A 57671-nucleotide genomic window follows, 5' to 3' on the forward strand; every position below is an offset into this window, starting at 1 on the left:
CCGCGCGACCGGCTTCAAGCTCTCCGCGCACCGGATCTTCGAGAGCGGCATGGCGTTCATGACCTACACAAAGCCATGATCACGCGCACTCGCGGGCGCGGTCGAGCAGCAGCTCGCGCTCGCGGGTGTTGCGCGTCAGCTCCGCCGCCCGCTCGAACTCCGCCTTGGCCTCGCTCATCCGGCCGAGCTTGAACAGGAAGTCCCCGCGCACGCTCGGCAGCAGGTGGTAGTTCTTCAGCGCGGGCACGTCCACCAGGCCGTCCACCACCTCAAGTCCGGCGGCGGGACCGAAGGCCATCGAGACCGCCACCGCGCGGTTGAGTTCCACGATCGGCGAGGGCGTGACCTCCACCAACACGGCGTAGAGGCTCGCGATGCGCGCCCAATCCGTTTCTGCGGCCGTGCGGGCGCGGGCGTGACAGGCGGCGAGCGCGGCTTGGAGCGCGTAGGGCCCGCGCGCTCCGCCGAGCTTCTCCGCCTGGTCCAGTGCCGCGAGCCCGCGTCGGATGAGCAGCTGGTCCCAGCGGGCACGATCCTGCTCCAGCAACAGAATGGGCTTGCCTTCCGCGTCCGTGCGCGCCCGCGACCGCGAGGCCTGGATCTCCATCAGCGCGACCAGGCCGTGCACCTCCGGCTCCTTCGGCACGAGCCCCACCAGCACGCGGCCCAGCCGCAACGCCTCCGCGCACAGCTCCGGCCGCAGCCAGTCGTCCCCCGCCGTCGCCGAGTAGCCCTCGTTGAAGATCAGGTAGATCACTTCGAGCACCGAGGACAACCGCTGCGCGCGGTCCTCCCCCTGCGGCACCTCGAACGGGACCTTCGCCTTCTCCAGGTTCTTCTTCGCGCGCACGATCCGTTGCGCCACAGTCGGTTCCGCCACCAGGAAGGCCCGCGCGATCTCGTCCGTGGTCAGCCCGCCCAGCAGGCGCAGCGTCATCGCGACCCTCGCCTCGGTCGAGAGCACCGGGTGGCAGGCCGTGAACACCAGGCGGAGCAGGTCGTCCCCGATCTCCCCGTCCAGCGCGGGGTCGTACTCCAGGTCCACCCCCTCGCCCTCGGTCTCCAGGCGGTGGCCGATCTCCTCCAGCTTGCGCGCGAAGTTCTCCTTGCGCCGCACCAGATCGATCGCGCGCCGCTTCGCGACCGACATCAGCCAGGCGCCCGGGTTGTTCGGCACCCCCGACTCCGGCCACTGCTCCATCGCCGCGACCAACGCGTCCTGCGCCAGCTCCTCCGCGAGCCCCACGTCCCGGATGAACCGCGCGAGCCCCGCGATCAACCGCGCGGACTCGATCCGCCACACCGCCTCAACGGCCCGACGCGCCCGCTCCCCAGCAGCCCGCTCCCCAGCAACCCTGTTCTCGGCAGCCCCGTCAGCCGCCCCGCCCGCCACCACCCCAGTACCCGCCACGACGCGCAATCACAGCAGCCCACCCCACCACCCGCAACCTTCCCCACGTCCCCCAAATCCGTTTCGTACTCCCAGCGGCAAGAAAGCGGTCCCCCACCCCCGCTCGGCGTACGAAGCGGATACCCCTGGGGGCAGAAGGTGGTGTCCCTGCACGTCCTCAGGTTCGCCGGTCTTCAAGACCACCCAACCTCCGCCCCAGCCGTCTTCAACGACAGCAAACCCCGCGAGGCTGCGGGGTTTGCGGCGGTTAGCGATGGCCAACAGAGGGGTTTGCTGGTCTTGAAGACACGTCACCCCCCCGGCGGCGCCGCTGCGCTGCAAGTCATCGGGTGCGAGAAGCGGGGTTTGGGGGTCTTGAAGACACGCAAACCCTCGGCGGCGCAGTGGGCGGAATCGGCCCAACCCCTTGCGGGACAAGGGCTACAGGCAGGCGGTCTCGGTGACGGGGCGGACCTCGACCTCGGCTTCGGAGCCTGGATCGCAGGGGATGCGTTCCACCCACGCGATGGCCTCGTCGAGGGACTTCACGTCGATCAGCCAGAACCCGGCGAGCAGGTCCCGGGCCCGCGCGAACGGGCCGTCGACCACGGTCCGCCGGGCGCCGGAGAAAAGCACCCGCGCGCCGCAGGAGCTGGGCTTGAGCCCTTCACCCGCGAGGAGCACGCCAGCGCTGACCAGCTCCTCGTTGTACCTGCTCATCGCAACCCGCAGTTCCGCACTCAGCGGCTGACCGGCCTCGGACCGGGCGTCCGCCTTCACCATCACCATGAACCGCATCGGTGCCTCCTCCAGTGGTACTCGCTCACTGGAGCGTCGATCGGCGGCCTTCCAGATCGACAGCAGTCACATCGACAGCACCGGACTGTTCGCCACCGCACCACCGGGTCGCAGGTCAGGCAGACGGCGACACGGCGACGAACGAATCCACACCTCTTCGGTCGCACTCGCCCGCGAGCCGCCGCCGGAGGTCGTGGGCACCCCGTTGGCCACGACCACCCCGTCCAGCGGCAACCCGCGGAGCGAGTGCCACACCGAACACCCGCTTCCTCTTCCCCGGCGAAGGAGCCCGCACCCAACGAACACACACGCCACAAGAAGCCGGTGACCACCACGGCTGATCCCGCACCAGCCCTGGCGTTCATTCGAACACGTGTTCGAATGATGGGACTAGTAAACCGGGGTGCGCTGCCCCCGTCAAGTCACTCGGACGAGGGTTTCCACACCATAGGAGAAGGGCCCGACAACGCCGGGCCCTTCCCATCAAAACCGCAGGTCAGTGCGCGAAGTGACGCGTCCCCGTCAGGTACATCGTGACCCCGGCCGCCTGGGCCGCCTCGATGACCGCGGAGTCCCGCACGGAGCCGCCGGGCTGGACCACTGCGCGCACCCCGGCGGCGGTCAGCACCTCGAGGCCGTCGGGGAACGGGAAGAAGGCGTCGGAGGCCGCGACGGAGCCCTTGGCGCGGTCCCCGGCGCGGGAGACGGCGAGCCGGGCCGCGTCCACGCGGTTGACCTGGCCCATGCCCGCCCCGACCGTGGCACCGCCACTGGCGAGCAGGATCGCGTTGGACTTGACCGCCCGGCACGCGCGCCAGGCGAACACGAGGTCGGCCATGGTCGCGTCGTCGACCGGTTCTCCGCAGGCGAGCGTCCACTTCGAGGCGGAGTCGCCCTCGGCGTCGATCGCGTCAGCGGCCTGGAGCAGCAGACCGCCGGAGACCGCGCGCATCTCCAGCCCGCCGCGCACCGGAGCCTCGGCGACGAGGATGCGGACGTTCTTCTTGCGGGTCAACACGTCCACGGCGCCATCGGCATAGCCGGGGGCGACGATCACCTCGGTGAAGATCTCCGCGACCTGCTCGGCCATCTCCACGGTCACCTCGCGATTGGCCGCGATCACGCCGCCGAACGCGCTGACCGGGTCGCAGGCGTGCGCCTTGCGGTGCGCGTCCGCGATCACGTCACCGTCTACAGTGGACACCGCAATGCCACAGGGGTTGGCGTGCTTGATGATCGCGACGCAAGCGTCGGAGTGGTCGTGCGCGGCGCGCCACGCGGCGTCGGCGTCCACGTAGTTGTTGTACGACATCTCCTTGCCGTGCAACTGCTTCGCGGTGGCCAGACCCGCGGCGCCGGGAGTGACGTAGAGCGCGGCGCGCTGGTGCGGGTTCTCGCCGTAGCGCAGCACCGACGAGCGCTCCCACGTCGCACCGGCCCAGCTCGGGAAGCCGGACTCGTCGGCGGCGATGGTGCTGCCCATCCACGAGGCCACGGCGACGTCGTAGCTCGCGGTGTGCCGGAAGGCGTCGGCGGCGAGGCCCTGGCGGTCGGCGAGGCTGAACCCGCCGCCGCGCACGCGCTCCAGCGCCCACTCGTAACGCGCCGGGTCGACGACGACCGCGACGTTGGCGTGGTTCTTGGCGGAGGCGCGGACCATGGCCGGGCCGCCGATGTCGATCTGCTCGACGCACTCGTCCTCGGACGCGCCGGAGGCGACCGTCTCCCGGAACGGGTACAGGTTCACCACGAGCAGGTCGAAGGCGGCGATCTCCATCCGCTCCAGCTGCTCGACGTGCTCGGGGCGGCGGACGTCGGCGAGCAGGCCCGCGTGCACCCCGGGGTGCAGCGTCTTGACCCGGCCGTCGAGGCACTCGGGGAACCCGGTGACCCGTTCGACCGGGGTGACGGGGATGCCCGCTGCGGCGATGGCCTTCGCGGTCCCGCCGGTGGAGACCAGCTCCACCCCGGCCTCGTGCAGCCCGGCGGCCAGTTCGACCAGCCCGGCCTTGTCGGACACGCCCAGCAGCGCCCTGCGGACCGGCCGCAGGCCATCTGTCGCGGTCACGGAATGTTCACCTCTCGTCCCGTTGTGGTGCAGCCTTCTCGCGCGAGCCGGGCGAGGACGTCGACCAGCATCCGCCGCTCGACCTCCTTGATCCGCTCGTGCAGGTCTGTCTCGGTCTCGCCGGGCAGCACGGCGACCGCCTCCTGGGCGAGGATCGGCCCGGTGTCCACGCCCGCGTCGACCAGGTGCACGGTGCAGCCGGTGACCTTGACGCCGTAGGCGATGGCGTCGGCGACGGCGTGCGCGCCGGGGAAAGCGGGCAGCAGCGCGGGATGCGTGTTGATCACGCGACCGCCGAAGCGCTCCAGCACGGCGGGCCCGAGGATCTTCATGAACCCGGCGGAGACCACCAGGTCGGGCTCGTGCGCGGCGATCTCCTCGGCGAGCGCGCGGTCCCACGCGTCGCGGTCGGCGTGGTCGCGCAGCCGGACGGAGAAGGTCGGGACGCCGTGGCGCCGTGCGCGGTCGAGCCCTTCGAGCTTGCTCCGGTCCGCGCCGACCGCGACGACGGTGGCCGGGTAGCCCCCGGCGTCGACCGCGTCCAGCAGCGCCTGGAGCAGGGTGCCCGAACCGGACACGAGGGCAACGATGCGGGCGGGGACCGGCACGCTCAGCCGCTGTGCGAGCGGCGTCACATCCGGGTGCGATGGGCTCAGCGTCGTCTCCTGGCAAGCCGGATCAGGGGCGTGACCAGCGTAGTTCCTGCCGTGTCGAGCACGTCGGGCAGGGCGGGCGGCGTCAGCGCTTCGGCGGCGGGGGCGGGTCCTCGTCGTCGATCGTCAGCTCCTCGCCCAGCTCCTCGGCGAGCTCCCGCGCGAGCCGGTCCTCCTCGTCCTCGACGTCCTCGGGCAGCGGCTCGAACCGGTAGCCCTCGGTCTCCTCGACGGCGTCGTCGTACTCCTCGTAGTCCTCGAAGTCCTCGAAGTCGTCAACGTCCACTTCGGACAGTTCCGACGTCTCGGGCTCTTCGCCTTCTTCGGGCTCTTCGGCGTCCTCGGGTGCGTCGAGCGCTTCCGGTGCCTCAGCGTCCTCGTCGGTGTCTTCGGTGTCATCGGTGTCATCGGTGTCCGAGGGTTCCTCGACCTCGTCGGACTCGGAGTCGGCCTCGGCACCCTCTTCTCCGAGGACGGCCTCCTCACCCACCGACTCGGAGTCGGCCTCCTCTTCCTCGGCCTTGGGCGCGAACACCCACGCCACAAGGGCTCCGGGCACGAGGACCCACCCCGCGGCGGCCAGCACGACCTTGCCCGCCTGCACGGTCACCGGGTCGAACGGCCCGCCACCGAGCCTTCCCCCGGCGAGGAAGGCCAGCACGAACATCGCCAATCCGATCAGCACGGCGGCGACCGCGACGGCCTTCACCCGCTCGATCGGCTCCGGCGAGCACTTCCGGCAGCACCAGCCGACGAGCACGCCGACCAGCAGCGGCAGCACGAAGACCGCGAGCCACCACCGGCTGGTGACCGGCGGCAGTGCGGCGAGCAGCGGCACCGAGGGCACCGGGGCCAGCGCCATGCCGATCGGCGCGATCACGGCTTTGCCCACCGCGAAGCCGGATCCGAGCGCGAAGGAGCTGGCGGCGATCACGATGTTGGGCAGATAAGCCAGGCACAGCAACGCGATGCCGAAGAACTCGGCGATTCCCTGGCCGGCGTCCAGGAACATGCCCGCGACCTTGGGCAGGGCCACCAGCAGCCCGACGGAGAACAGCAGGGCGCCCACCGCGAGGAGTGCGCCGAGCCCCAGAACGCCGACGTAGAGGCCGCGGCGGAGCGGTGCGTCCAGCCTGCTGATCAGCTCGGCGAGGCCGCACGTCTCGGCGAGCGCGATGGTCGCGGCGACACCGGAAACCAGTGCGGCGCCTACAAAAGCGGTGGTCGGCGTCGCGACGGCGGCGCCTTCCGGCTGCACAGCGGCGAGCACGGCGGCGAAGACCCCGTGCGCGGCGGCGATGGTGCCGATCAGCTGCTGGGTCGGGCCGGGGGCGCGCAACCGCATCCGGCGCGCGGAGGCCCTGGCCGAGCGCGCCACGAGCAACGCCACGATGAGGGTGAGCAGCAGCGGCAGCACGCCGAGCGGGGCGCCGCGCAGGGTCACCGGCACCTGGTGGGCGGCCAGCCACAGCCAGCGGGCCGACGCGAGCACTTCGGGGACGGAGAAGACGGCGAGCGGGGCCGAGCCCACCACGACGGCGGACACGCTCGCCGCGACGAGGAACCCGAGCACCAACGGACCGAGCGCGGCTACTACGAGTAACCGAACCCGCAGGCCCCTCGGAGCCGCCCGCGGCCGCACGACCACCTCGTCTACCCCCTGGTCAGTAGGTTGCGCCGTGGTCATGCGGGCACACTCGCACCGGCAACTCGCCGTTCAGCTCAGACACGCCGCGTGACCAGGCTCGGAAAAGCCGTCAGGGTGACACCGCGACCGCGATGTCACCCCGACGAGAGGTCTTGCTCTATTTGATCAGCATCAGCTCTGCTGGAATCCACCGGGCGGGGTTCCGGGCTGCCCGAACTGCTGGGTCTGCTGCGGCTGCTGGGGGTAGCCCTGCTGCGGGTAGCCGCCGGGCTGCTGGCCGTAGGGCTGCGGGAAACCGCCGGAGGCCGGGTTCCAGCCACCGGGCGGGCCGTACTGCGGCTTCGGCTGGAGCTTGATGATCTCGATGTCGGCGAGCAGCGCCACCACCGTCGCACCCGCCTGGAGCAGGCTGGCGATGAAGACCACCACGTACAGGCCGGTGACAGCCGAGGAGGCGATCAGGCCCTGCAGCATCTGCAGCGCGGGCACGACGGCCAGCGGCGCGGCGGCCCAGAGCAGCTTGGGAGCCTTGGGCAGCACCGAGAGTCCGGCGAGCACACCGCCACCCAGCAGGTACGGCGAGATGCCGACCGAGGAACGGGCGTCGGTGGCGAAGCCGCAGAAGAACGACACGAGTGCGAGTCCCGCGGCGACCAGCGAGAGGATGAAGGCGAGGTCCAGGGGCTTTCCCGGCTGGCCGGGCATCCCGGGCTGCTGGGGATGGGGCTGGGGCGCGCCGTAGGGCACGGACATGCTGGGTCTCCTCCTCGAACGAGGCGGCCACTGTGGACGCTTGAGGGTTGTGGCAGCGGAACGCTAGCCGATTCCACCGTCAGGACGACATCCGACACCCACGGCTTCCCCCGGTGTGTCGAACCCGTTCGAGTCAACCACCACCGCTGCGTGACGACAGAGGCCGGGTGACCCGTCGCGGGTCACCCGGCCTCGTGTCCGACGAGCGGTGATCAGGCGAGGGACTTCATGATCTCGCGCATCAGGTCCGCGGTCGCCGACGGCGTCTTGCCGACCTTGACCCCGGCGGCCTCGAGGGCCTCCTGCTTCGCGGCGGCGGTGCCGGAGGAACCCGACACGATCGCGCCCGCGTGCCCCATCGTCTTGCCCTCGGGGGCGGTGAAGCCCGCGACGTAGCCGACGACCGGCTTGGTGATGTGCTCGGCGATGTAGGCCGCGGCGCGCTCCTCGGCGTCGCCGCCGATCTCACCGATCATCACGATGGCGTCGGTCTCCGGGTCGTCCTGGAACGCCTGGAGGCAGTCGATGTGCGTGGTGCCGATGATCGGGTCACCGCCGATGCCGACCGCGGTGGAGAAACCGAACTCCCGCAGCTCGTGCATCATCTGGTAGGTCAGCGTGCCGGACTTGGACACCAGGCCGATCCGGCCAGCGCCGGAGATGTCGGCCGGGATGATGCCCGCGTTGGCCTTGCCGGGGCTGATCACGCCGGGGCAGTTCGGCCCGATGATCCGGGTCTTGTTGCCCTTCGCGCCCGCGTGCGCCCAGAAGTAGGCGGTGTCGTGCACCGGGATGCCCTCGGTGATGACGACGGCGAGCGGGATGCCCGCGTCGATCGCCTCGACCGCGGCGTCCTTGGCGAACTTCGGCGGAACGAAGATCACGGTGACGTCGGCGCCGGTGGCCTCCATGGCCTCGGCGACCGAGCCGAAGACCGGGACGACGGTGCCGTCGAAGTCGACCTTCTCGCCGGCCTTGCGCGGGTTCACGCCACCGACGATGTTCGTGCCGGAGGCCAGCATCCGCTTGGTGTGCTTGGTGCCCTCGGCACCGGTCATGCCCTGGACGATGACCTTGCTGTGCTCAGTGAGGAAGATAGCCATCTTGTCGTGTCACTTCCCCGCTGCAGCGAGTTCGGCGGCGCGGTCGGCCGCGTTGTCCATGGTGTCCACCACGGTGACGAGCGGGTGGTTCGCGTCGGCGAGGATGCGGCGACCCTCGACCACGTTGTTGCCGTCCAGGCGGACGACCAGCGGCTTGGTCGCGCCGTCGCCGAGGATCTCCAGCGCCTTGACGATGCCGTTGGCGACCGCGTCGCAGGCGGTGATGCCGCCGAAGACGTTGACGAAGACGCTGCGCACGTCGGTGTCGGAGAGGATGATCTCCAGGCCGTTGGCCATCACCTCGGCGGAGGCACCGCCACCGATGTCGAGGAAGTTGGCGGGCTTGACGCCGCCGTGCTTCTCGCCCGCGTAGGCGACGACGTCCAGGGTGGACATCACCAGGCCCGCGCCGTTGCCGATGATGCCGACCTCGCCGTCGAGCTTGACGTAGTTGAGGTCCTTGGCCTTGGCCGCGGCCTCCAGCGGGTTCTCCGCGGCCTTGTCGACCAGCTCGGCGTGCGCCGGGTGCCGGAAGCCCGCGTTCTCGTCGAGGGTGACCTTGCCGTCGAGCGCGACGATCTTGCCCTGCGGGTCGCGCACGAGCGGGTTGACCTCGACCAGGGTGGCGTCCTCGGAGACGAAGGTCTCCCAGAGCTTCACGATGGTGTCGGCGACCTGGTCGGCGACCTCGGCGGGGAACTTCGCGGCGGCGACGATCTCGTTGGCCTTGGCCAGGTCGACGCCCGCGATCGGGTCGATCGCGATCTTGGCGAGCGCCTCCGGCTTGGAGACGGCCACCTCCTCGATGTCCATGCCGCCCTCGACGGAGGCCATGGCGAGGAACGTCCTGTTGGAACGGTCCAGCAGGAAGGAGAAGTAGTACTCCTCCGCGATGTCGGACGCGGGGGTCACCAGCACGCGGTGCACGATGTGACCCTTGATGTCCAGGCCGAGGATGCCCTCCGCCTTGGTCTTGGTCTCCTCGGCGGTCTCGGCCAGCTTCACGCCGCCGGCCTTGCCGCGACCGCCGGTCTTCACCTGGGCCTTGACCACGACGGCCACGCCGTAGTCGGCGGCGATCGCCGCGGCCTCATCCGGGGTGGTGGCCACGGCGCCCGGCAACACCGGGACCCCGTGGGCGGCGAAGAGGTCCTTCGCCTGGTACTCGTACAGGTCCACTCAGAGTCTCCTGATCTCGCCAACGACACCGCTGTCGGACCGGGTGACCCTATCGACCAGCCACTAAGCAATCGCGCCCGCATACGGTGAAGTCGGTCACCGCGCACGTGAATTACCAGGAATCGCGTGCTCACTGAGACGAAGGCAACGCCCGGGAATCGTTCAAGTAGTCGGCGCGGCGTCACTCTGGCGGGGGTCGACGCCCGTGAGCGATTCCACAATCTCGCCGGGTTCGGCGCCCGGGCGGAGGAGAACGACGTCCTCAGCGCCCTGTGCCACAAGCAGTTCGCGAAGTTCTTCCACGGATTCGGCTGACACGTCCGTGAAGCCGACGGCGCCGGCGTCCTCCTGCACGACGGCCGCGGCGACCTGCGCGGGATCGCGCGACTCTCCTATGTGGACGACCTCGAAGCCCGCGTCCCGCAGCGCCCGCGCGAGCGGGTCGGCAGCGGCACCGCCCGCGATCACCACTCGGGTCATCCGGCGGCCTTTTCCTTTCGGGACAGCGCGATTCCCGCGGCGACGAGCAACACCGCGAATCCACCCAGCGCGAACCACATTCCGGAGGCAGCCGCGGCGCCTTCTGCCCGTTGCACCGTCAACGGCAGCTCGGCGGCGCGCAGGCCCACGACGACCGCGGCTCCGGACAACAGCCCGGCGGCGCGGCGCGGTCGGCAGAACAAGGACAGCGCGCTCGCGGCGACGGCCGTCAGCATCGCGACGAGCACACCCCACGAGGAGATGCGCAGCGGTGAGAGCAGTCCGGGCGCGATGAAGTCGGGCGCGGAGAGCACGGGCACGACGAACGCCGCCGCGCTCAGCGCCACCGCGAGGCCGACCGGGGCGAAGAGCGCGTCGTTGCGGATCGGTTCACTGAGGTCGACCTCGTCCCGCTCGACGCCGCCCGCCAGCGCGGCTGCCGCACCGGCGCCCAGCGCCAACGCCGCGGCCGCGATCAGCGCCCAGGTGCCGGGGCCGACCTCGACACCAGCGACCCCGACCGCGCCGACGACCACGTCCAGCGCGATGGCCGCGGCGAACACGACTCCGGCCCAGGCGACGGCGAGCACGGGGCGCAGCGCGCCGGCGAGACCGCGCACGGCCATCGTCAGACCCAGTACTAGAAGGACGCCTCCGGCGGGCAGCAGCATCCGCGCCGGGTAGTTCTCCAGGCTCGGCAGGTCCGACGGCACTTCGATGGTGGGGAGCAGCCCGCCCGCGAACGCGGCCAGCCCGGAGAGCACGGCGAGGGCTCCGGCGACCATCTGCAACCGCTCCTGGCCCGGCAGCTCCACGTCGTCGGCTCCCGAGGCGGGCTCTCCTCGCCCGCGCCCGGCCGGGATCGCCAGCACCGCGAGCACGAGCGCTCCGGCCAGCGCGACGAACGGCCCCCACGTGAGGAAGAACTGGTCCGAGGAGACGGCGGCGGCGATCGGTGGCGCGACCAGCCCGAGCACGGCGAGCACCAGGCCGAGCAGCTTGCCGCGCGCGGCCCCGGGCTCGGCCGAGCTGATGGCCAGCGCGGCGGCGACCGGCACGGCGACCGCGACCAGGAGCACGCCGACCAGCACCCACGGCGGGGAGTCCAGCACCGCGGTGGGCAGGAGATAAGGATCGGTCGACCGGAACGGCGCCGCCGCGAGGCCGACCGAGACCAGCACGCCGACGCAGAGCGTGAAGGCGAACAGCCCGTGCCGGGGCTCGCCGACCTCACCGGCCCTGGCGAGGGACTTGGCCGCGAAGAAACCGGCCGCGACCGTGGCCACGTGGCTGACCAGCAGCGCGAGCAGGCCCGGCCCCGCGCTCAGCACGTTCAGGCTGTGCGGCAGCAGCAACTCCGGGCGCGCGGCCAGGCTCGCCCCGTCCAGGAACTGGAGGTCGATCGCGGCCCGGCCCGGGGCGAGTAGCGCGGCGGGGATGAGGATCCCGGCGGCCAGCGCCACGCGATCGCGAGCACGAGCGACGAGGGCCGCGAGCACGGGCAGCGCCGCGAGCAGGCCCAGAAGCGGCCAGGACGTGAAGGCGGCGGGTTCGGCGGGTGCCGTCACGCCGAGCACCGGGGCGAGGGCGGCCGCGACGGCGGAGAGCACCGACAGAGCGATCGCCGTGGTCAGCGGCGGAGAGGCCGCGTCGGGACCGGGAGCCCGCGAAGGACTGCGATCCGCCGGAGAAGAAGGTGAGGTGGATGGCCGCGCGGTCACCGCGACAACGCTAGCGAAGTGCGGTGCCAAGAGCAGTACGACGCATCTTTTTCGCGGTGAAGGGGTATCCGCAAAAAGAAACCGATGTACCGACGCGCGAGTGGCGCAGATCACCTACCGTCACTCCATGGGGAAGATCGCGAGGTCCGACGTGCACGAGCTGGGGGAACACCTCCTCGGCCACGCACGCCGAGCCGCGGCCGTCGCGGAGACCGCGAAGGCGGTCGGCGAGGGCGTCGGCGTGGTGCTGCGCGGCATGGCCAGTCTCGGCGGCCTGCGCGGTGCCGCCGTCGAGGCGACCTGGCTCGCCGCGCACGCCGTCCTCTACCCCTGGGGAGCCCTCGCCGAGAAGCTGCGCCCCGGCGGCCACTACGAGCGCTACCGGACCGACGACCTGGCTCCGTCGCAGCGCGGCCTCGTCGTCTCCAACCTGGAGGGCGCGGGCACCCCCGTCGTCCTGGTGCACGGCATCGGCGACAACCGCTCGATCTTCACCGTTCTGTCCGGCGCGCTGCGCAGGCGCGGCTTCGGCGTCGTGCACGCCGTGAACTACAGCATCCTGACCGCGGTCACCGGCGACATCAGGACCGCCGCCGCCGAGCTCGGCGCGCACATCGAGCGCGTGTGCGAGGAAACCGGCTCCGACTCGGTGCACGTGGTCGGCCACTCGCTCGGCGGGATCATCGCCAGGTACTACGTGCAGCGCCAGGGCGGCGACGAGCGGGTCCGCACGCTCATCACGCTCGGCACCCCGCACACCGGGACGCTGTCCGCCTACCTGCTGCCGACCAGGCTCGTCCGGGAGCTGAGGCCCGGCTCGGAACTGATGACCGAGCTGGCGGAACCCGCGCCCGGCTGCGGTACCCGGTTCGTGGTGGTCTGGAGCGAGCTGGACGAGGTGGTGATCCCGCAGGTCAACGCCCGTTTACGACACCCGGACCTGGACGTCGAGGAGTACCGGCTCCGTGACGTGGGACACCTTTCCCTGCCCATCGCCCGTCGCAGCGTGCACGCGGTGCTGAGCACTCTCACGCAGTTGGAGTACAGACGCGCGACCCGTTCGCACGTTGCTTGTGATCTGGGTCACACAGCCGAAGATACGCTCCGTTATCGCAGCGGGTCACACTCGTCCGCATGAGCGGCCGAACGGCAGATGACCCGATCAGGGATTTGCCCGTAGGGGTACCCCTTGGCTACTGTCGCCGCCGTCCGTTGTCACGGTCCGGTCACAAGCCAGGACGCTGAGTCGGTTCCCATCGACTCGCCGGGATCCCCCGCCCGGAATGTCCGCCCGGACTCCCCGAAGACGGAAGGGCAGGCCTTGGCGCAACACCGCACCCCCGGCGGCAGTCAATCCTCCCCGGCACTCGCAGACGCGTTGTCGCAGACGGGTTCACGGCCCAAGGGAGCTCACCGGCTCCCGCCGCCGCCGTCGGCACTTCGCGGAAGGGTCGTCGTAGCGGCCGTCGCGGCAGGCGCGTTCGTCGCCGCCGGCGCCGGTCAGACCCTCGCGCCGGGCGGGAACTCTGCTTCCGCGTCAGACGAAGTGGCTCCACTGGCATCCGGTCGCAGCGCCGTCGCGGCGCTCGGCATGGGCGGTACCGCGCCCTCCCCCGACGTCGTTCCGCTGTCCTCGCAGATCTCCGACCCGTCACTCGAGGTCGAGAAGCTGGCCAAGAGCCAGCAGCTGAGGGCGGAACTGGCCAAGCGCGCCGAGCAGGAAGCCGAGCGCAACCGGGTCAAGTTCGTGAAGCCCGCCTCCGGCACCTTCACCTCCGGCTACGGCGCCCGCTGGGGCGCGACCCACTACGGCCTGGACATCGCCAACCGCATCGGCACCCCGATCTACACGGTGGCCGACGGCACGATCGTCGCGGCGGGCCCGGCGAGCGGCTTCGGCCTCTGGGTCAAGGTCCTGCACCACGACGGCACCACGACCGTGTACGGGCACGTGGACCGCATCCTGGTGAAGGAGGGCAAGAAGGTGAAGGCGGGCGAGCAGATCGCCACCATGGGCAACCGTGGCTTCTCCACCGGCCCGCACCTGCACTTCGAGGTCTGGAACTCGGGCGGGCGCAAGATCAACCCGCTGCCGTGGCTCAACGAGCGCGGCGTGTTCGTCAGGTAGACCCCGTACGACCAGGAGGCGATCGCTCATCGAGCGCTCGCCTTTTTGTCGTGCTCTCGCCCCTCACCGCGACCCGCTTCGCTCCGGAGATCCACAGTCGCCGGGTGTGCCCCCGACCGCACACCCGGCGACTGTGTGTCTCAACCCGTGCGGGGGTCTACCGGTCACATATCCCGCCCGGTGCCCCACCAAACCTCGCGGAAGCGCCGCTTCACCCGATTTGCCTAGGCCCTCGCCCCGCAGGTCGCCCGGTGCGCCGGTCTTCAAGACCCGCAAACCCCTGCCCCAGCAGTCTTCAACCAGCGCAAACCCGCACCAAGCACCGGGTTCGGGGCGGTTGGCGGTGATCCAGAGGGAGGTGGGGCGGTCTTGAAGACACCCCAACCTCGGCGACACCGCGCGACCGGGCCTCGGCTCAACCGCTCGCAGACCCCGGGGCCTTGGACGCCTGAGCGCGCCGCTGAGCGGAGTTCCCCCCATGCCCGGCTCCGCGCTGGACAACACCCTCCACACGCACCACCGTTGAGTTGGGGGGTCCCCCGGGCGTACGAAAGCCACCCTCGCCCGCCGGAGCGGTACGAGGGCGACCGGGTGGGGCTCAGAGCTTGGTGAGCGGGACTCCGCCGATCAGCATCAGGCGGACGGTGCCGCCGGTGCCGAAGTCGATGGTGGCCGTCGCCCTGGGGCCGGAGCCGTCGGTGGCGACCACGGTGCCGAGCCCGTACTTGTCGTGCGAGACGCGGTCGCCCACGTCGAGCTTCATCGCGGGCGTGTCCTGCCAGCCCTTGAAGGGCGTGGAGCGCATGCCGCGCGCGCCGAGGCCCGCCTGCGCGGAGTCGCCGCCGCCCACCTGCGAGCGGTTGCTGCCCCAGCGGGTGGCCGAGGTCGGCGCGGAGGAGCGCACCGGCTCGACGCGCTTCCACTCGACGAGCTCGGCCGGGATCTCGTCGAGGAAGCGCGAGGCCGGGTTGGCCATCGGCTGCCCCCACGCGGAGCGCACCAACGCCCTGGAGACGTAGAGCCGCTGCCGCGCCCTGGTGATGCCGACGTAGGCGAGCCTGCGTTCCTCGGCCAGCTCGGTGGGATCGCCGAGCGCGCGCTGGTGCGGGAAGAGCCCGTCCTCCCAGCCGGTGCAGAACACCACCGGGAACTCCAGGCCCTTCGCGGTGTGCAGCGTCATCATCGTGACGACGCCGTCGCCCGCGTCCGGGGTCTGGTCGGAGTCGGCGACGAGCGAGACGCGTTCCAGGAACGCCTCCAGCGAGCCCTGCGCGGGCTGCCCGGCGTCGTCGATCTCCGGTTCCTCGGGTTCCGGCGCCGTGGCCTCGGCCTGGACGAACTCGCGGGCCACGGTGATCAGCTCGGTCAGGTTGTCCACCCGCGAGGCGTCCTGCGGGTCGTCGCTGGCCTCCAGCTCGCCCCGGTAGCCCGTGCGCTCCAGCACGGTGTCGAGCACCTCGGCGACGTCCTTGCCGTCGGTCACCAGCGCGCGCAGCTCGTCGGTCAGCTCGACGAACCCGGCGATGGCCCGCTGCGAGCGCGGGTTGAGCAGGCTGACCTTGCCGTCGGCGGCATCGCGCAGCGCGGCGGCGAAGGAGACGCGCTCGCGCTCGGCGTGCGCGGCCACGCAGGCCTCGGCGCGGTCGCCGATGCCGCGCTTGGGCACGTTGAGGACGCGGCGCAGGCTGACGGTGTCGTCCGGGTTGGACAGCAGCCGGAGGTAGGCCAGCGCGTCGCGGACCTCCCTGCGCTCGTAGAAGCGGACACCGCCGACGACCCGGTAGGGCAGGCCGAGGCGGATGAACACCTCCTCGAAGGCGCGGGAGTTGTTGTTGGTGCGGTAGAAGAGCGCGATGTCGGAGAAGTTCGCGTCACCGGTGTCGACGAGCCGGTCGATCTCCGATGCGACGAACGCGGCCTCGTCGTGCTCGTTGTCCCCGACGTAGCCGACGATCTTGTCGCCGTCGCCGAGGTCGGTCCACAGGCGCTTCTCCCTGCGGTTGGTGTTGCGGGCGATCACCGCGTTCGCGGCGGTGAGGATCGTCTGCGTGGAGCGGTAGTTCTGCTCCAGCGTGATCGTCCGCGCCTGCGGGTAGTCCCGCTCGAACTCCTCGATGTTGCGGATCGTGGCGCCGCGGAAGGCGTAGATCGACTGGTCGGCGTCACCGACGACGCACAGCTCGCCGGGCTCGACGCCGTCCTCGGTGCCGGTGCCGACGAGCGCGCGCACCAGCTCGTACTGGGCGTGGTTGGTGTCCTGGTACTCGTCGACCAGCACGTGGCGGAAGCGCCTGCGGTAGTGCTCGGCGACGTCGGGCCTGGTCTGCAGCAACCGGACGGTGCGCATGATCAGGTCGTCGAAGTCGAAGGAGTTCGACTCGGTCAGCCTGCGCTGGTAGGCGGTGTAGACCTCGGCGACCCTGCGCTCCAGGTCGTTGCCCGCGCGGTCGGCCGCCTCGACCGGGTCGATCAGCTCGTTCTTCAGGTTCGAGATGTGCACCGCGAGCGTGCGGGCCGGGTAGCGCTTGGGGTCCAGGTCGAGCTCGCGGGAGACCAGCGTGATCAACCGGCGCGAGTCGTCGGCGTCGTAGACCGAGAAGTTGGAGCTGCGCAGGTCCAGGTTCTTCGCCTCGCGGCGCAGCAGGCGCACGCACATCGAGTGGAACGTGGACACCCACATCACGTTGGCGCGCCCGCCGACGAGCGCGGTGACGCGCTCCTTCATCTCCGCGGCGGCCTTGTTGGTGAAGGTGATCGCCATGATCTGGCCGGGGTGCACGCCGCGCGCGCCGAGCAGGTAGGCGATGCGGCTGGTGAGCACGCGGGTCTTGCCGGAGCCCGCGCCCGCGACGACGAGCAGGGGTGAGCCGCTGTGCTCGACGGCGGCGCGCTGCTGGGGATTCAGCCCCTCCAGCAACGCTTCTGGGCCGCGCACCTGACGGGCGACGGGACCGTGATCATCTGACTGGGAGACCTCGAACAGGGTGTCCATGGTGGTTCCCAGGCTACTCCGCCGGTCCCGTCGCCCACGCGCCCCCGCGCTCAGCCGAGGTGAACCCGCAGCGTGGCCGTGTTGTTGGGGAAGACGTTCTCGGAGCGGCGGAACCCGGCGACGTGGAAGTCCATCGAGATGTCGCCGCTGTCCGCCGTCGGGGTCAGCTCGACGCGGACCTTCGGGCGGTCGGTGCCGGGCAGGTGGTCGGCCTCGGAGCGGCAGAACAGGTACTGCCCCGAAGCCGGGTCGATCCGGCAGGCCCAGCCGTCACCAGCGGCGGAGGTGAGCTGCAGGCCCTCCGTGAACTGGGCCTCGATCCAGTCGCCGCCGTTGGGGACGGTGCCGTGGTTGGTCGCGGTCAGCTCGACGGCGACGCTCTGGCCCTTGGCGGCCTTCACCTCGGCGGGCGAGACGGTGAGCCCGATGTCCTGCTTGCGCTGGACCACTCCGAGATCGAACTTCGGGCAGCTGGCCGCGCAGGAGAAAGTCTTTGTCTCCCAGAGGTTCCAGTCGAAGTCGGAGTCCCGCGCGTCATCGCCGGTGTCGGGCCGGGTGAGCGTCAGCACGAGCGGCAGAGCCTTCGGGCGCAGCTTGTACGGCCCGCCGCTGAGCGGGAGCGAGTAGTACCCCGCCTTGTTCGTGACGGCGGAGGCGGCCTCCGTGCCGTCCTCGCGGTAGGCGGCAATGGTGATGCCCGCCTTGCCCGCCTCGCCTCGTTCGCGGACCCCGTCGAAGTCGTCATCGGCCCAGACGACACCGGTGACGGCGGATTCGGGTGCCGCCGAAGCGGGCAGTGCGAGCGAGGTGAGCGACAGGAGCGCGAGCGCGGCGATCCCCGTGGTGCGAATGGTGTTTCTCAACTTCCCCTCCAGAATTGAGACGTACCGGACCAAGGTAGGACGCGCGCGGGCTCCACGGGTTGGGTTCGCACGACACGGCGTGATCCGCGCGGGTCGCACTCGACTGGGCGAACGGCGCGTGTCAGACTGTCTTCGTGCTTCGCTCTGGCTTCTACTTTTTCTACGGGTACCGGACTCCGGTGCCCGTGGCCGAGTGACCGCACTCTGACACGGAACACCCCGGAGTCCACTGGACCCGGGGCTTTTTGCTGCCGGGGCCGGAAACCTCTCCGAGAACCCACCAGGGAGCATCGACGATGAACGCCACCGCGGACAGCGAGCCCGCAACCCAGCAGACCGCCTCGGACATCGCTCCGGACATCAACGCGCTGCGGCTGGAGATCGACCAGCTCGACGCCGAGATCCTCCGGCTGATCCAGCGGCGCAGCGAGGTCTCGCGCACCATCGGCGCCGCCAGGATGGCCGAGGGCGGCCCGAAGATCGTCTACAGCCGGGAGATGGCCGTGCTCGCCCGCTTCCGCGACCTCGGCCCCGAGGGCCGCGAGCTGGGCATGCTGCTGCTGCGCCTGGGCAGGGGCAGGCTGGGCCGCTAGGGCCTGAGCGGTGTCCCGCACGTCGCGGAGTTCACCGGTCTTCAAGTCCCGCAAACCCCCGCCTTCGCGGTCTCCAACGACAGCAGACCTCATCGAGCACCGGGGTTTGCCGCGGTTAACGATGATCGAGAAGGGGGTTCGGTGGTCTTGAAGGCCAGCGAACCCCTGGCGGCGCCGTGACCAGGACGCACAGCTCAACCGCTCACAGGACAGGGCCTAGGAGGGGAACACCCCCGGCCAGTGCGGTGTGAGCGCGGCACGGACGACGGCCAGGTCGGCGTCGGTCACGGCCGCGTTGCGCACGGCGTCGTCGGGCACGTAGGCGATCGGGTCGGGAAGCAGCGGCTCGGTGATCCCGAGCAGTCCCTCGACCAGCGCGTGCAGGCACACCGCGGCGTATCCGCGCTGGTAGCCGCCTTCCTGGGTGAGCAGCAGACGACCACCGGTCAGCTCGTCGGCCAACGCGGCGGCACGGCGGCCGATCGCGCGGTAGCCCTCGGCGGTGACGTTGTGCCTGCCGTTGGGGTCGAAGGCGCTCGCGTCGAAGCCCGACGCGCAGAGCAGGACGTCCGGGCGGAAGGCTCGCAGCAACGGCGCTGCGACCTCCTCCAGCGCTCGGAGGTACGCGCTGTCCCCGGCGCCGAGGGACAGCTCGATGTTGGCGTTGCGCCCCTTCGCTCCCAGCGCTCCCAGCTCATCGGGTGCTCCGGTCTGCGGGTGGCTGCCGCCCCACGAGCCGTGCCGCATGTGCACGGAGATCGTCAGCACGTCGGGGTCGCCGAGGAACGCCTCCTGGGTGCCGTTGCCGTGGTGGACGTCCCAGTCGAGGATGGCGACCCGCCGCGCGCCCCTGCGCTTCGCCGAGGCGGCGGCCAGCGCGATGTTGTTGACCATGCAGTAGCCGTCCGCCGCAGCGGGCTGGGCGTGGTGACCGGGCGGGCGGACCATCGCGTAGGCGGTTCGCGCGCGGCCGTCCAGCACCGCGTCCATCGCGGCGAGCGTGGTGCCGGCCGCGGCGAGGATCGCGGGCCAGGAGCCCGGCCCCACAACGGTGTTCTCCTCCAGCGCGACGCGCTCGGGTCCGGCGCAGGCCGCCTTCAGCGCGTCGAGGTAGCCGCGGTCGTGGACGGTGGCCAGCTCCTCCTCCGTCGCCGCACGGCCCTCGTGCCAGCGCAGCCGCGGGGCGATCGGCCCGCGACGCAGCACGCCGAGCATCGTGCGGAGGCGGTCGGCGTTCTCCGGGTGCTGCTCGGCGACGTCGAGCCACGGCCAGTCCCCGGGCAGCTCCCACAGGCCGTGCCCGGCGTCGTGGGTGAAGCAGTCCTCGTGCCAGAACACGTCCACCGGCGCAGGTTACGGGCGCTCGCGGGCACCGCGCAGGCGAATATCAGGGGCTTCTCAGGGTCACCGCGACACCCGAACGCGCTGAAGAAGGCGCACACTGGAGGCATGGTGTTGCACCTCATCGCAGTGATCGTCGCAATCCTCGCCGTGGTCGCCGCGGTCGTGCACGGCGGCTACCTGGCCATGCTGAACTCGGCGGCGAAGCGCAGGCCCGGCGCCTCGCACATCTCCCAGTGGGTGAGCGGCCGCTGGGGCGTCGCGGGCGCGACCGGTGGCATCGCGCTGCTGGCGCTGTTCTTCACCGGCGGCGGCATCTTCCTCGACGTCCTCGCCATCCTCATCGGCGCGGGCAGCGGCGTCGCCTCCACCAAGGCGCTGCAGGAGACGCAGCAGCGCTTCCGCAGCAGCTGACCAGCGCTTCTCCGGCGCCCCCGCACTCCTCCGGCACCGGAGGGGCAGGGGGCGCTCCGCTGTCCGGGGACCGTCGACAGCCGCTGTGACCAGCGGAAACCGATCATGGTCGGACCATCCGACCGGGTATCACACCGAGTGACAGACCGTCCCCGTAGCGCAACCACGAACGGCGCAGTCTTACTCTGTGCAAGATGACGAGCGCACAGGACGTCCAGGGTTCCCGGGTCAGCCGGGCGCTCGTCATCAGCGCGCACCCTGACGACGTCGACTTCGGGGCCGCAGGCACGGTGGCCTCGTGGACCGCCTCGGGGATCGAGGTCGCCTACTGCGTGTGCACCTCCGGTGAGGCCACCGGAGACCTGGACACCCCGCGCGCCGAGATCGCCAGGCTGCGCGAGAACGAGCAGCGCGCCGCCGCCAAGGTGGTCGGCGTCGACGAGCTGCACTTCCTCGGCCACCCGGACGGCGGCCTGACCGCGTCGCTGGAGCTGCGCCGGGACATCACCCGGGTGATCCGCGCGTTCCGGCCGGACCGGGTGCTCACCTGGTCGCCGGAGATCAACTGGGACCACATCGTCACCTCGCACCCGGACCACCGCGCCGCGGGCGAGGCCGCGTTCGCCGCCGTCTACCCGGACGCGCGCAACCAGCACGCCCACCCCGAGCTGCTCGCCGAGGGCCTGGGGCCGTGGACCGTCCGTGAGCTCTGGCTCGCCGACGGCCCGCTCGACCGGCGCAACCACGCCGTCGACATCACCGACACGATGGCGGCGAAAATGGCCGCCCTGCGTTCCCACAAGTCCCAGACCGGCGATGCCGATGGACTTGAGGAAGGCATGCGGACGTTCCTGGAGGCGGCGGCGCGGCGGCACGGTCTCGCACCGGGCAGGCTCGCCGAGACGTTCCAGGTAGTCCACACCGGCTGACCCAAGGCGCGCGAAAGGGGTTTCGCGATGGACAGCGGGCAGGGGCCTGCGCAGCGGTACCGACCCCAGCGGGGGCGGCACCGCCAGGAAGCCAACGCGCTCGCCTGGACGCCGGCCTCGACCACCGATGCCGCCCTCGACGCCTCCTCCGGCGCGCCGGGCACCGCGGCCGACCCGATCGACGACACCAACACCGGCGGCCTGCGCAAGCTCGACCTCGGCATGGTCCCCGCCTCGGTCACGCCGCCCGCCACGTGGAAGCGCGCGGCCTGGTTCGCCGGACTGTCCTCGGCGACCGTGCTCGTCGTGCTGGTGGCCGCCGCGGTCACCCTGGTCGGCCCGAAGGACGTCTTCGACCGGATCAACGCACTGCCCGCCTACCCCAGCGAGCTGATGCTGGTGACCACCACGACCTCGGCCCCGGCCAAGGCGGAGCAGGGCGCGCGCTCGGGAGCTCGCCCGTCCGGCGGCCAGGGCGCGACCGGCCAGGAGGGCTCGGGCGGCGGTCCGCGCCGCACCACCGGCTCGCCCGCCGAGACCACCTCGCCGGGCACCGGGACACCGACCACCACCACCTCCAGCATGACCACGCCGCCGGTGACCACGATCCCGTCGTTCGGCCCGGAGCTGATCCCGGTGAGCCAGCTGACCGAGAACACGGTGCGCTTCTTCTCCGCGGTCGCCAACGACGTCGAGAAGGCCTTCGCCGACCTCGCGGGCCCCGAGTTGAAGAAGGAGGGCCTGACCACCTTCCAGAAGCGGTTCAGCTCGATGGAGGACCGGCTGGAGTTCAAGGGGATTCGGGTGGACCCGGCGCGCGGCGTGACCACCTCGGTGATCGAGATCAGGGAGAAGGACGGCAGAATCGTCGTCCAGGAGCGCGAGCTCCGGTTCGTCCCCAGCACCGCCCAGCTGGTCGATGCCGAACGACTGGTGTCCTCCGCCCAACGGTGAACCAGATTCGCAAAAATCAGCTACTGCGGGTAGTTCGACACCCGTTCGGCTGGTCCAAAACGACCGTTCAGCGCTCCGAACAGGTGAAGTCACATCAGAGTGTCGCGCCCGGAGCCGATGTCACGATACGAGTTCTGCCGACCACAGAACGTACGGAGGCAGCCACCGTGGAGCGCTCGACCACAGGTCGCCGGCACCAGCGCGCCGGTGCGGTCACCGTCGCCGAACTGATCAGGAAGCAGCCCGGCGTGCCCAGGTACCCGGGCGCGGACGCCACGGGCGGCTACCACTTCCGGTCCGAGGTGTTCGAGCGCGTCGCCTCGGGCGCCACCTCCCCGCAGCCGGTCTACAGCTTCGACCCCGACCCGGATCCCGAGCCGGAGGAGGGCGAGCACCCGCTGCTCAAGCCGCTGCGCACGGTCGGCCTGGTGTTGGGCGCGCTGCTGCTGGCGGGCTCCGTCGTCGCGGCCTCGGTGATCACCGCCGACTACGGCCCGCGCGGACCGCTCGTGCAGTACCAGGCTCCGCAGCTCAACGGCGCCCTGGCGCTGCGCCCCGACCTCGTGCTGGACAGGTTGACCAACTCCACCAAGGTCAACGCGGCGCTGGGTGCCCCGGGTGCCAAGCAGCCGTCGACCTCGGCCAAGCCGGTCGCCCCGATCGCCACGCAGAAGAGCACCTGGCAGCCGAACGCGGTCACGCCCACCACGGCCGTCGAGGTCGTGCACGAGTTCTTCCAGCGGTTGCAGCACCGCCCCGACCTGGCGTTGCAGATGGTGGACGCCCGGCTCATCGGCCAGGACCGCGCCGCCTTCCTCAAGGCCTGGGAGAGCGTGAAGTCGGTGCAGGTCAAGAACGTGGAGCAGAGCCGCAACGGCGTGCTCGGCACCGCGACGCTGGAGCTGCTCAACGGCACCAAGCTGCGGATGGAGCAGCTGCTGACCCTCAGCGTCGCCGAGCCGCGACAGATCGTGGCGGCGGAACTGCTCTCCGTGCAGCAGAGCTGAGAGCACTGCGACGTTAGGCCACCGAGGTTGCTCCGAACGGGTGCTGACAGCTTTCACATACCTCCGAATTGGTGACATTCTTCGCCAGACTCCGGTATTCCAGTCACCGAACGTGTTCTGACTGGAAGGTGGATCAGCCGTGGCTGGCGACAAACGCGAGCGGGGCGCGAAGCGCACGCAGGTGCTCGTCTCCGACCTGCTGCACCGCGAGGGCCAAGCGGCCCAGCGCCCCGCGAACCGGCGCACCGGCATGCGCGCCATCGGCGTCGCGGCGGGCGTGGTCGGGGTCTGCGGCGCGATCGTCGCCGGGACCGTGCTCTTCACCGGTCAGGACGACGGTCAGGCGCAGAACACCTCCCGCGCGCAGAACTACTTCACCGGTGGCCGCGCGGTCCAGCCGAACCTGATCGGCGAGGCCGCGAGCACCAACCCCGAGGGCATCGGCGACGACGAGGGCGAGCAGTCCCCCAGCACCGAGCCCACGACGACGGCGCCGACGACCGGCAAGCCCGCGCCGAACCCGGGCCCGGGTCAGCCGACGCAGGCACCCCAGCAGCCGACGCAGCCCCAGCCGACCAGCGAGAACCGGCCGACGAACCAGCCGGGCCCGAGGCCGACGACCGGTCCCGGTCAGCCGAGCCCGACCACGCAGCCGTCGAAGCCGACGCAGCGGCCGGGCGACGGCGGCGGGCTGCTCGACCCCGTGCTGGACCTGCTGACCGGGTTCTTCCGCTCCGCGCCCGAGGCGCCGTCGGAGGCCTACGAGATGCTCGCCCCGCAGATGCGCTCCGCGGGCGGCGTCGAGGAGTTCCGCGAGTCTTGGAAGGGTGTGCGTTCCGCCACTCTCACCACCGCCAAGGCCGCGGGGGCCAACACCGCGCGGGTCGTCGTCGAGTACGTCTGGGCTGATGGGCGCCGAGTCCGCTCCGTGCAGCGGATCGTTGTCACGGAAGGGTCAGCGCCACGTATCGCGGACGCAACGGTGCTCTCCGCACGCAACCGCTGATCCTCCAGGGGCGTCCCCCTTCGGACTTGCGAACACCAACGGCGCCCCGGGCGCAGAATCACCCACACGGGTGGTGGCTCTAACCTGGGTGCCGTGACCGACACGGGGAGCCGCACGGTGACCAAGCAGAGCGAGGCGGCAGCGTGAGCGACGAAGGTCGCCTGGTTGCCGGGCGCTACCGGCTGGAGCGACGGATCGGCGCCGGTGCGATGGGCGTCGTCTGGCAGGCCCGGGACGAGCGGCTGCACCGCGTCGTCGCGGTGAAGCAGCTGCTGCTGCAGTCCGGCATGGAGGCAGGCGAGGCCGAGGAGGCCAAGCAGCGGGCGATGCGCGAGGGCCGGATCGCCGCCCGGTTGCAGCACCCGAACGCCATCGGCGTGTTCGACGTCGCCGAGGACAACGGCCTGCCGTGCCTGGTGATGGAGTACCTGCCGTCGCGCAGCCTCGCCAACGTCGTCTACGACGAGGGCAAGCTGCCGCCGCGCGAGGTGGCCAGGATCGGCTCGCACGTGGCGGTCGCGCTGGCCGCCGCGCACGCGGCCGGGATCGTGCACCGCGACATCAAGCCCGCCAACATCCTGCTCGGCGACGACGGCTCGGTGAAGATCACCGACTTCGGCATCTCGCGCGCCACCGGCGACGTCACGGTCACCAAGACCGGCATGCTCGCCGGCACCCCCGCCTACCTCGCGCCCGAGGTGGCCAAGGGCTACGAACCGGGACCGGCCTCGGACATCTTCTCGCTCGGCTCCACGCTGTACGCGGCCGTCGAGGGCGTGCCACCGTTCGGGCTCAACGAGAACACCCTGGCGCTGCTGCACCTGGTCGCGGCGGGCATCGTGCGCCCGCCCCAGCTGGCGGGCCCGCTGACCTCGGTCCTGATGCACCTGCTGCGCCCGCAGCCCACCGACCGGCCGACCATGACCCAGGCCGCGGAGTCCCTGCGCGCGATCGCCGAGGGCCGGGCGGCTCCGCTGGTGACGCCGCCGCAGGGCTGGGGCGCGGTGCCGCCGACCACCCAGATCCCCGGTGGCCCCTCGGCGCCGACCCAGACCGTGCACCCCGGGCTGCGCAGCGGCCCGGGCACGCCGGTGCCGGGAAGCCCCGGGAGCAACCCGAACAACCCGGCGATGACCAGGCTGGACGCGCGGCCGCTCAGCGACGCGCCCGCCACCAGGGTCGGGCCCGGAGCGACCAGCATCGGCGGGGGCGGCACGGGCGGGGGCGGAGGCCGCCCCGGGACCGGGCGGGACCGCGACCGGGATCGCGACCGCAGGGACGAGCCGGAGGAGCGCCGCTCCAACACCAAGCCGATCCTGATCGCGGTCGGCGCGGTGATCGCGGCCGCGCTGCTGGGCATCCTGCTGAGCCAGCTGCTCGGCGGGGGCGGCGACACCAGCGGGACCGGCACCCCGTACCCGTCCAGCGACCAGCCGAGCCAGTCCGCATCCCCGCCGAAGCGGTCGTCCGCGAGCAAGTCGAGCACGACCACGGAGACGACGACCACCACCACGGCTCCGACGACGACCACCTCGGCCGCTCCGACGGAGAAGGACTACGTCAACGCGGTCAAGAACTACTACAAGCTGGTCCCGGGCAACCCCGAGGTCGCGTTCAGCAAGTTCTGCGAGTCCTACCGGAGGTCGCAGAACTACACCCTGTACAAGCTCTACTGGGAAAAGATCAAGAGCGTGAAGGTCAGCGACGTGGAGATGACCTCCGACAAGGTCGTGTCCTTCGAGATGGAGACCCTCGCCAAGGACGCCGAGAAGCCGACCACGGAGCAGAAGACGCTGCGGATGTCCTACGAGAACGGCTCGGTCTGCCTCAACAGCACCTGATCGCTCACCGCGCGGCGGCCGCCGAAGCCGCCGCGCGCAGCGCTCGCAGCAGGCCGAGCGTCGCCGGGTTCTCCGCGTCCGCCTCGGGCGTCGCCGCGTAGATGCGCCGCACCGGCTCCGGATTGCGCAGCCTGCGGACCAGCACGTTCGGGTTCACCGCGCGCAGGGCCATCGCCGGGATCAGCGACACACCCAGCCCGGCGGCGACGAAGCCCTGCGCGCTGACGTACTCCCCCGCCTGCACGGCGAAGTCCGGCTGGAACCCGGCGGAGCGGCAGGACTCCAGCACCACCTCGCGGCACTGACCGGGCAGCGGCTCGTTGTCCACCCACGGCTGGTCGGCCAGCTGCGCGAGGTCGACGACGCGCTGCCGCCCCAGCGGGTGCCCCTTCGGCAGCACCGCGCGGTAGGGGTCGTCCAGCAGGTGCTCGAAGCGGATGCCCGGCGCGTACGGCTCCTCCTCGCGCAGCGTGACGGTGATGGCCACGTCGGCGCGGTCGGCCTTGACCTCCTGCAACGGGTCCTCGGGGTCGGTGACCGTGAGGTCGAGCGCGGTCGCGGGGAACTCGCCGCGGAACTCGGCGACGGCGGGCGGCACCAGCACGGCCCCCGCGGTGGTGAAGTAGGTGACCCGCATCCGCCCCGTGCGCCCGGCCCTGAGGTCGGACAGCGCCGTCTCGGCCTCGGCGAGCTTGCTGGTGATCACCGCGGCGTGCTCGGCGAGCAGGCGGCCGGCGGCGGTGGGGCGCACCCCCCTGCCCGCCTTGCTCAGCAGGGTCAGCCCGGCCTCGCGCTCCAGCGTGCTGATCTGCTGGCTGATCGCGGACGGCGTGTAGCCGAGGTTGGCCGCCGCGGAGCTGACCGAACCGGTGCTCACGACGGCGAGGAGAACGCGAAGGCGGCGTACGTCCAGCATGCTGGAATCGTACAGTTCTGCTTAAAGGTCGACTAGAAGTATTCACTTGTCCTGATGCTTGCACGGGCGCACGCTTGGTTCAGAACACCGTGAACCAGGAGGTCAGCGTGACGTCGTCCGGCAGTCTCACCAGGATCGGCCTGCTCGCACTGCTGTGGGGCTCCAGCTTCCTGTGGATCGAGCTGGCGCTGAAGGCGCTCTCCCCCGTGCAGATCGTCTTCGTCCGCGTCGGCCTCGGCGCGCTCGTGCTGGTGGCGATCTGCAAGGCGATGAAGCTGCCGCTGCCGAAGGGCGGCCGGACCTGGATGCACCTGGGCGTCGCGGCGCTGTTCGCGAACGTGCTGCCGTTCATCCTCTTCGGCGTCGGCCAGCAGACCGTCGGCTCCGGCATGGCGGGCGTGCTCAACGCGACGACGCCGCTGTGGACCCTGCTGATCGCCGCGAGCCTCGGCCAGGAGAAGTCCTTCGGACCGCTGCGCGTGCTGGGCCTGGTGCTCGGCTTCGGCGGCGTGATGCTGATCTTCGCGCCGTGGCGGGACGGGGCGGGCTCCGCGATCCCGGGCAGCATCGCGATCCTCGTCGCGGCGCTCAGCTACGGCGTCGGCGCGGTGTACGTGGGCCGCAACCTCAGCGGCAACGGCACGCCGCCCACCTCGACGGCGGCCGGTCAGATGCTGATGGCGACCGCGCTCACCGGCGTGCTCCTGCCCGTCGCGGGCACCCAGCCGGTGCACTGGGAGGTCACGAGCGGGTTCGTGGCCGCAGCCGTTCTCGGCGTGTTCGGCACCGGGCTCTCGTTCCTGCTCTTCTTCCGGCTGATCGCCGACGAGGGCGCGACCGCGACCACGACGGTCACCTACCTGATGCCGGTGGTCTCGGTGGCGCTGGGCGCGATCGTGCTCGGCGAGGAGCTGAGCGTCCGGGTCGTCATCGGCATGCTGGTGGTGATCGGCGGGGTGATGCTCACCCGGCCCCGGCGCCCCAAGGTGGCGCTCACCGTTCCGCCAGTCGAAACGGCGAGGGCTACCAGCGAGTAACCATCTCGGTACAGTAGGTGGTTGCTCACAGGTAGGTCCCGGATTGGTCCATCGGTTGGCTTTGGTTCCCCTCAAGGCTCTAGCCTCCCTCCCCGTGGATGGCGCGGATCACACGCTCGCCGGGCGCTACCGCCTGCAGGACCGCATCGGCAGCGGCGCGATGGGCATCGTCTGGCGCGCGACCGACGAGCTGCTCAGCCGGACGGTCGCGGTGAAGCAGCTGCTGCTGCCGCCGGGCATGGACGCGGAGGAGGCCGAGGAGGCCACCCTGCGCGCGATGCGCGAGGGCCGGATCGCCGCCCGGCTGCACCACCCGAACGCGATCACCGTCTTCGACGTGGTGCAGTCCGACGGCGTGCCGTGGCTGGTGATGGAGTACCTGCCCTCGCAGAGCCTGGCCGCGCTGGTGCACGAGCGCGGGCCGCTGGAGCCGCGCGAGGTCGCCAAGATCGGTTACCAGGTGGCCGCCGCGCTGGCCGCCGCGCACGAGGCCGGGATCGTGCACCGCGACATCAAGCCGGGCAACGTGCTGATCAGCTCCAGCGGCACGGTCAAGATCACCGACTTCGGCATCTCCCGCGCCACCGGCGATGCCACCCTGACCAGGACCGGCATGCTCTCCGGCACCCCCGCCTACCTGGCGCCCGAGGTGGCCGACGGCGCCGAACCGGGCATGCCGTCGGACGTCTTCTCGCTCGGCTCCACCCTGTACGCGGCGGTCGAGGGCGTGCCGCCGTTCGGGCTCAACGAGAACACCTTCGCGCTGCTGCGCGCCGTCGCCTCCGGCGAGGTCCGCAAGCCGGAGCGGGCGGGCGAGCTGGAGGAGCTGCTGGCCTGCCTGCTCACCCGCGACCCCAAGGCACGCCCGACCGCTGCCGAGGCGCTGCCGATGCTGGAGGCCATCGCGGGCGGCTCCCGGCCCAAGATCGTGGCGGTGCCGAACTGGACCTCCCCGCAGGCGCTCGAGGAGAAGACGCTGCGCCGCCGCAGGGCGGGCGTGATCGCCGTGGCGGTCGCCTTCGCCGCGGTGGTCGGCGCGCTGGTGACCTCGCTGCTGGTGCTCAACCAGCGGCAGGTGGCCACCGCGGGCCCGCCCGGCGAGACCAGGACCATCACCTTCGGGCCGGGCCCCGGCGTCAGCGGCACGACCGGTCCGACCGGCACGTCCTCGCCCGGCAGCCGCGTGAGCACGCTGCCCGGCGGTGCCGTGGTGCCCGTTCCCAGCGGCGACGACCACGTCCCACCGCCCCCTGGCGCACCGTCGCAGCCGAGCCAGAGCCACCAGCCGCCGCCCGCGCCGACCACGACTCCGGAGACGCCGAGGAACCGGCTGATCAAGGATGCCGTCCGGCAGTTCTACGACCTGCTCCCCGGCAACACCACCGCCGCCTACCAGCGCCTTGCCCCGGCGACGCGGCCCACCCTCGCCGCCTTCCAGGCGCAGTGGGCCGACGTCGAGTCGGTGAAGATCCAGCGCGGCATGCGCGTGGTCGGCGACGCCGTGCACCTCACCTTGAAGATCAAGAGCAAGGGCATCACCGCCGCGTCGGCCGCCTACGTGGTCTCCGCGGTGGTCTCCGGCGACCAGGTGCAGATCGGCGCCATCAAGCAGGGCGGCACCGGCGGCGAAGGCCCCTGACCCCGGCCGCAACGGTGGCCACCCGCGAAAGCCCCCTTTGGTGCGTTGAACTCCCTGAACGGGTCGTTTGGTGCGTTGAGCGCACTGAACGGGTCGTTCAGTGCGCTCAGGTACCTGAACGGGTCGTTCAGTGCGTCAGACGAGGCGGCGGTCGGAGGCCCAGCGGGAGAGCTCGTAGCGGTTGGACAGCTGGGTCTTGCGCAGGACGCTGGAGACGTGCGTCTCGACCGTCTTGATCGAGATGAACAGCTCCGAGGCGATCTCCTTGTACGCGTAGCCCCTGGCCAGCAGGCGCAGCACATCGCGCTCGCGCGGGGTCAGCAGGTCCAGCTCGGGGTCGCGGATGGGCGCGGCGCCCGGGCGGTCGGCGAAGGCGTCCAGCACGAAGCCGGCCAGCCTCGGCGAGAACACGGCGTCGCCCTCGGCCACCCGGCACACCGCGTCGGCCAGCTCGCGCCCGGAGATCGTCTTGGTGACGTAGCCGCGCGCACCGTTGCGGATGACGGCGATGACGTCCTCGGCGGCGTCGGAGACCGACAGCGCCAGGAAGACCACCTCCGGCTGGGCGGGACGGGCCCTGCGCAGCACCTCGGCGCCGCCGCCGTCGGGCATGTGCACGTCCAGCAGCACCACGTCGGGCTTGAAGTGCGCGATGCCCGCGACCGCCTCGTCGACGGAGCCGGCCTCGCCGACCACCTCGACCTGGTCCTTGGCCGCGTCGAGCTCGGCCTTCACCCCGGTGCGGAACAGCGCGTGGTCGTCGACGAGGAAGACCCGCACGGGGCCGGTGCGCGCCACCGGGGCGGTGGTCTCCTCGGGCTGCTGCTCGCTCTCGCTCACGGCGCGTGCCTCCTCAGTTCGGGCTTCGTGGCATGGTCAGCTGGATCTCGGTGCCCTCGCCCAGCGCGGTGCGCAGGCGGACCGAACCACCGTGCCGCTCCATCCTGCCGTGAATGGAGTCCGCCAGCCCGTGGCGGTCCCCGGGAACCGATTCCGGGTCGAAGCCCGCGCCCCGGTCCCTGACGAACACGTGCACCTTGTCACCCTCGACCTCGGCGTAGACGCTGATCTCGCCGACCCCCGCGTGCTTGGCCGCGTTGACCATGGCCTCGCGGGCGGCCTGCACGAGCGCGCCGATCTTCTCGTCGACCGGGCAGTCACCGACGACGACCTGCTGGACGGTGATGGCGAAGGTGTCCTCGACCTCGCCGCAGGCGGTGGGCACGGCCTCGGCCAACGTCCCGCCGGGCACCGCCGCGAAGCCCGGGCCGTCGACCCCGTCCTCACCGTCGGCCTCGCCCCGGGTCTTGGCGCCGTAGCCGGAGGGCCCGTACAACCAGCTGCGCAGCTGGCGCTCCTGACCTCGGGCGAGCCTGCGCACCTCGCGGGCGGTGTCGGCCTGCTTCTGGATGAGCGCGAGGGTCTGCAGCACCGAGTCGTGCAGGTGCGCGGCGATCTCCGCCCGCTCCTCGGTGCGGATGCGGACGCGGCGCTCCTCGTTGAGGTCGCGGACCAGCCTGATCCACCACGGCACGGTCAGCACCGCGACGCCGATCAGGGTGGTGACGACCGCGAGGAGCACGAACTGGAGCTGACCGATCCGGCTGCTGCTGCTGGTCAGCAAGGTCGCCAGACCCGCGATCAGCAGGCCGACGCCCGCCAGCATCCTGGCCGCTGCCGACCATCCCCCGGTGCCGAGCACCGCGCCGCTGATGCCGGAGCGGGCACCGTCGCGCCACCGCCTGCGCTGGGCGTCATCGGCCTCGCGCCAGACCACGCCCGCGCCCGCGAGGGCGACCGCGAACGAGCCCAGCAGCATGAAGTTCACCTGGTTGGTGAACGAGAGCACCGCGATGCCGAGACCGGCGCCGACGGTGATCACGCCGATGGCCTGCTGGCGCTGCTTCGGGGAGTCCTCGTTGCCGCCCGCGCGCTTCTGCTGCGGCACGAACACCCACAGCATCGCGTAGGCGAGCGCACCCGCCCCGAGCAGGCCGGAGAGCGCGACGAAGCCGATGCGCACCCACAGCACGTCCATGCCGATGTGGTCGGCCACCCCGCCGGCGACCCCCGCGACGACCTTGCCGCGACGTCGGCGGAACAGCTTCGGGGGGTCTCCGGGCCGCTGCGCCGGCGGGCGCCCCGGCAGAACTGGCACCGTGCCGGTCTCGCCCTGATGGACCTGCGCATTCACACTGGGCATCGTCACACGCGCGCGGGCACGCGGTCATCAGGGATGAACCCCGAAGCACCCGGCCGGAACCCCGAGACGGGATTTCAGGGGTGCTCCCGGATGTCGGGCGAGGCGCGTGGCGGCAATCTTGTCATCGTGAACGGGACAGGCGGGAACATGAGCGTCGAGGAGACGCTGCGGGACTTCTGGAAGACGCGCCCGCGGCGTCCGAAGCGGGGCCGCAAGGTCGCGGGTGTCGCGACGGCCATCGGCAACAGGTACGGCATCGACCCGGTCCTGGTGCGGGTCGCCTTCGTCGTGTTCGCCATCTACGGCGGCCTCGGCATCCTGCTGTACCTGCTGGCCGTCCTGTTCTTCCCGCAGGAGGGCGACAGCGGCTCCCCGGCGGGGGCGCTGCTCGGCAGGGGCGCGAGCTCCACCTCCGCGCTGGCCACCGTGCTCCTCGCGCTGATGCTGCTGCCGCTGAGCGGTCTGCTGCTCGCGCTGCACGTCTGGTCGGCGATCATGGTCGCCGCGCTCGGCGCCGGGCTCTACGTGCTGCACAAGAACCGCGGCGCGCACCGGCAGCCCGCCACCCCGACCGGTCCCGTCGTGGTGAGCACCCCGATGACCACCGACAACGGCTTCCAGGGCTCGGAGTTCCGCACGGAGACCCTGCGCCAGCCCGGTCAGCAGGAGACCCAGACGATGACGACCGACCAGCAGTCCACCGCCGCTCCCGCCGACGGCGAGCAGGTGCGGCGGGAGACCGCCGAGCACGCCCAGGAGAACCCGCCCGCATGGGACCCGCTGGGCGCGGCACCGTTCGCGTGGGACCTGCCGGAGCCCGCCGCCGCGGTCGACGACGAGATCGAGCCGCAGCCCAGGACCCGCTCCAAGATCACCGCCGTCACGGTGGCCGTGAGCATCATCGTGGCCGGTGTCATGGGCCTCGGCGTGCTGGACGGCTGGGTGCCCGACCACGTCGCGGCGGGTGCGGTGACCGCGGTGCTTGCCGCCGGTCTGCTCGTCGGAGCCTTCCGCAAGGGCGGAAAGGGTCTGGTGCTGCTGGCCATCCCGGCGATCGCGGCGACCGTGACCCTGGCCAACGACGCGAGCTGGCGCGACTACCAGAGCCGGTTCCAGGGCTATGACAGCTCCATCGGCTCCTACTACGACAACAGCGGCAACTACTACGGCACGCAGACCTGGACGCCGCGCAGCTGGGACGAGGTGAAGCGGGGCAGCGACCTCGCCACCGGCTCGGCGACGGCCACGGCGGGCTCGTTCATGTTGAAGCAGGGCACCGCCAGGCTGGATCTCAGCCAGCTGCCCCCGCTGCCCTCCGGCGAGCAGGTCCTGGTCCACGCCTGGGTCGACCAGGGCACGCTGCAGGTGACGCTGCCGCAGGGCGAGACGGACGCCGACATCACCTGCTACGCCAAGAGCGGCACGGTGAACTGCCTCGACCAGGTCGGGCGCGGCTCCGACGTGCGCAGGGCAGCGGTCAGCCACGGCACGGACAACACCTCCGGCGGTGGCCGGATCGTGCTCAACGCAGAGGTCAAGAGCGGAAAGGTGGAGGTCACCCGATGACGGACGAACAGCAGCCGCAGGGCGGCCAGCAGCCCTCGCGCAAGGGATTCAGCGTGATCGTCTTCCTGGTCGGCCTGGTCGCGGTGTGGGCCTCGCTCTACGGCTTCACCAAGGGCCGGATCGTCGACCTGATCGAGCCGAACTGGCTGCTCGCCGGGGCCGCGGTGCTGGTGGGCTCGCTGATGCTGATCAACACGCTCAGGCCGCAGCGCAAGCGCTGAGCTCGCGGGTGGTGCGCGGTGCCGCCGGAGAGGTGTACAACCCTCCGGCGGCACTTTCGCATAGGCTGCCCGGACCGAGCGCGCGATGGGGGTGACGGAGCTGTCCAGCACAACGCGTGGGGCCAGCAGGCCGACGCTGGAGGACGTGGCCAACGCCGCTGGTGTCTCCAGGGCGACGGTCTCCCGAGTGATCAACTCCTCGCCCAAGGTGAGCCCCGAGGTGCGCGAGACCGTGCACAACGCGGTGCGCAAGCTCGGCTACATCCCGAACCGGGCGGCTCGGACACTGGTCACCAGGCGCACCGACGCCATCGCGCTCGTGCTCTCCGAACCGGACAACAAGTTCTTCGCCGACCCGTACTTCGCCACCGTCGTCAGGGGCGCGGCCACCGAGCTGTCGGGCTTGGACATCCAGCTGGTGCTGATGCTCGCCGACCAGGGCGAGGACGGCGGCCGCATCCTGCGCTTCCTCTCCGGAGGGCACGTGGACGGGGCGCTCGTGCTGGCTCCGCACCGCGATGACCCGCTGCCCGCGCAGATCGCCGCGCTGCCGCTGCCGTCGGTGTTCGGCGGCAAGCAGTGGCTGCCGGAGTCCGAGGTGCACGCGGTCGACAACGACAACGTCGCCGGTGGCCGCGTCGCGACGGAGCACCTGCTCGGTCTCGGCAGGCGCACCGTGGTCAGCGTGCTCGGCCCCGCCGACGAGCAGTCCGCGCGGGACCGGCTCCAGGGCTGGCAGGAGGCGACCGGGGCGGACGCCGCGCGCACCGAGGCGTGGACCGCTCAGGGCGACTTCACCCAGGAGGGCGGTGAGCGCGCGATGGCCGAACTGCTGGAGCGAGTGCCCGACCTGGACGCGGTGTTCGTGGGCAGCGACCTGATGGCCGTCGGCGCACTGCACGCCTTGCGCGCCGCGGGCAAGCGCGTGCCCGAGGACGTCGCGGTGGTCGGCTTCGACGACCAGCCCACGATCGCGCCCTACACCGACCCGCCGCTGACCTCGGTCAAGCAGGACTCAGCGGAGCAGATGCGCACGATGGTCCAGCGCCTGGTCGAGCTGCTCAACGGCGAGGACGTGCCGACCGGCCGCGAGGTGCTCCCCGTGGAGCTCGTCCGCAGAGCCTCGGCCTAGGCCCTGTCCTGCAAGTCACCGGGTCTGCCGGTCTTCAAGACCACCCAACCCCCACCCCAGCCGTCTTCAACGACGGCAAACCCCGCAACACCGCAGGGTTTACGGCGGTTAGCGATGATCAACAGCGGGGTTTGCTGGTCTTGAAGACACCCCAACCCCCGGCGACACCGTGACCGGAATACACAGCGCAACCACTTGCAGGACAAGCCCTAGCCCACGCAGAACCGCGGGCGGACCCGAAGGCCCGCCCGCGGCTGGTGGTCACTCCCACTCGATGGTGCCCGGCGGCTTGCTGGTCACGTCGAGCACGACGCGGTTCACGTCGGAGACCTCGTTGGTGATGCGGGTGGAGATCCGCTCCAGGACGTCGTAGGGCAGGCGCGTCCAGTCCGCCGTCATCGCGTCCTCGCTGGAGACCGGGCGCAGCACGATGGGGTGGCCGTAGGTGCGGCCGTCGCCCTGCACGCCGACCGAGCGCACGTCGGCCAGCAGCACCACCGGGCACTGCCAGATGGTGCGGTCCAGTCCGGCGGAGGTCAGCTCCTCGCGGGCGATGGAGTCCGCGGAGCGCAGGATCTCCAGGTTGCGCGCGGTGACCTCACCGATGATGCGGATGCCGAGGCCGGGGCCCGGGAAGGGCTGGCGCTGCACGATGGTCTCCGGAAGGCCCACCTCCAGGCCGACGCGGCGCACCTCGTCCTTGAACAGCGCGCGCAGCGGCTCGACCAGGTCGAACTTCAGGTCGTCCGGCAGGCCGCCGACGTTGTGGTGGCTCTTGATGTTCGCCGCGCCGGTGCCGCCGCCGGACTCCACCACGTCCGGGTAGAGGGTGCCCTGCACGAGGTAGTCGAAGTGCTCGCCGGACTCCCCCGCCTCGGCCTGGAGGTCGCGGGCCGACTGCTCGAAGACGCGGATGAACTCGCGGCCGATGATCTTGCGCTTCTCCTCGGGGTCGGTCACGCCCGCGAGCGCGCCGAGGAAGCGGTCCTTGGCGTCGACGGTCACCAGGCGCACGCCGGTCGCGGCGACGAAGTCCCGCTCGACCTGGGTGCGCTCACCGGCGCGGAGCAGGCCGTGATCGACGAAGACGCAGGTGAGGCGGTCGCCGATGGCGCGGTGCACCAGCGCGGCGGCCACGGCGGAGTCCACGCCGCCGGAGAGCGCGCAGATTGCCTTGCCGGTCTCGCCGACCTGGGCCCGCACGGCGGCGACGGAGTCGTCCACGATGGACGAGGTCGTCCACTGTGGACGGAGGCCCGCGACGTCGTGCAGGAAGCGGCGCAGCACCTCCTGGCCGTGCGGGGAGTGCAGGACCTCCGGGTGGTACTGCACACCGGCGAAGCGGCGCGCGGTGTCCTCGAAGGCAGCGACCGGAGCGCCAGTGCTGGTCGCGGTGACTGTGAAGCCCTCGGGCGCCTTGGTCACGCAGTCGCCGTGGCTCATCCACACCGGGTGCCCGGCGGGCAGGTCCTGGTGCAGCGCGCCGCCGTCGCCGACCACGGTCAGGTCGGTGCGGCCGTACTCGCGGGTGCCGGTGTGCTCGACACCGCCGTCGAGCGCGCTGGCCATGGCCTGGAAGCCGTAGCAGATGCCGAAGACCGGGACGCCCTGCTCGAACAGCGACGGGTCGACCTGGGGCGCGCCCTCGGCGTAGACGCTGGAGGGGCCGCCGGAGAGCACGATCGCTGCCGGGTCGCGAGCGATCATCTCGCTGACCGGCATCGTGTGCGGGACGACCTCGGAGTAGACCTGTGCTTCGCGCACCCGCCGTGCGATCAGCTGGGCGTACTGCGCCCCGAAGTCGACGACGAGCACGGGACGCTGGTTGCTGCTGGGCACGTCGGAGATACCTCCTGGTCACGGACGCACGACGGGCCCTCATCGTCTCAGCCCGCCCACCGACCGGCCTAATCGGGCCAGTACCGATGTGACCAGAAGATCACCTGTTGGGGGCGGCGGCTCCCGCATACCGTGTGCCCCATGAGTGCCGAGGACGACGCGATGACCGCCGTGACCCCCGCCCCGCGCCAGTTCTGGATCGCGGGCCGAACCGCGACGGGCGAGGACGTGACGGTCGTCCGGCACCCCTACGACGGCTCCGAGGTCGCCTCGGTCTCCGTGCCGACGGCGGAGCAGGTCGAGCGCGCCGTCTCCGCCGCGGTCGACGTCGCGGCGGCCTTCCGGGGCACCCCCGCGCACGAGCGGGCCGGAGCGCTGGAGCACGTCGCGAAGCGCCTGCTGGAACGGACCGAGGAGATCGCCGAGGTGATCACCGCGGAGAACGGCAAGCCGCTGCGGTGGGCGCGCCTTGAGGTCGCCCGCGCGGCCAACACCTTCCGCTTCGCCGCCGAGGAGGCCAAGCGCTTCACCGGCGAGCTGATGCGGCTGGACACCGACCCCGCCGCCGAGGGCCGGATGGCGATGGTGCGACGCTGCCCGCGCGGGCCCGTGCTCGGCATCGCGCCGTTCAACTTCCCGCTGAACCTGGTGGCGCACAAGGTCGCCCCCGCGCTGGCCGTGGGCGCTCCGGTGATCATCAAGCCCGCGCCGCGCACCCCGCTGACCGCGCTGCTGCTGGGCGAGCTGCTCGCCGAGACCAAGCTCCCGGAAGGCGCGTTCTCGGTGCTGCCGATCGGCAACGAGGCCACCATGGAGCTGGTCCGCGACCCGCGCCTTCCCGTGGTGTCCTTCACCGGCTCCGGCCCGGTCGGTTGGTCGATCATGGACGCGGCCCCGCGCAAGCACGTCGTGCTGGAGCTGGGCGGCAACGCCGCGGCAGTGGTCTGCGGCGACTGGCAGGACCTGGAGTTCGCGGCGCGGCGGATCGCGCTGTTCTCCAACTACCAGGCGGGTCAGTCCTGCATCGCGGTGCAGCGGGTGATCGTGGACCGCTCGGTCGCAGAGGAGTTCACCGCGCGCCTGGTCGACGCCGTGCGCGAGCTGCGCACCGGCAACCCGCACGACCCGGAGGTGGAGGTCGGCCCGCTGGTCGACGAGGCCGCGGCGGAGCGGGTCGAGGAGTGGATCAACGAGGCCACCTCGGCGGGCGCGAAGGTGCTCGTCGGCGGGGAGCGCGAGGGCTCGACCGTCTCCCCCACCGTGCTCGTGGACGTGCCCACCGACGCCAAGATCTGGGCGGAGGAGATCTTCGGCCCGGTGCTCGCGGTGTCCGTCGTCGACGGGGTCAACGAAGCGTTCGCGCAGGTCAACGACTCCGCTTACGGCTTGCAGGCCGGGGTGTTCACGCGCGACGTGCAGGTGGCCTTCCGCGCGTCCGCTGAGCTGGAGGTCGGCGGTGTGGTCATCGGCGACGTGCCGTCCTACCGCGCGGACCAGATGCCCTACGGCGGTGTGAAGTCCTCCGGTTTCGGGCGCGAGGGCGTCTCCTCGACGATGAACGACTTCACCGAGGAGAAGGTCACGGTGTTCGCAGGGATTCGGCTGTAGTTCAGCGCGTGCGCAGGCCCTGGGCGAAGGCGAAGACCCCGTCCGGGTCGTAGGTGCTGGAGATCTGGCGCAGGCGGTTGAGGTTGTTGCCGTAGTACGCCTGCGGCCAGTCGCGCTGCGCCGGGTCGATGTAGTTCACGTAGGCGCCGCGACCGGCGTGGTCGGCGATCGCGCGCTGCGCGTTGTCCACGTGCGACGCCACCGCGCGAGCCTGTCCCGCCTCGGTGTCCGCGTAGACCTGCACCGTGGCGAGGGCGTTGCGGTGCGGGAACGCGGACGCCGTGGCGTCCACTGTGGACACTGCGCCGCCGAGCGGGTCGAAGAGCAGGTCCATGTCGGGGAGGTCGTTGACCAGTGAGACGAGCTTGCTGGGGTCGTCCATCCGCTTCTCCACCACGCGCGAGGACGCGACGAAGCCCGTCTTGCCGGAGCTACCCGCGAAGTGCCGCATTGCGGACGCGTAGTTCATCGTCTGCGAGCTCCGGTTGGCGATCCGCGCGCCGGAGTTCTTCGCGAGCTGGTTCAGCATCGTGCTGACCCGCCCGGCCGCTCCGACGAAGCAGCCGCTCACCCTCGCCTTCGGCGGGCTGCCGCCCTCGACCACGCAGTTCGCCCACATCTCCGGCGGTGCCTCGGAGATCCAGTCCTGCCACGCCCCGAGCACCTCGGCGGCCGAGCCCGGCGCGAACTCCAGGTGGAAGACGGTGAGCTGGGACGGCGCCGCCTCGGTGCTGAACTCGAAGGAGGTGACGATGCCGAAGTTGCCGCCGCCGCTGCCTCGCAGCGCCCAGTGCAGGTCGGAGTCGCCGTCGGCGGAGGCCATCCGGTTGACCCCGTCGGCGGTGACGATCCGCGCGGACAGCATGTGGTCGGCGGTGAGGCCGAACTTGCGTGTCAGCACTCCGAGCCCGCCGCCGAGCGCGAGCCCCGCGATACCGACGGTCGGACACGTTCCCGCAGGCAGGCACCGCCCGCTGGCCGCGAGCGCCGCGTAGACGTCGGAGAGCCGGGCACCCGCGCCGATCTCCGCGACCCCGTCGTCGCGGACCTCGACCGAGTTGAGCGAGCGGAGGTCGACCACCAGCGCCTTGTCGGGACAGCTGTACCCGGCGTAGCTGTGCCCACCGCTGCGCGCGGCGATCGGGGTGTGCGAGCGCCGGGCCATGTCGATGCAGGTCTGCACGTCCTCGACGCCGCGCACCTGGGCAACGGCCTCCGGCGAGGTCTTCGCCAGCGCGGTGTTGAACGGCCGCGCCGCTTCGTAGCCGTTCTGGCCGGGGCGGGCCAGGGTGCCCTTGAGCCGTGACTTCAGGCCGTCCCAGTCCATCGGCGCGGCGGTCGTGGTGCTCGGCGGGGCCGTCGTCGTCGGGTCGACCGTGGGTGTCGGTGTCGTCGTCTGACCGCCCTCACCGCAGGCTGTCAGCAGCGCGAGCGCGCCCAGCCCGCCCGCGGCGCGCAGAAAGTTCCGACGATCGACGGCAGACACCCGGATCACCTCCGAGAAGAGCGGTCGGCGGACCGCGACATGAGAAACACCAACGAGAAGGTCGGCGTCAGGGCGAACTCTTCACCATCCTGATGCCCGACGCAGCGCACTGACCAACGCCGCGCCGAGGTAACCGTCCCGGAAAAGAGCGGCGAGGTGACCGTCGGGCCGGACCAGGGCCGCGGACCCCGGCGAAACGCGAAGGGCATCCGCGAGAGCCCCGTTGTCGTCGGCCTCCTCCAGGGACTGCACCTGCACCGGAGGGCCGTCGACGGGCAGCCGCACCGGGATGTCCAGCGTCAGCAGTGTGAAGACCGGACCGAACGTCGGCCGCAACCGACCGCCGGTGGTCAGCGGCGCGTCCGGGCACAGGACCCCGGGCAGCGGCGGGCGGGGCACCCCGGGCTCACGCGGGAACGCGGCGACCTCGGTGGGCTGCGCGGGCGTGGTCAGCGGGGAGTCCAGGTAGTAGTAGGGCTCGGCGAGCTTGCCGGAGTCGATCCAGCTCCGCGCTCCGGGATCGTCGACGCTGCGTTGCAGCACCTCGTTGCGGTAGGCCCGATCCGCCGCCGTGCGGGGCACGAGGAAGCGCATCGTGTCGCCGGTGACGCGCAGGTTCTCCTGGGCCGCCGCGCGCCGCTCCACGTTGTAGGAGTGCAGCAGCGCGGGCCCCGCCCAGCCCTGCCGGTCGAAGGCGATCTTCCACGCGGCGTTCTCCGCGTCCTGCGCGCCGGAGTTCAGCCCGCGCGCGCCGAACGGGCTCATCACGTGCGCGGCGTCGCCCGCGAGCAGCACCCTGCCGACCCGCATCGTCGGGACGCAGCGCTGGTGGAACCGGTACGCCGAGGCCCACACGACCTCGAAGTCCTTGTCCCCCACCACTTTTCGGATGCGCTCGGTCAGCCCGCCGTTGGCGTCCTCCGCCGCGAGGTCGAACTCCTCGGGCACCTGCCAGTCGATCCGCCACACCCGGCCGGGCTGCGGGTGCACCAGCACCTGGCGGCCGGGGTTCCACTCCGGGTCGAAGAAGAAGCGGCGCTCCGGCGGCAGGTCGAGGTCGGCCTTGATGTCGGCGATCAGGAACTTGTCCGGGAACGAATGCCCCCGGAAGGGCAGCCGCAGCAGCCTGCGGACCGTGGAGTGCGGGCCGTCTGCGGCGATGCAGTGCGTGCCGCGCACCGTCACCAGACCGTCCGAAGTGGACGTTCGCGTGATGGTGGCCGCGCGGACGGTCACGCCTTCCTCGTCCTGGTCGACCTCGACGACCTGGTGCCCGCAGCGCAGGTCGACCAAGGGTTCCTCGGCGACGCGCTCCAGCAGCATCCGTTCGAGGTCGGGCTGCGGGAGGTTCACGAACGGCGGGAAGCCCCCGGCCTCCGGGTGCGGCAGCTCCATCGTCAGCAGCTCGTGCTCGCGGTAGTACGTGCGCCCGAGGTACCAGGTCACGCCCTCGCGCGCGGCGCGCGCGCCGACACCGATCCGCTCCAACAGGTCCAGCACGTCGCGCTGGATGCAGATCGACCGGCTGCCGACCGGCGTGTGCGCGGGCAGCGCCTCCAGCACGACCGTCGGCACGCCCGCCCTGGCCAGCAACAGCGCGCCGATGAGGCCGACGGGGCCTCCCCCGACGATGACGACCGGCTCGTCGCGGCTCATCCCCGGTCCTGCAACAGCGCCCAGACCTCGCGGTCGCGTTCCGGTGTCCAGATCGTGGGGTGCTCGACGCCGTCCAGCTCGTCCCAGAAGCGCTGCACGTCGAAGGGCAGGCAGTGCTCGAAGATCGGCCACTTCCCGTAGGTCGGCTCCAGCTCGCGGTGCGCCGCGTCGAAGGCGGCCCGGATGTCCCCGCCCGCCTCGTGCACGGACGCGACGGCGCCGGTCAGGCCCAGCAGGAAGCCTCGCGTCTGGGTGATCGCCGCGGTCACGCCCTCGCGGCCGTGCACGACGGCGCCCCTTCCACCGACGAGGACCTCCGCCTCCAGCAGTTCGAGGTTCTCCAGCGTGCCGAGCCACTCGCGGTGGTAGGCGTCTCCGGTGTAGAGCGCGGCCTCGGACTCGATCAGGTCCCCGGCGAAGAGGATCTTGCGGTCCGGCAGCCACAGGTAGGCGTCGCCCCTGGTGTGCCCGCGCCCGGCGTGACCGAGCACGAGGTCACCGCGGTCCCCACCCAGCGAGATCGACATCGTGCCGTCGAAGCAGAGGGTCGGCCAGGTCAGCCCGGGGATGGACTCGGGCTCCTTGAACAGCCTCGGCATCCTGGCGAACTCGCTCGCCCAGTCCTGCTCGCCGCGCTCGCGCACCAGGCCGAGGGTGTCGACGTGCATGACGACCTCGCTGGCCCCGAACGCGCTGGCCCCGAGCGCGCGAACCGCGTGGTAGTGGCTCAGCACCAGGTACTTCACCGGCTTGTCGGTGTGCTCGCGCAGCGCGTCCAGCCAGTCCCGCGCGGAGGCCGGGGTCGCTCTCGCGTCGAAGCAGACGAGGAAGTCCTCCCCCTCGACGGCCCCCACGTTCGGGTCGCCCTCGGAGGTCAGTGCGTAGACACCGTCGGCGAGGACCTCCAGCGTCTCGGACTTGGGCGAGGTGTCGGCGCTGGACGCGAACGGCTTGGGCACCCCACTACTGTGCCAGCGATCACGGCGCGTGGGAACTCCGCTACCCGGAGGAAGCGCGCCGCGTCTTGGGGCCGGGATGGCGCACTTCGACCACGGGCAGTCGCAACGCCCCTGGTGCCTCAGCAGGGACGACCGGCCCGCGAGGTGCCACCGGGCGCACCCGCCGGTACTCCGCGCCCTGCTCCGGCCGGGCGTCGGCCTCGCCCTTGTTCGGCCACATCGAGAACGCGCGCTCGGCCTGGGCGGTGATCGTCAGCGACGGGTTCACGCCCAGGTTCGCGGTGATCGCCGAGCCGTCCACCACCGACAGCGTCGGGTAGTTGTGCACGCGGTGGTAGGGATCGATCACCCCGCGCTCGGAGTCCTCGGAGATCACGCAGCCGCCGATGAAGTGCGCGGTCAGCGGGATGTCGAAGATCTCCGTCCAGGTGCCGCCCGCGATCCCGCCGATGTGCCCGGCCACCCGCTCGGCGGCCTCGGCCCCCTGCGGGATCCAGGTCGGGTTCGGCGCGCCCTCGTTCTGCACCGAGGTCAGCCACCGCCTGCCGAACGCGCGCTTGGTCTTCGTCGTGATCGAGTTGTCCAGGGCCTGCATGACCAGCAGGATCACCGTCTTCTGACTCCACTGGCGCACGGAGAGGTTGCGCAGCGCTTGGAGAGGGTTCCTGCCCATCTCCGCCAGCAGCTGCTTCCACCTCGGCGTCGGCAGATCGCCGTTGGTGGCCATCGTCTGCAACAGCCCCATGGCGTTGCTGCCCTTGCCGTAGCGGACCGGCTCGATGTGCGTGCGGTCGTCCGGGTGGAAGGACGAGGTGATCGCCACGCCCTCGCTGAAGTCCGAGTCCGGGTTCACCCGCTCCGCCCGCGCCCCCAGGATCGCCTCGGAGTTCGTCCTGGTCAGCTCGCCCAACCTCGGCGACAGTTCGGGCAGTTCGCCGGAGTCGCGCATGCTGTGCAGCAGCTTCTGCGTGCCCCAGGTCCCCGCCGCGAGCACCACGTGCCCCGCCCGCAGGACCCGGCGGCGCTTGTCCAGCCACGCGCCCGTGCGCTCCGTGCGGACCGTCCAGCTGCCGTCCGACCGGCGGCTCAGCCCGGTCACCGTCCTCAACGGCAGCACCTTCGCCCCGGCCCGCTCCGCGAGGTACAGGTAGTTCTTGACCAGCGTGTTCTTCGCTCCGACCCGGCAGCCCGTCATGCACGACCCGCACTCCGTGCACCCCGTGCGCTCCGGCCCCGCTCCGCCGAAGTACGGATCCCGCGCGGGTTTGCCCGGCTCGTCGAAGAACACCCCGACCGGCGTCGCGTGGTAGCTGTCGCCGACGCCCATCTCCTCCGCGACCTTCCTGATCACCTTGTCCGCCGGGGTGTCCGTCGGGTTGGTGACCACGCCGAGCATCCGGCTCGCCTGGTCGTAGAACGGCGAGAGCTCCGACTCCCAGTCCGTGATGTGCGCCCACTGGCGGTCGGCGAAGAACGGCCGCAACGGGCGGTAGAGCGTGTTCGCGTAGTTCAGCGAGCCGCCGCCGACCCCCGCCCCCGCGAGCACCAGCACGTCGCGCAGCAGGTGGATGCGCTGCACCCCGAAGCAGCCCAACTTCGGCGCCCACAGGAATCGCCGCAGGTCCCACGAGGTGCGCGCGAACTCGTCGTCGGCGAAGCGGCGCCCCGCCTCCAGCACCGCGACCCGGTAGCCCTTCTCCACCAGCCGCAGGGCCGCCACGCTGCCGCCGAACCCCGAACCCACGACCACCACGTCGAAGTCCAGGTCGGCGCCCTTGTTACTCGCCAGTCGGGTCATGCGAGGAGGTTAGGCCGAACCCCACCCGCCCGCCTAGAGGGTGTTACCGCCAGTAACGACAAACACCCCAACGGCCCACGCGGTCCATCGGTCTTCAAGATCCCGCAACCCCCGTCCCGGAGGTCTTCACCGGCGACGCCGGGGTGTGGGGCGGTTAGCGATGATCGACAAGGGGGTTGGTGGTACTTGAAGACCGTAGAACCGCATCAGGTCAGGTGAGGAGGGAAAACCACGCGGCACACCTCGGTCGAACAGGACTCGTCGACCGCGCGTCCGGCGTCCTCCCAGAGCGACAGCACCCGCTCGAACAACGCGTCGAGGCTGGGGGCCACCCTGGCACCAGCGGACCGGCTCGTCTCCCAGTCGACCTGCCGCCACCCTCCCGTGGGCTTCCGCCGAGAGGAGTTCGCCAGCGGCCTCAGACGAGTCTGGAGCCGGTGCTCCAGCCCGAGGCCGATGAGGTCCGGGGTGATCGGCAGGTTCTGCGCCTCTGCCAGCAACGGCCACGACACCACAACCACGCGGTTCCAGATCTCCGGCGGAAAGGTGTTGGCGAGGTGGTGGCTCTCGCCGACCGGCAGGTCCCGGAGGCGCCGTCCGGCGCTCGCGCTCTGCCCGATGTAGAGCAGTCCCCATTCGAGCCACACGCCGTAGACCACGTGGCCCGTCACGGGAGGCAGCCCGCTCGGCGTCCGAGCGGTCAACGCCTGCCCGAGGCGGAGCGCGAAGTCGTACCGCCCCTCGCGCCAGGCAGCGGCCGCCTGCTCGGTGCCGGTCAGCCGGAGCAGCGACGCCCGCCAGTCGCGAAGTGACCGGTTCGCGGACGTGTCAGCCATGGTCAGGTCAGGGCCGCGAGGAGGGCGATGGCGAGGAAGAGCAGGGACACGGCGATCAGGGCCCAGCCGGTCAGCTGCTCCTGCTCCTCGTTGCTGCGCTTGCGGGCGATCTTGGCCTTGGCGGGCTTGCTGAACCACCCGATGATCCCGACGAGGATCATCCCGGCGATGAACAGCAGCGGGCCGAACACGAGCAGGCCGGGCAGCGCGGCCCGGCTCGCGTCGAGGCCGTAGTCGAAGGCGGGGTGCGCCCGAGGTGGCACACCGCCGCCCATCGCCATCAGGCCGAACGCCAGCCAGATCGTGTTGGCGACGGTCCACACGGCCTTGCCCCGGTAGCCGAGGAACGGCGCGTAGAGCACGTACACGCCGAGCAGGACGAGCGCGCCGCCGCCGGGCAGCCAGCCGAACACGACCGCCATCGGGGTGTTGCTGCCGACGATCTTGTCGACGGCCGTGAAGTACCCGGGTGTCACCGACAGGCTGGCGAACCCGAGCACCACGAGCAGCAGCAGTATCCCGACGGACTTCGGCCACTGGGGCTTGCGGCCCATCCAGGCGACGAACTTCCCGAACGGCGTGACGGGCTTGGGCTCGGCGGGCTGCGCCCGGCGCTTGCGGTTGGCCACGGCTAGCGGCGAACGGTGAGGCCGACCTTCTGGAACTCCTTCAGGTCGGAGTAGCCGGTCTTGGCCATCGCCCTGCGCAGCGCGCCGAACAGGTTGACCGTGCCGAACGGGTTGGAGGACGGCCCGAACAGCAGGGTCTCCAGGTCGTAGCTGCCGCCGGAGAAGCCGAACACGTCGCTGCGCGGCAGTGACGGGTGCGCGGCCGCGGCGGTCCAGTAGAAGCCCTGGCCGGGTGCCTCGTCGGCGTTGGTCAGCGACTCGCCGAGCATCACGGCGTCGGCACCGCAGGCGATGGCCTTGGCGATGTCACCGGAGTGCTTCATCGAGCCGTCGGCGATGATGTGCACGTAGCGGCCACCGGTCTCGTCCAGGTAGTCGCGGCGCGCGGCCGCGGCGTCGGCGATCGCGGAGGCCATCGGCACGCCGATCCCCAGCACCTGGTTCGTGGTGGTGGCGTGCGACTCGCCGAAGCCGACGATCACGCCGGCCGCGCCGGTGCGCATGAGGTGCATGGCGGTGCGGTAGTCACCGGCACCACCGGCGATCACCGGGACGTCGAGGTCGGCGATGAAGCGCTTGAGGTTCAGCGGCTCGCCGTCCCGCTCCACGTGCTCGGCGGAGATGATCGTGCCCTGAAGGATCAGGATCTCCACGCCCGCGGCCAACAGGTCCGGGGTCAGCTCCTGAGCGTGCTGGGGGCTGACGCGGGCCGCGACGGTGACGCCGGACTCGCGGACGGTGCGGATCGCCTCGGTCAGCAGGTCCACCCGCACCGGAGCGGCGTGCAGCTCCTGCAGCAGCTTGACCGCCGCGTCGCCGTCCTCCTCCTCGGCCGCCTGGACGACGCGCAGCAGCGCCTCCTCCGGGTCGGCGTGCCGCGCCCACAGGCCCTCGGCGTTGAGCACCCCGAGCCCGCCCAGCTCACCGACGCGGACGGCGGTGCCGGGCGAGACGATGGCGTCCGTCGGGTGGGTGATCAGCGGGATCTCGAAGCGGTAGGCATCGATCTGCCACGCGAGCGACACGTCCTTTGAGGACCGGGTGCGCCGCGAGGGAACGATCTCCACGTCGTCCAGACCGTAGGCCCGCATGGCCGTCCGGTTCATCCCGATCTCGACAAGATCCCGCACGTCAGTCCTTTCTCAGTCAGGAGCAGGGGTTCACCGGGTGGTGTAGTTGGGCGCTTCCACCGTCATGGTGATGTCGTGCGGGTGGCTCTCCTTGAGCCCGGCGGCGGTGATCCGCACGAGCTGCGCCTGCTGGAGTTCGGCGATCCCGGCGGAGCCGGTGTAGCCCATGGCCGAGCGCAGGCCGCCGACGAGCTGGTGCACGACCTGGGAGAGCGGGCCGCGGAACGGCGTGCGGCCCTCGATGCCCTCGGGGACGAGCTTGTCCTCGGAGAGCACGTCGTCCTGGAAGTAGCGGTCCTTGGAGTAGGACTTCGCCTGGCCGCGCGACTGCATCGCGCCGAGCGAGCCCATGCCGCGGTAGGTCTTGAACTGCTTGCCGTTGACCAGGATCAGGTCGCCGGGCGACTCGGCGGTGCCCGCGAGCAGGCTGCCGAGCATGACCGTGCTGGCGCCCGCCGCGATGGCCTTGGCGATGTCACCGGAGTACTGGATGCCGCCGTCACCGATCAGCGGGACGCCCGCGGCCTGGCAGGCGAGGCTCGCCTCGTAGATGGCGGTGATCTGCGGGGCGCCGACACCGGCGACGACGCGCGTGGTGCAGATGGAGCCCGGGCCGACGCCGACCTTGATCGCGTCCGCGCCCGCGTCGATCAGCGCCTGGGCGCCCGCGCGGGTGGCCACGTTGCCGCCGACGACGTCGACGTTGTCGCCGAGCTCGCCCTTGAGCTTGGCCACCATCTCCAGCACGTTGCGCTGGTGGCCGTGGGCGCTGTCCACCACGATCACGTCGACGCCCGCCTCGTTGAGCAGCATCGCGCGCTGGTAGGACTCCTCGCCGGTGCCGACCGCGGCGCCGACGACGAGCCTGCCGTCCGGGTCCTTGGTGGCCAGCGGGTACTTCTCGGTCTTGACGAAGTCCTTGACGGTGATCAGCCCGCGCAGCCGGTTGTCGCCGTCCACGATCGGCAGCTTCTCGATCTTGTGGCGGCGCAGCAGGCCGAGCGCGGCCTCGGCCGAGACGCCGATCTGGGCGGTGACCAGCGGGCCCTTGGTCATCACCTCGTGCACCGGCTTGCTGTGGTCCATCTCGAACCGCATGTCGCGGTTGGTGATGATGCCGACCAGGATGCCGTCGTCGTCGGTGACCGGGACGCCGGAGATGCGGAAGCGGGCGCACAGCGCGTCCACCTCGGCCAGCGTGTCCTCCGGGGAGCAGGTCACCGGGTCGGTCACCATGCCGGCCTCGGAGCGCTTGACCACCTCGACCAGCGCGGCCTGGGCCTCCGCGGCGATGTTGCGGTGCAGCACGCCCATGCCACCGGCGCGGGCCATGGCGATCGCCATCCGGGCCTCGGTGACGGTGTCCATGGCCGAGGAGACCAGCGGCACGCGGAGGGTGATGTTGCGGGAGATCCGGGTGCTGGTGTCGACCTCGTTCGGCACCACGTCCGACGCGGCTGGCAACAGCAGCACGTCGTCGAAGGTCAACCCGAGCATTGCGAACTTGGACGGAACGCCGTGAGCGGAGAGCTCGCTGGTCATGGCGGGTAGTAGACCTTCCTGCGGTACCGGTTGCTTCTGACTGCTGACGTGGGTCACCGGCCTGGTGGGATCAGGCGTCCATGCTAACCGCACGGCCCCACCCCGAATCGCACCGCCGCTGGTCACGCCCATCACGTCCGGCACCCTCCCGGCACGGCCGCTGACACCGTTGTCAAGGGCCCGGGCAACCGCTCCCAGCGCGCGGCGCACCTATAGCAGATTCCATCGGACCACCGAGGGACGCCGAGCGGGCGGGGCGGGTACGGTGCCAGACGTGCCGCACGACGCCTTGCCCCCTGACCCGTTCGCGGGCGACCCGAACGACCCCGCTCGGGCGCTGGACGCGGTCCAGGAGGACCCGGCCGAGCCGCTGACCGAGCACGAGCGCGCGGAACTGCTCTCCGACCTCACCGACCTCGCGGTCTACCAGGCGCTGCTGGAGCCGCGCGAGATCAGGGGCATCGTGGTCGACTGCGGTGACTGCAGCGAGCCGCACTACCACGACTGGGAGCTGCTGCGGGCGAGCCTGCACCAGCTGCTCAAGGACGGCAGGATGCGGCCGCACGAGCCCGCGTTCGACCCGGACCCCTCGTCCTACGTGACCTGGGAGTACTGCCGTGGTTTCGCCGACGGCGTGACCACGATCGAGAGCAGGCGCTAGCCCGAACACACACATCCCGCAGCACGCACGCGCGCTGCGGGATTTCGCGTGGTCTCGTTCGCTCAGCCGCCGGTCGTGGGACCGGCGACGGCCGGGCCCGGGGGCTGCGGCTGGGGCTGCCCCGCGCGGGGGCTGCCCTCGGTGGTGCCACCGTTGGGGCTGGTCCCCGTTCCCCCGGTGCCACCCGTGCCACCCGTGGTGGAGTCGGTGGTCGACGGCGTGGTCGTCACCGGCGGGGTGGTCGTGGTCGGCGGGACCGTGGTGGTCGTCGGCGGGACCGTCGTGGTGGTCGAGACCGAGGTGTTGGAGTTGCTCTGCTGCACCGTGGTCGGCGACGGGTTGCCCGGGGTCGGCGACGGGGTCACCGAGGGGTTGTTCACCGGCGGCGGCGGAGGCGTCTGCGGCGAGGAGGTCACCAGCTGCTTGACCAGGTTCTGGTGCTGGTCGATCAGCGCGGCAGCCCCGTCCTCGACGGCGATGACCTCGAGCTTCTTCACCGCGCGGGTCAGCGCGGCGGCGGCCTCGTTGTAGTTGCCGTGGCGCAGCGCGAAGGCGGCCAGGTTGAGGTCGTCCTTGGCGGAGACCGCTGCCTCGACCGACTTGGCGTGGTCGGAGTAGAGCACCTTGGCCAGGCCCCAGAGCGCGTCACCGGGCTGGGCGTCGCGGGCGGCGAGACCGACGCCGGTGAAGGCGATGGCCAGCACGGCGGCCGCGGAGGCCAGCGGGATCAGCAGGCGGTGCCGCGGCCTGCGCTTGGCCTTGGCGGCCTCGATGGTGGCGACGGCCGTCTCCAGGTCGACCAGCTCGCCGATCGACTCCGAGTCGACCTCCCTGCGCCACGAGAGCAGCAGGGCGGACAGTTCGGGGTCGGCGATGCCGCCGCTCACGGAGTCGGAGGAGCGCAGCGTGTCCAGCAGCGCGTCGTCCGCCTGCACCGCCACGAAGTCGAGTGCCTCGTTGGTGTCGCCGTCCTCGGCGGACCAAGCGGTGTCCGAGTGCAGGACCACGGAGGACCGCCGCTGTCGACCGATCCGTCGCACGGTCGGACCGTCCAGGTCGTCGTTCCGCTCAACCATTCAGTACACCTCCTCCGCCGCTAACGTCTTCCGCAACCTGGCCAGCGCGCGGTGCTGGGCGACCCGCACGGCTCCCGGAGTGGAGCCGACCGCGTCGGCCGTCTCCTCGGCGGAGAGACCGACGACCACCCGCAGCATGAGGATCTCGCGCTGCTTGGGCGGGAGCACCCGCATGATCTGTGCCATGCGCTCGGAGAGCTCACCCTGCATGGCCCGCTGTTCCGGACCGGCGCCGGTCTCCGGGGAGTCCGGTACCTCCGAAACCGGTTCGGACCGGTTGCGTGCGGCCGAGCGGTGCGCGTCCGCGACCTTGTGCGCGGCAATGCCGTACACGAAGGCCAGGAACGGCCTTCCCTGGTCCCGGTAGTTCGGCAGCGCCGTCAGCACGGCGAGACACACCTCCTGGGCCACGTCGTCCGCGGATGCGTACGACCGCTCTTGCCTTCCGACTCTGGCGCGGCAGTACCGCACCACAAGGGGACGGATAGCTGCCAGTAGGCGCTCGATCGCCTGGCGGTCGCCATCGAGCGAAGCACCTACAAGGGCGTCCAGCCCGTCCCCCATGTTGGTCATCGTTGAGAGCAGCCCAAGTGTTACGAGTTGGCGGACCGATAGTTGTTTTTCGGTAACCGGTTCCGCCGCTCCGGTCGCTTCTCACCGTACCCGGCGGCACGGCCGGTTCGGGGAAGCGGGGCGGAATCGGTACCGGATCACGGAGATCCACCTGCGGAAACGAAGGGAGCCCGGCGCGGTGGCCGGGCTCCCCCGTTGATGACGAGTACCTGTCGTACGAGTGCCTGTGGTGCGACCTAGGAGACCAGGCCGCGCCGGAAGCCGTGGGCGACAGCCTGGGCACGGTCGCGAACGCCGAGCTTGCGGAACAAGCGGCGTGCGTGGGTCTTGACCGTGTCCTCGGACAGGTAGAGCTCACGGCCGATCTGGCCGTTGCTCTTGCCCTGGCTCATCCCGCGCAGCACCTGGAGCTCCCGCTCGGTGAGCTGGACCCCCGGGTCGGAGGGCTGGCGCGGGGCCGGGACGGAGGTGCTGGCGAGCGTGTGCGCCAGTGCGGCGACCAGTTCCGGACGCGAGGCGTCCCACCTCAGGTAGCCACGTGCCCCTCCAGCGATGGCGGCCGCGATGCTTCCGGCGTCGTCAGGAGCGCCGAAAACGATCACGTTCGCCTGCGGGTGGGCGGAGACGAGGCGACGAGTCGCCTCGACGCCCGTTGGCACAGCGCGTTGAGTGCCCACCAGGACGACGTCGACTGCCTGCCGTGAGAAGCGCGCGAGCAGCTCATCACCGTGAGCCACACAGTCGATGCGACTCACACCGGGGACAGCCGACATCACGCGGGTGAGACCCTCCCGGACGCTGCGCCGGTCATCACAGATCAGGACCGTCGTCACGGGAACCCCTTCCTACAGCCGAGTGACGTTCAACATCCCTATCGGACGCTTCGAGCCGAACCTTGACACGATCCGGTGCTTTATCCGTCAAGAAATTCGTCCACTCGTTCGTGGCACTCCGGTCACTGGAACGGAGCAACCACGAGGGTAGCCAGGGCGAGGCCGGGATCAACCTCCGTTTGCCGGTATCCGCATGGCCGATGACGTGCGACAACGCGTGCCTGGCCAGCTCGTTCCAGCGCTCCCGCTCGGCGGGAACGGCCGTCGCCAGGACGAGTGCTCCGGGCCAGGTGAGTGACGCGAGTCTCAGCTCGCACGTCCGTGCTACCACCTTTTGGAGCAACGGAACGGACTCCGATGAGCCCAGAGTGTTCAGGGCGACCCCGAGAACGATCTCCGTCTTGAGGTGGTGCCGTAACGAATCCAGGGTCCGCAGAAGATGAAACCCTTTTTGAGCCTCGTTCAGCGCACGCTCTGGATCATCACCGGCGAGCGCCAGCTCGGCCGCCACCCAGCGCAACCGCAGCCGTCCGCGCCAGCCGAGCGGGCGCTCCCGAAAGGCTTCCTCGGCACGGGCGTGCAGGCGCCGCGCCAGAGCGAGCCTGCCGAGGCCGAGCTCGTCGGCGGCCAGCCCGAGCCGGGCGTCCAGTTCGGCGCCCACGACGTCCACGTCGTCCGGATCGGCTTCCCCCGACACCTGCGCGCCGAGGACGAGCGCGAGCGCCCGTGCGTCGAGATCGCGAGCGGGACCGTGACAGCCGACCTGGCGGTAGTGCGAGGCGAGCGTGCTCGCGGCGAGCGAGGCGAACAGCGGGGCGCTGTCGTGTCCTCTTACTAAGGGGGCCAGTGCGGTGGCCGCCGCCGCGTAGGAGCCCTGACCGCCGAGCACCACCCCCGCGAGCCAACGCCGCCGTGGATCGGCACTGCGGGCGGCGCCGTGCACGTTCGCGTCGGGGTGGGCGCCGAAGGCCGCATCGCGGAGGCGCACTCCGGGCGGAGGCACCTCTGAGCGCTCAGGCACCCGGGTTGACGGCGCGGACGACGCGCTCCGTGCCGGTGCTCAGGTCGTCCAGGTGCTGCACGTGCCGGGGCAGGTCGATCGCGGCCCATCCCGGACCGCCGACGAACAGCCGCGTCCGCTGGCGGGTCTTCGGCAGCGCGTCGAATACCGAGGCGTCGGCGTTGCGCGGCAGGTGCGCCCAGAGCACCACGGCGGCGGGGGCGAGCCGACGCGCCGCCGCGGCCAGGGCGTCGATGGGCAGGGAGGCGCCGAGCCTGCGCACCGAGACCCCGTTGAGCGCGAGCGAACAGGACAGCGGGTAGAGAGGAAGGCTGTGCTGTTCCTCCGGCACGCACGCGAGCAGGACCGGGCGCGGGTTGCGGGGTGGCGGGGCCAGCGCGATCACGCGGCTGAGCGCCACGATGATCTCCTCGCTGAGCAGCCGCTCGATCTCCACGCCGACCCCGGCGTGCTCCCAGCGCTCCGCCAGCGCGCACAGCACCGGCCGGATCACCTCGTCCCAGGTGGACACGACCCCGTCCTCGGCGAGCGCCTTCGCGAGCACCTGCTGGATGGCGTCGGCGTCCATCGCCAGCGCGGCCCGGCTCAGCCCGCGCGCGGTGCGGCTGGCCCCGGGCAGCTTCAGCCCGCGCCCGCCCTGGCGCCCGCGGTCCACGCCCAGCGGGCCACCGTCTCCCCCGCTGATCAGCAGGGGCGGGTTCTCCTCACCCTCGTACTCGTAGTCCTCGGCCGCGCCGCTGCGCCCGCCGCTGACGAGCAGCTCGATGCCGACCGGGTGCGCGGCGACCCGCTCGACCCGGGCGGGGGAGGCGGGCAGTCGCACGCTCAGCGCGTAGCGGGCGGCGTCGGCGGGGGAGGCCCCGCGCAGCAGCGCCCGCTGCATCAGCTCCAGCCGCGCGATGTCCTTCGAGCCGTACCGGCGGTGCCTGCCGCTGGTGTGGCCGCTCGGGCCGAGTCCGTACCGGCGGTCCCACGTCCGCAGTGTCGCGGGGGCTACGCCGAGCCTGCTGGCCACCGCAGCGACCGTGAGCCGCGGCTCCTCGTGGACGCCGTCGGAACCGGTGCCCACGAAGTCCTCCAGCCCGGCTTGAAACGCGGCCCCGAGGGGTACACCGCGCCCAGGCTGAGTCGTCACGACGCAAATGTTCCGGCTCCATCACCCGGACGGCAACCCGGATCGTGATCTCAAGGTCCTCACCAGGGGCGCTTGGTCACCCGCAGTTGAACAAGGTATGACGCGAAAGGTTATTGAACAAGTTTTGACTCGGTTCTACGGTTGACCCAGCACCGTGCGGGAAAGACCAAGGCAGCACAACCCAGACTTTGGTGAGGAGGCGGTCGGCGATGGCGGACACTCGGCGACTTCCGGGGCCCAACGCGGACCTGTGGGACTGGCAGCTGGAAGGTTCGTGCCGCGGCATGGACAGCGCGTTCTTCTTCCACCCCGACGGTGAACGAGGACCAGCACGATCACGGCGCGAGGCGCGGGCGAAAGCCGTTTGCCAGCGCTGTCCCGTGCTCGACATGTGCCGCAAGCACGCGCTCGCGGTGCAGGAGCCCTACGGCATCTGGGGCGGGATGTCGGAATCGGAGCGCGAGACGATCATCAGCGCCCGCCGGCGCAAGATCGCACTGGCACCCACCGCCTGACGCGGTGACCCAGCCTTCTCACCAGGCTGCCCGAACGAGGAAGAGGCCGGACGCGCACAGCGTCCGGCCTCTTCTTCGTCCGTTACGGCACAACTACCGTCAGTGACGGTGCCCGTGGCCGTGCCCGTGACCGCCCGCGGCCTCGGGGGACTGCTCCTTCTTCTCCACGACGGCGCTCTCCGTGGTGAGCACCATCCTGGCGATGGAGGCGGCGTTGGCGACCGCGAAGCGGGTCACCTTCACCGGGTCGACAACGCCGTCGTCGACGAGGTCGCCGTAGGTGAGGTTCGCGGCGTTGAAGCCCTGGCCCCACTCCTGCTCGCGCACCTTGTGCACGACAACGGCACCCTCGAGACCGGCGTTGGCCGCGATCCAGAACAGCGGGGCGGCCAGCGCCTCGCGCACGATGGCGACACCGGTCGCCTCGTCGCCGTCCAGGCCGAGGCCGTTGTCCAGCACCTTGGCGGCGTGCACCAGCGCGGAACCGCCGCCGGGCACGATGCCCTCCTCGACCGCGGCCCTGGTGGCGGCGACCGCGTCCTCGATGCGGTGCTTGCGCTCCTTGGCCTCGGTCTCGGTGGCGGCGCCGACCTTGATCACCGCGACGCCACCGGCCAGCTTGGCCAGCCGCTCCTGCAGCTTCTCGCGGTCCCAGTCGGAGTCGGTCGCGGCGATCTCGCGGCGGATCTGCTCGATCCTGCCCTCGACCTCGGCCTTGTCCCCGCCGCCGTCGACGAAGGTGGTCGAGTCCTTGGTGACCACGACGCGGCGGACCTTGCCGAGCACGTCGAGACCGGCCTCGGCCAGCTTCAGCCCGACCTCCGGCGCGACGACCTTGCCGCCGGTGACGACGGCCAGGTCGTCCAGGAACGCCTTGCGGCGGTCGCCGAAGAACGGCGCCTTGACCGCGACGACGCGCAGGGTCTTGCGCACGGCGTTGACCACCAGGGTGGACAGCGCCTCGCCCTCGACGTCCTCGGCGACGATCAACAGCGGCTTGCCCGCCTCGACGACCTTCTCCAGCACGGGGAGCAGGTCGGCGATGGCGCCGATCTTGTCGCGGTGCAGCAGGACGAACGCGTCCTCGAGCACGGCCTCCTGCGACTCGGCGTCGGTGACGAAGTGCGCCGAGATGAAGCCCTTGTCGAAGTCGAGGCCCTCGGTGATGTCCAGCTCGGTGGTCAGCGTCGAGGACTCCTCGATGGTGATGACACCGTTCTCGCCGACCTTCTCCATGGCCTCGCCGAGCAGCGCGCCGATGGTCTCGTCCCGCGAGGAGACGGTCCCGACCTGCGCGATGTTGTCACGGCCCTTCACCGGGGTGGCCTTGGCCTTGAGCGCCTCGACGACGGCGTCGGCGGCCGCCTCGATGCCCTTGCCCAGCGCGGTGGGGTTGGCACCGGCGGCCACGTTGCGCAGGCCGACCCGGACCATGGCCTGGGCCAGCACGGTCGCGGTGGTGGTGCCGTCACCGGCGACGTCGTTGGTCTTGGTGGCGACGGTCTTGGCCAGCTGCGCGCCGAGGTTCTCGAACGCGTCGTCCAGCTCGACCTCGCGCGCGATGGTCACGCCGTCGTTGGTGACGGTCGGGCCGCCGAACTTCTTGTCCAGCACGACGTGCCGACCGCGCGGGCCGAGCGTCACCTTGACGACGTCGGCCAGCTGGTTGACACCCCGCTCGAGGGCGCGGCGGGCGTCCTCGTCGAAGCTGATCTGCTTGGGCATGTACCCGTCTCTCTCCTGCTGTGTGGCACGAGTGCTTGTGACACGAGAACGCCCCGGAAGCCCCTGGGGGCCGCCGGGGCGGATGCGCGCTAGTGGTGCGGCGACGTCACTTCTCGATGACGGCCAGCACGTCGCGAGCCGAGAGGATCAGGTACTCCTCGCCGTTGTACTTGACCTCGGTGCCGCCGTACTTGGAGTAGATGACGCTGTCACCCACCTTGACGTCCAGCGGGACGCGGTTGCCCTTGTCGTCGATGCGACCCGGGCCCACGGCGAGGACGGCGCCCTCCTGGGGCTTCTCCTTCGCGGTGTCCGGGATGACAAGGCCCGACGCGGTCGTCGTCTCGGGCTCGCTCGCCTGAACGACGATCTTGTCCTCGAGCGGCTTGATGTTCACCTTGACGTTCACGCTCGTCACGGTGTGACCTCCACGGTCTTGAAAGCGTTGGCAGGTACCGACGGCACCTGCTGTCCCGCCGTCGCGGGTGCCGGGGCAGGTCGGCGCCGTGCGATTGGCACTCTACCCACGAGAGTGCCAGCGCTCAACGTCAGGGCCGTCATTCTCACGGTCCGCACGGGCTAGCACCGGCTCCCGACGGGGGTCAACACCCCAGAACGGCGGTGTGTTCCCAGCGCGTCCGCGCTGGTCAGGATGGGTTCGACCGCTTCCCCTGACCCGGAGGTAGACCCCATGTCCAAGTTGCGCAGCGTCCTCACCGTAGCCGCCGCCACGGGCGCGCTCGCGCTCTCCGGCGGCGCGGCGGCCTCCGCCGCGCCCATCACCAATTGGTACGACGGCCAGGGCTTCAGCAGCATCAGCTCGCTGGCCGTGATGCAGGCGGAGAACGACGCGTACTGGCGCGCGAGCATCGGCGGGTACAGCCGGTTCCAGTGCTACCGCGTCGGCATCCCGCACATCACGCAGACCGGCTCCAGCTACTGGGCGCGCGTCACCATCCTCTGCAACCGCCCCTGAGCGAGCGTTCACCCTGATGGTTCCGCCCTGGCGCAGAACCATCAGGGTGTCGTTCTGGCCAACGCCGCCTCGGCCGGGGTGGGATTCGGGCCATGAGAGAGATCTCCCGGCGCACGCTGATCGGCGGGTTCACCGCCCTCGGCGCGGTCACCCTCGGCGGAGCCGCCACCGCGGGCCCCGCGAACCCGTTCACCCTCGGTGTCGCTTCCGGCGATCCGTCCCCCGACGGCGTGGTCCTGTGGACCAGGCTCGCCACCACCCCGCTCGCCGAGGACGGCATGGGCGGGATGGGCTCCCGCGCGGTCGAGGTGGAGTGGGAACTCGCCGACGACGAGCGCTTCACCAGGATCGTCCGGCGCGGCGTCGAGACCGCGGTCCCGGAGCTGGGGCACAGCGTGCACGTGGAGCTCGCGGGACTCCGGCCGGGGCGGCAGTACTTCTACCGCTTCCGCGCCGACGGGCACCTCTCCCCCGCCGGGCGCACCAGGACCACGCCGTCCGCGCGCTCGGTCACCTCGCCGCTGACGATGTGCTTCGCCTCCTGCGCCCAGTACGAGCACGGCCACTTCACGGCGTACCGGCGGCTCGCGGAGGACTGCCCGGACCTGGTGCTACACCTGGGCGACTACCAGTACGAGTACGCGCCGAACGTGTACGTGGCGCCCGGCGGGAACGTGCGGCACCACGTCGGCCCGGAGACCACCACGCTGGCGAACTACCGGCAGCGCTACGCCCAGTACAAGAGCGACCTCGACCTCCAGGCGGCGCACGCGGTGGCGCCGTGGGTGGTGGTGCTCGACGACCACGAGGTCGAGAACAACTGGGCGGGAATGGTCCCCGAGAAGCCGGACCCCGGGTTCGCGCTGCGCAGGAAGGCCGCTTTCCAGGCGTACTACGAGAACATGCCGCTGCGCCGCTCCGCGCTGCCGACAGGACCGGAACTGCGGCTGTACCGGCGGATCGGCTGGGGTGGACTGGCCACCTTCCACATGCTCGACACCCGGCAGTACCGCGACGACCAGGCGTGCGGCGACGGCAAGAAGAACTGTCCCGAGCGGTTCAACCCGAAGCGGACGATCACCGGCGCGGAGCAGGAGG

At 71.2% G+C, this 57671-nt stretch carries 53 protein-coding genes (2 of these 53 cut by a window edge); 20 read left to right on the plus strand and 33 right to left on the minus strand.

The window, feature by feature from the left end; translation table 11 throughout:
* A protein-coding gene (locus tag ABD798_RS10225) for a dihydrofolate reductase family protein (protein WP_344873157.1) crosses the window boundary here: on the plus strand, positions 1-79 show its 3' end. 491 nt of this gene lie to the left of the window's left edge; only the last 79 of its 570 coding nucleotides appear in the window; its start codon lies beyond the left edge, outside the window; the stop codon is at positions 77-79.
* Here the strand turns inward: ABD798_RS10225 and ABD798_RS10230 are convergent, their stop codons facing one another.
* The 11 genes from ABD798_RS10230 to ABD798_RS10280 all read right to left on the minus strand — a co-directional run bounded on the left by ABD798_RS10230 (position 80) and on the right by ABD798_RS10280 (position 11793).
* Entirely contained in the window at positions 80-1303 is a 1224-nt protein-coding gene (locus tag ABD798_RS10230) for an RNA polymerase sigma factor (RefSeq protein ID WP_344873968.1), read from the minus strand.
* A 528-nt stretch (positions 1304-1831) separates the two neighbouring features.
* Positions 1832-2188 carry a YciI family protein gene (locus tag ABD798_RS10235; protein ID WP_344873159.1) on the minus strand — a complete coding sequence of 119 codons (357 nt, stop codon included), beginning with the start codon at positions 2186-2188 and terminating at the stop codon, positions 1832-1834.
* 66 nt (positions 2189-2254) lie between these two features.
* A complete protein-coding gene (locus tag ABD798_RS10240; protein WP_344873161.1) occupies positions 2255-2443 on the minus strand; it encodes a hypothetical protein in 189 nt (62 codons plus the stop codon).
* 241 nt (positions 2444-2684) lie between these two features.
* Complete coding sequence (purH, locus tag ABD798_RS10245) at positions 2685-4256, minus strand: bifunctional phosphoribosylaminoimidazolecarboxamide formyltransferase/IMP cyclohydrolase (protein ID WP_344873163.1); 1572 nt, start codon at positions 4254-4256, stop codon at positions 2685-2687.
* Positions 4253-4870, minus strand: a complete 618-nt coding sequence (gene purN, locus ABD798_RS10250) for a phosphoribosylglycinamide formyltransferase (RefSeq protein ID WP_344873970.1) — start codon at positions 4868-4870, stop codon at positions 4253-4255. The genes purH and purN overlap by 4 nt, the downstream gene beginning before the upstream one ends.
* A gap of 124 nt (positions 4871-4994) precedes the next feature.
* Entirely contained in the window at positions 4995-6551 is a 1557-nt protein-coding gene (locus ABD798_RS10255) for a cell division protein PerM (RefSeq protein WP_344873165.1), read from the minus strand.
* 177 nt (positions 6552-6728) lie between these two features.
* On the minus strand, positions 6729-7310 hold the full coding sequence (locus ABD798_RS10260) for a DUF5336 domain-containing protein (protein ID WP_344873167.1): 582 nt from the start codon (positions 7308-7310) through the stop codon (positions 6729-6731).
* Between the two features lie 212 nt (positions 7311-7522).
* Positions 7523-8413 (minus strand): succinate--CoA ligase subunit alpha, encoded by an 891-nt coding sequence (gene sucD / locus ABD798_RS10265; protein ID WP_344873169.1) that lies wholly within the window; start codon positions 8411-8413, stop codon positions 7523-7525.
* Positions 8414-8422: 9 nt separating this feature from the next.
* Positions 8423-9592, minus strand: coding sequence for an ADP-forming succinate--CoA ligase subunit beta (gene sucC, locus ABD798_RS10270; protein ID WP_344873172.1), 1170 nt, complete (start codon positions 9590-9592; stop codon positions 8423-8425).
* A gap of 162 nt (positions 9593-9754) precedes the next feature.
* Positions 9755-10072: a cobalamin B12-binding domain-containing protein gene (locus tag ABD798_RS10275; protein ID WP_344873174.1), complete on the minus strand. Its 318-nt coding sequence runs from the start codon at positions 10070-10072 to the stop codon at positions 9755-9757.
* Entirely contained in the window at positions 10069-11793 is a 1725-nt protein-coding gene (locus tag ABD798_RS10280) for a hypothetical protein (protein ID WP_344873176.1), read from the minus strand. The genes ABD798_RS10275 and ABD798_RS10280 overlap by 4 nt, the downstream gene beginning before the upstream one ends.
* Before the next feature lie 127 nt (positions 11794-11920).
* Here ABD798_RS10280 and ABD798_RS10285 point away from each other — a divergent pair, with 127 nt between their 5' ends.
* Together ABD798_RS10285 and ABD798_RS10290 are read left to right on the plus strand one after the other, a co-directional pair.
* Positions 11921-12931, plus strand: a complete 1011-nt coding sequence (locus tag ABD798_RS10285; protein WP_344873178.1) for an esterase/lipase family protein — start codon at positions 11921-11923, stop codon at positions 12929-12931.
* A 408-nt stretch (positions 12932-13339) separates the two neighbouring features.
* Complete coding sequence (locus ABD798_RS10290) at positions 13340-13921, plus strand: M23 family metallopeptidase (protein WP_344873180.1); 582 nt, start codon at positions 13340-13342, stop codon at positions 13919-13921.
* A 598-nt stretch (positions 13922-14519) separates the two neighbouring features.
* Here ABD798_RS10290 and pcrA read toward each other — a convergent pair.
* Positions 14520-16913, minus strand: a complete 2394-nt coding sequence (gene pcrA, locus ABD798_RS10295; protein WP_344873182.1) for a DNA helicase PcrA — start codon at positions 16911-16913, stop codon at positions 14520-14522.
* 50 nt (positions 16914-16963) lie between these two features.
* Positions 16964-17776 carry an SdrD B-like domain-containing protein gene (locus ABD798_RS10300; RefSeq protein WP_344873184.1) on the minus strand — a complete coding sequence of 271 codons (813 nt, stop codon included), beginning with the start codon at positions 17774-17776 and terminating at the stop codon, positions 16964-16966.
* A gap of 296 nt (positions 17777-18072) precedes the next feature.
* Between ABD798_RS10300 and ABD798_RS10305 the strand changes: the two genes are divergently transcribed.
* Positions 18073-18369: a chorismate mutase gene (locus tag ABD798_RS10305; protein ID WP_344873186.1), complete on the plus strand. Its 297-nt coding sequence runs from the start codon at positions 18073-18075 to the stop codon at positions 18367-18369.
* 216 nt (positions 18370-18585) lie between these two features.
* Here the strand turns inward: ABD798_RS10305 and ABD798_RS10310 are convergent, their stop codons facing one another.
* Positions 18586-19713 (minus strand): arginase family protein, encoded by a 1128-nt coding sequence (locus ABD798_RS10310; RefSeq protein WP_344873188.1) that lies wholly within the window; start codon positions 19711-19713, stop codon positions 18586-18588.
* A 105-nt stretch (positions 19714-19818) separates the two neighbouring features.
* Here ABD798_RS10310 and ABD798_RS10315 point away from each other — a divergent pair, with 105 nt between their 5' ends.
* From ABD798_RS10315 to ABD798_RS10340, 6 genes are all read left to right on the plus strand, one after another.
* The gene (locus ABD798_RS10315; RefSeq protein WP_344873190.1) at positions 19819-20124 is read left to right on the plus strand and encodes a hypothetical protein; all 306 of its coding nucleotides are present in this window, start codon (positions 19819-19821) and stop codon (positions 20122-20124) included.
* Between the two features lie 194 nt (positions 20125-20318).
* Positions 20319-21053, plus strand: a complete 735-nt coding sequence (locus tag ABD798_RS10320; protein WP_344873192.1) for a PIG-L deacetylase family protein — start codon at positions 20319-20321, stop codon at positions 21051-21053.
* A 27-nt stretch (positions 21054-21080) separates the two neighbouring features.
* A complete protein-coding gene (locus ABD798_RS10325; protein WP_344873194.1) occupies positions 21081-22007 on the plus strand; it encodes a hypothetical protein in 927 nt (308 codons plus the stop codon).
* A gap of 167 nt (positions 22008-22174) precedes the next feature.
* Positions 22175-23014 carry a hypothetical protein gene (locus ABD798_RS10330; protein WP_344873196.1) on the plus strand — a complete coding sequence of 280 codons (840 nt, stop codon included), beginning with the start codon at positions 22175-22177 and terminating at the stop codon, positions 23012-23014.
* Positions 23015-23153: 139 nt separating this feature from the next.
* Positions 23154-24020, plus strand: coding sequence for a hypothetical protein (locus ABD798_RS10335; RefSeq protein ID WP_344873198.1), 867 nt, complete (start codon positions 23154-23156; stop codon positions 24018-24020).
* A gap of 143 nt (positions 24021-24163) precedes the next feature.
* Positions 24164-25861, plus strand: coding sequence for a serine/threonine-protein kinase (locus ABD798_RS10340; RefSeq protein WP_344873200.1), 1698 nt, complete (start codon positions 24164-24166; stop codon positions 25859-25861).
* A gap of 4 nt (positions 25862-25865) precedes the next feature.
* Here the strand turns inward: ABD798_RS10340 and ABD798_RS10345 are convergent, their stop codons facing one another.
* Complete coding sequence (locus tag ABD798_RS10345) at positions 25866-26777, minus strand: LysR family transcriptional regulator (protein ID WP_344873202.1); 912 nt, start codon at positions 26775-26777, stop codon at positions 25866-25868.
* Between the two features lie 107 nt (positions 26778-26884).
* On the opposite strand from ABD798_RS10345, the gene ABD798_RS10350 reads away from it, so the two are divergent.
* Complete coding sequence (locus ABD798_RS10350) at positions 26885-27814, plus strand: DMT family transporter (RefSeq protein WP_344873204.1); 930 nt, start codon at positions 26885-26887, stop codon at positions 27812-27814.
* 160 nt (positions 27815-27974) lie between these two features.
* Positions 27975-29453, plus strand: coding sequence for a serine/threonine-protein kinase (locus ABD798_RS10355; RefSeq protein ID WP_425549204.1), 1479 nt, complete (start codon positions 27975-27977; stop codon positions 29451-29453).
* Between the two features lie 135 nt (positions 29454-29588).
* On the opposite strand, the gene ABD798_RS10360 is transcribed toward ABD798_RS10355, so the two are convergent.
* Together ABD798_RS10360 and ABD798_RS10365 are read right to left on the minus strand one after the other, a co-directional pair.
* Positions 29589-30293 (minus strand): response regulator, encoded by a 705-nt coding sequence (locus ABD798_RS10360; protein WP_344873208.1) that lies wholly within the window; start codon positions 30291-30293, stop codon positions 29589-29591.
* A 13-nt stretch (positions 30294-30306) separates the two neighbouring features.
* Positions 30307-31656, minus strand: coding sequence for a PspC domain-containing protein (locus ABD798_RS10365; protein ID WP_425549196.1), 1350 nt, complete (start codon positions 31654-31656; stop codon positions 30307-30309).
* 147 nt (positions 31657-31803) lie between these two features.
* Between ABD798_RS10365 and ABD798_RS10370 the strand changes: the two genes are divergently transcribed.
* From ABD798_RS10370 to ABD798_RS10380, 3 genes are all read left to right on the plus strand, one after another.
* On the plus strand, positions 31804-33222 hold the full coding sequence (locus ABD798_RS10370) for a PspC domain-containing protein (RefSeq protein WP_344873210.1): 1419 nt from the start codon (positions 31804-31806) through the stop codon (positions 33220-33222).
* On the plus strand, positions 33219-33443 hold the full coding sequence (locus ABD798_RS10375; RefSeq protein ID WP_344873212.1) for a hypothetical protein: 225 nt from the start codon (positions 33219-33221) through the stop codon (positions 33441-33443). Before ABD798_RS10370 ends, ABD798_RS10375 begins: the two co-directional genes overlap by 4 nt.
* A gap of 85 nt (positions 33444-33528) precedes the next feature.
* Positions 33529-34575: a LacI family DNA-binding transcriptional regulator gene (locus ABD798_RS10380; protein ID WP_344873214.1), complete on the plus strand. Its 1047-nt coding sequence runs from the start codon at positions 33529-33531 to the stop codon at positions 34573-34575.
* Between the two features lie 261 nt (positions 34576-34836).
* Here the strand turns inward: ABD798_RS10380 and guaA are convergent, their stop codons facing one another.
* Positions 34837-36414: a glutamine-hydrolyzing GMP synthase gene (gene guaA, locus ABD798_RS10385; RefSeq protein ID WP_344873216.1), complete on the minus strand. Its 1578-nt coding sequence runs from the start codon at positions 36412-36414 to the stop codon at positions 34837-34839.
* Between the two features lie 162 nt (positions 36415-36576).
* Between guaA and ABD798_RS10390 the strand changes: the two genes are divergently transcribed.
* The gene (locus ABD798_RS10390; RefSeq protein ID WP_344873974.1) at positions 36577-38022 is read left to right on the plus strand and encodes an aldehyde dehydrogenase family protein; all 1446 of its coding nucleotides are present in this window, start codon (positions 36577-36579) and stop codon (positions 38020-38022) included.
* A gap of 1 nt (position 38023) precedes the next feature.
* Here ABD798_RS10390 and ABD798_RS10395 read toward each other — a convergent pair whose 3' ends face one another.
* From ABD798_RS10395 to guaB, 8 genes are all read right to left on the minus strand, one after another.
* Complete coding sequence (locus ABD798_RS10395; protein ID WP_344873218.1) at positions 38024-39508, minus strand: FAD-binding oxidoreductase; 1485 nt, start codon at positions 39506-39508, stop codon at positions 38024-38026.
* A gap of 81 nt (positions 39509-39589) precedes the next feature.
* Positions 39590-41164, minus strand: coding sequence for an FAD-dependent monooxygenase (locus ABD798_RS10400; RefSeq protein ID WP_344873220.1), 1575 nt, complete (start codon positions 41162-41164; stop codon positions 39590-39592).
* The gene (locus ABD798_RS10405) at positions 41161-42123 is read right to left on the minus strand and encodes an MBL fold metallo-hydrolase (protein ID WP_344873222.1); all 963 of its coding nucleotides are present in this window, start codon (positions 42121-42123) and stop codon (positions 41161-41163) included. Before ABD798_RS10405 ends, ABD798_RS10400 begins: the two co-directional genes overlap by 4 nt.
* Before the next feature lie 40 nt (positions 42124-42163).
* Positions 42164-43921 (minus strand): FAD-dependent oxidoreductase, encoded by a 1758-nt coding sequence (locus tag ABD798_RS10410; RefSeq protein ID WP_344873224.1) that lies wholly within the window; start codon positions 43919-43921, stop codon positions 42164-42166.
* A 206-nt stretch (positions 43922-44127) separates the two neighbouring features.
* Positions 44128-44757, minus strand: a complete 630-nt coding sequence (locus tag ABD798_RS10415; protein WP_344873226.1) for a hypothetical protein — start codon at positions 44755-44757, stop codon at positions 44128-44130.
* Between the two features lie 2 nt (positions 44758-44759).
* On the minus strand, positions 44760-45386 hold the full coding sequence (locus tag ABD798_RS10420) for a hypothetical protein (protein WP_344873228.1): 627 nt from the start codon (positions 45384-45386) through the stop codon (positions 44760-44762).
* A gap of 2 nt (positions 45387-45388) precedes the next feature.
* Positions 45389-46516: a GuaB3 family IMP dehydrogenase-related protein gene (locus ABD798_RS10425; RefSeq protein ID WP_086820958.1), complete on the minus strand. Its 1128-nt coding sequence runs from the start codon at positions 46514-46516 to the stop codon at positions 45389-45391.
* Positions 46517-46546: 30 nt separating this feature from the next.
* Positions 46547-48058, minus strand: coding sequence for an IMP dehydrogenase (guaB, locus tag ABD798_RS10430; RefSeq protein WP_344873231.1), 1512 nt, complete (start codon positions 48056-48058; stop codon positions 46547-46549).
* A 274-nt stretch (positions 48059-48332) separates the two neighbouring features.
* Here guaB and ABD798_RS10435 point away from each other — a divergent pair, with 274 nt between their 5' ends.
* Entirely contained in the window at positions 48333-48719 is a 387-nt protein-coding gene (locus ABD798_RS10435; RefSeq protein ID WP_425549197.1) for a DUF5319 domain-containing protein, read from the plus strand.
* A 62-nt stretch (positions 48720-48781) separates the two neighbouring features.
* Here the strand turns inward: ABD798_RS10435 and ABD798_RS10440 are convergent, their stop codons facing one another.
* The 5 genes from ABD798_RS10440 to ABD798_RS10460 form a co-directional block, all read right to left on the minus strand.
* Positions 48782-49795 carry an anti-sigma-D factor RsdA gene (locus tag ABD798_RS10440; protein ID WP_344873235.1) on the minus strand — a complete coding sequence of 338 codons (1014 nt, stop codon included), beginning with the start codon at positions 49793-49795 and terminating at the stop codon, positions 48782-48784.
* Positions 49796-50368 (minus strand): sigma-70 family RNA polymerase sigma factor, encoded by a 573-nt coding sequence (locus ABD798_RS10445; RefSeq protein WP_030427455.1) that lies wholly within the window; start codon positions 50366-50368, stop codon positions 49796-49798.
* Positions 50369-50604: 236 nt separating this feature from the next.
* The gene (locus ABD798_RS10450; protein WP_030427454.1) at positions 50605-51201 is read right to left on the minus strand and encodes a response regulator transcription factor; all 597 of its coding nucleotides are present in this window, start codon (positions 51199-51201) and stop codon (positions 50605-50607) included.
* Complete coding sequence (locus tag ABD798_RS10455) at positions 51179-52189, minus strand: hypothetical protein (protein WP_344873240.1); 1011 nt, start codon at positions 52187-52189, stop codon at positions 51179-51181. The genes ABD798_RS10450 and ABD798_RS10455 overlap by 23 nt, the downstream gene beginning before the upstream one ends.
* Positions 52190-52214: 25 nt before the next feature.
* Complete coding sequence (locus ABD798_RS10460) at positions 52215-53303, minus strand: MerR family transcriptional regulator (protein ID WP_425549205.1); 1089 nt, start codon at positions 53301-53303, stop codon at positions 52215-52217.
* A 263-nt stretch (positions 53304-53566) separates the two neighbouring features.
* Between ABD798_RS10460 and ABD798_RS10465 the strand changes: the two genes are divergently transcribed.
* On the plus strand, positions 53567-53872 hold the full coding sequence (locus ABD798_RS10465; RefSeq protein WP_086820963.1) for a WhiB family transcriptional regulator: 306 nt from the start codon (positions 53567-53569) through the stop codon (positions 53870-53872).
* 99 nt (positions 53873-53971) lie between these two features.
* Here the strand turns inward: ABD798_RS10465 and groL are convergent, their stop codons facing one another.
* Together groL and groES are read right to left on the minus strand one after the other, a co-directional pair.
* Positions 53972-55597, minus strand: coding sequence for a chaperonin GroEL (groL, locus tag ABD798_RS10470; protein WP_344873243.1), 1626 nt, complete (start codon positions 55595-55597; stop codon positions 53972-53974).
* Between the two features lie 106 nt (positions 55598-55703).
* On the minus strand, positions 55704-56006 hold the full coding sequence (groES, locus tag ABD798_RS10475) for a co-chaperone GroES (protein ID WP_425549198.1): 303 nt from the start codon (positions 56004-56006) through the stop codon (positions 55704-55706).
* Between the two features lie 282 nt (positions 56007-56288).
* Here groES and ABD798_RS10480 point away from each other — a divergent pair, with 282 nt between their 5' ends.
* Both ABD798_RS10480 and ABD798_RS10485 read left to right on the plus strand, forming a co-directional pair.
* Positions 56289-56573: a hypothetical protein gene (locus tag ABD798_RS10480; RefSeq protein WP_344873247.1), complete on the plus strand. Its 285-nt coding sequence runs from the start codon at positions 56289-56291 to the stop codon at positions 56571-56573.
* Between the two features lie 92 nt (positions 56574-56665).
* Positions 56666-57671, plus strand: the 5' portion of a protein-coding gene (locus ABD798_RS10485; RefSeq protein ID WP_344873249.1) for an alkaline phosphatase D family protein. 533 nt of this gene lie beyond the right edge of the window; only the first 1006 of its 1539 coding nucleotides appear in the window; the start codon lies at positions 56666-56668; the stop codon falls past the right edge of the window.

This window comes from Allokutzneria multivorans (genome assembly GCF_039537405.1).
Classification (GTDB): Bacteria; Actinomycetota; Actinomycetes; order Mycobacteriales; family Pseudonocardiaceae; genus Allokutzneria; species Allokutzneria multivorans.

What these genes read in the sequence shown, in the direction of transcription:
- ABD798_RS10235 (WP_344873159.1), bottom strand. Translation starts at nt 2,188, where the DNA reads ATGCGGTTCATGGTGATGGTGAAGGCGGACGCCCGGTCCGAGGCCGGT.
- ABD798_RS10260 (WP_344873167.1), bottom strand. Translation starts at nt 7,310, where the DNA reads ATGTCCGTGCCCTACGGCGCGCCCCAGCCCCATCCCCAGCAGCCCGGG.
- sucD (WP_344873169.1), bottom strand. Translation starts at nt 8,413, where the DNA reads ATGGCTATCTTCCTCACTGAGCACAGCAAGGTCATCGTCCAGGGCATG.
- ABD798_RS10275 (WP_344873174.1), bottom strand. Translation starts at nt 10,072, where the DNA reads ATGACCCGAGTGGTGATCGCGGGCGGTGCCGCTGCCGACCCGCTCGCG.
- ABD798_RS10285 (WP_344873178.1), top strand. Translation starts at nt 11,921, where the DNA reads ATGGGGAAGATCGCGAGGTCCGACGTGCACGAGCTGGGGGAACACCTC.
- pcrA (WP_344873182.1), bottom strand. Translation starts at nt 16,913, where the DNA reads ATGGACACCCTGTTCGAGGTCTCCCAGTCAGATGATCACGGTCCCGTC.
- ABD798_RS10305 (WP_344873186.1), top strand. Translation starts at nt 18,073, where the DNA reads ATGAACGCCACCGCGGACAGCGAGCCCGCAACCCAGCAGACCGCCTCG.
- ABD798_RS10315 (WP_344873190.1), top strand. Translation starts at nt 19,819, where the DNA reads ATGGTGTTGCACCTCATCGCAGTGATCGTCGCAATCCTCGCCGTGGTC.
- ABD798_RS10320 (WP_344873192.1), top strand. Translation starts at nt 20,319, where the DNA reads ATGACGAGCGCACAGGACGTCCAGGGTTCCCGGGTCAGCCGGGCGCTC.
- ABD798_RS10325 (WP_344873194.1), top strand. Translation starts at nt 21,081, where the DNA reads ATGGACAGCGGGCAGGGGCCTGCGCAGCGGTACCGACCCCAGCGGGGG.
- ABD798_RS10345 (WP_344873202.1), bottom strand. Translation starts at nt 26,777, where the DNA reads ATGCTGGACGTACGCCGCCTTCGCGTTCTCCTCGCCGTCGTGAGCACC.
- ABD798_RS10355 (WP_425549204.1), top strand. Translation starts at nt 27,975, where the DNA reads ATGGGCATCGTCTGGCGCGCGACCGACGAGCTGCTCAGCCGGACGGTC.
- ABD798_RS10365 (WP_425549196.1), bottom strand. Translation starts at nt 31,656, where the DNA reads ATGCCCAGTGTGAATGCGCAGGTCCATCAGGGCGAGACCGGCACGGTG.
- ABD798_RS10370 (WP_344873210.1), top strand. Translation starts at nt 31,804, where the DNA reads ATGAGCGTCGAGGAGACGCTGCGGGACTTCTGGAAGACGCGCCCGCGG.
- ABD798_RS10375 (WP_344873212.1), top strand. Translation starts at nt 33,219, where the DNA reads ATGACGGACGAACAGCAGCCGCAGGGCGGCCAGCAGCCCTCGCGCAAG.
- ABD798_RS10380 (WP_344873214.1), top strand. Translation starts at nt 33,529, where the DNA reads ATGGGGGTGACGGAGCTGTCCAGCACAACGCGTGGGGCCAGCAGGCCG.
- ABD798_RS10390 (WP_344873974.1), top strand. Translation starts at nt 36,577, where the DNA reads ATGACCGCCGTGACCCCCGCCCCGCGCCAGTTCTGGATCGCGGGCCGA.
- ABD798_RS10400 (WP_344873220.1), bottom strand. Translation starts at nt 41,164, where the DNA reads ATGAGCCGCGACGAGCCGGTCGTCATCGTCGGGGGAGGCCCCGTCGGC.
- ABD798_RS10410 (WP_344873224.1), bottom strand. Translation starts at nt 43,921, where the DNA reads ATGACCCGACTGGCGAGTAACAAGGGCGCCGACCTGGACTTCGACGTG.
- ABD798_RS10415 (WP_344873226.1), bottom strand. Translation starts at nt 44,757, where the DNA reads ATGGCTGACACGTCCGCGAACCGGTCACTTCGCGACTGGCGGGCGTCG.
- guaB (WP_344873231.1), bottom strand. Translation starts at nt 48,058, where the DNA reads ATGACCAGCGAGCTCTCCGCTCACGGCGTTCCGTCCAAGTTCGCAATG.
- ABD798_RS10440 (WP_344873235.1), bottom strand. Translation starts at nt 49,795, where the DNA reads ATGGTTGAGCGGAACGACGACCTGGACGGTCCGACCGTGCGACGGATC.
- ABD798_RS10445 (WP_030427455.1), bottom strand. Translation starts at nt 50,368, where the DNA reads ATGACCAACATGGGGGACGGGCTGGACGCCCTTGTAGGTGCTTCGCTC.
- ABD798_RS10465 (WP_086820963.1), top strand. Translation starts at nt 53,567, where the DNA reads ATGGCGGACACTCGGCGACTTCCGGGGCCCAACGCGGACCTGTGGGAC.
- groL (WP_344873243.1), bottom strand. Translation starts at nt 55,597, where the DNA reads ATGCCCAAGCAGATCAGCTTCGACGAGGACGCCCGCCGCGCCCTCGAG.
- ABD798_RS10480 (WP_344873247.1), top strand. Translation starts at nt 56,289, where the DNA reads ATGTCCAAGTTGCGCAGCGTCCTCACCGTAGCCGCCGCCACGGGCGCG.